Below are 57,671 nucleotides of genomic sequence, written 5' to 3'. Positions count from 1 at the left end.
ATCCAAGCTAAATTTTTATTTTTTCCTAAATAATTTAATCTACGCATAATAGATGCCACAGTGAAAAACATAATTAATGTATTAAAAACCAAATATTCAAAATAACCAACTGATTGTACTATTTGAGTCAGTAGTACTGACACAATAGTTACAAGTAAATAATTCCACCAAAAAATAGACTTTTGATTATCCTGAACAGTTGGACTAAATTTGAACATATTATTAAATATATAACCAATACTTTCCATAAAGTTGAGATGCTTGGGTTGTCCCATTTTGAACTCACTGTCAGATTTCTGTTTTCCTTGATAATTATTATTGGCATTAGATTGAAACTGCTGCTCATTGGTATCATTAACATGATTATCGACAGATTCTGCCCTATTAGATAACTTAATATTTGATTCATTATTATTAACGTCTGGTACAGACTGCTTTGTTCCACACTTAGGACAAAAACTAATCTCATCGTTCATTTCAAATCCACATTTTGTACAAAATTTCATTTTTACTAAATCCCCTTAAAAATAATTTTTAATCAAAATCTTTACTATAATAATTGTTATATTCTGTTATCGAATAACCGCTGGTTTCTTTAGCATTACTATCATCGTAATTTTTAGCATTCAATTCTTTGACATATTGCTTACCGTCTGAATCCTTTTTAATACCAGTCACAAAGTAAATATACTTGTAAGAACCATCATCATAAAAATCAGTTATCTCCTTAACTAAATATACGAAATGGCTCTTATATTTAAAAACATAGCGTCCAGTTTTCTTATTCTCCATAATAAAAATAACGGGACTGTTTTTTGTTTGATCCTGTAATTCCGAATTACCAGCACTAAGTTGTGAAATAGCGGACGTCATAGATATTTGATCATAACTCTTCTTATTTTCACCAAGATATGTCAATACTGAATCTGTATCAGAAAGTCCATCTGGAAGACGATTTTTTTCATAACTTATATATAATTTACCCACAACAAAAACAACCATTATGAGAACAGATAAAATCATTTTGCGCTTTGATTTCGCTTTATTTTCCATTAATTTAACCAACCTTATAGTCTCGATTCAAAATCATTTTCCTTTTGCCATGCAATCTTATATGCATAATCATTGGCTTCATCATCTGACATCCCTTGATTTAAAGCATCTTTTTTTGCTTGTTCTTGCCATGCTGAAACCCGATCAAAAACACCGCCATTACCTATATTTGGTTACTTCATTACCTTTATTATTCTCATTCAATGGTAGATTGGAGTTTGAACTACAACCCGTAAAAAACAATGACTGATACTAATGAAACAATAAATAAAGATGATATCCTTTTAATGCAATTCTCTCCAATTCTTTATTAATCTAGGGTCACTAATCTTCAATTCCCCGGCATTATTGGTTCACTATTTCCCGGAAATTTTACTCTACCGTCATCATATACGGCCCAAGATTCTCCGTAACTATCACTATATCCCCATGCAATTTCGCCTCTTGTAACAGTCATCTCATCATAACTTGGCATATTAGGATTAGCCTTAACAAGCTGCTGATATGCCACTCTAGGATCAGTTATCATACTTGTATTACTTTGTGATTGTTGATTATTATTATCATTTTGTTCTTGTTGATTATCATCAGAACTAGTATCAGTATCCGATGTCTGCTGTGTATCCTCAGACGAATCGTCATTGTTATCTTGAGGTTTTGCCAAAGAAGCAACCGTAAGTGTCTTAGCCAACTTATTATCCATGTTCATATAAATAAAGTAGCTATCATTACCAACCAATGCCTGATCACCCACATTTTCAATCAATTGATTTATGGTAATGCTTTTACCTGGTTTTACACTAGCAATACCAGTCTTTGTGGCGGGTATCTTATGAGTTTCACTTTCAAAAAGGACAAATTTGGATTTATCAAATTTCACTATCTTTTCAGAATCATTCGTGATTTTTACTGATATTACAAAGGTTTCCCCAACTTGGTTATCCTTTGTCTCATCTTTATCTTTAGCAAACTTAAATTTAATTTTTTTCTTATCTGCCTTGCTCAAACTTTGATAATAAGATGTAGCAATTTTGGCAGTCGCAGGTCCTTTCGTACTTGTATTAGTTAATTTCCCTGAACTAAAACTACACCCCGTTAAAATAATTCCCAGCAACAACGTAGGAACAATAATAGAGACCTTCCTCATAAAATTTCACCTAATTCCCTATTAATATTGCAGTTGATAGAGTTGTGACATCCTACGGTAGTTTGTACCAACATCTCCACCCAACTCATTGTCAACTGTTCCAACGTATTGAAGAACCTCATCAGGTATCTCAGAGACTAGTTCCGGATCGGCCCCAAGACTAACTAAAATATCATATTCACTGTCAGGATTTATACCATTATAATCATTGGCAATTGGGAAAAATCCATTGATATGTTCAATGTTTTTAGCATTTCCTTTAATATCCATCATGTCGCCGACGACCCAACCATGACTAGAAACCTGATAATAATATTGACCGTATTCATTCTCAATGATTCGGCCAACCTTATAAGAAGAACCATATTTAATAATTTGTTGATCACTATTGGTTTGATCATTATATACAGGTGCTGATAAACCTAACGGAGAAACCGTTACATCATTTTTAACCGGTTCATCCGCATAATCGACATCCCCTGATTGAACATACTCATTTGTAGCGACTTGATAATAGGTTACGCCACTCAAGTTAAGCGTTTCACCAACTGCCCAAGGTGTTCTTGGAGCCAAAGCTCGATTAGAAACCATCTTGCCGGTGTCTGTATACAAAAACGTAACCGCATCATGTGTTGTAGCAATGCCACTAGCAGAAACATCTGTCAGATTGCTAAACAAAAAAGCCCCCGAAATTAATGCTGCTGAAAATAAAAGAATATTTGTTTTCTTCATAAATTTTCTCCCTTAATCTATTTGGTCACTTAACCATTCATCATAAAGACTTGAATAGCGTTCATAGTATTCGATGATAGTATATTTACGACTTACTTTGGCAGGGTTGTCTCCTTCGATAACTGCTACCTTCTTATTAATTATTCTGGACCAATTAGGGTGATCAATATCTGTCACTATTTTGGTTGTATAACCACTAGGGCTCTCATAAGAGGCTAAATAACAGTAATGAGTTTTTCCAGTATTTATATCTTTGATTGGAAACACAAAACGATCAGTCCCTGAATTTTTATAAAGAAAGACACGATTTTCGTTGACCTCATCAATTACCTGGTCTTTATTGAATCCAATATCAATCCCTAACGAATTATCAATTGGAATTGCCAATTCATTCATAATTTCATTTATATTAGTAACACCATCCGGAATCTTGGTACTGTATTTATAAAATCCAAACAACACTACAATTATTAGAAATAAAACTGTACTACGACAAAAATTTCGGAGCCCACTTGCTTTGGTGTCGTTTCTCAGTTGTTCAAAGGTCATTTCTGGCAGCTTTGATAAAATTTGTTTATTATCATCCTTATAACTATCCATAAAAAGGCCTCCTTAAATACCCGATTTCACTCCACATTTTTTACAATATTCATCATCAATATCCAGCTTATTGCCACAATGAGCACAAAACTTAAATCTTGAATCAAAGTTATCCGACTCTTTGGATTGCTGTTTCTCATTTCGAATTAATTCTTCTGAGTTTCCCTTTTTTTTAACTGTATCGTCCATTAATGGAAGCACATTGGTCTCCCTCATGTAATAACTCAAATTATCAATTGTAATTTGTAAATATTTTTCTAACCATTCTATTCCAGAACGTTTTTCATAAATTGTAAATTCAACAGTCTCACTTTGAGAATCAAATAACTCCATATTGTATTGCTTTGATGAGTAGTGACCACCAATCCAATTCCTCTTTTCAATTTCAATCTGACTAAATTTGCCTCTTGGCATAAATGAGTTGTTATCCGTAAACATACCTTTCCTATTCACTTGCATGAATAATAAGCCACCAGACTCGAAACAAATGAAATATCCAGTTCTTCCTTTAGTCATTGCATCTCCGAAAATTCTTCCCAAAGAAGAAAGTTCATGTTTCCCCCGAACATGAACTAAAACTATCATATTAGAACGTGAGGGATAACCTAGGCCTTCTTTATATGAATATATTGAATTCAAATTCGTTTGGATTTTTGACATATTTTCCTCCCCTACATATCAATTCCATCAACTGCTTATGTTACAGACAGATCAATATAACAACTACCAGAATGGTTATTGTGGAATATTTATCTTCGCTAATACCACTCGGACGTCTTAAAACGCTCACTAAAATTCCCCAAATGATTCCTGAAACTAATCCTGAAACAATACCGGCACCATTATATATACTAATTAAGTAGAGTATTATTCCTGCAATGGGCCAAAATATTTCCGGTCTAATAAATCCTAACGGTCCATTTGTATATCTAATTCGATTCGAATCTGGCTGCTCAGTTGTCACTTGTGTAGATTCTTGTTTAACAAAAGTTTCTTCATCATTAAACTTTGTTCCACAAGTCCCACAAAAATGGTCGTCATCTTTGCATTTTGCACCACACTTTGGACAAAATTTCATATTTTTATCTCCCCCCATTTTAAACAATATTTTCCAGATAACTTTTTCCTCAAATAAATTAAGTAAATGTATTAGATAATATTTTACGTGTTTTAGGATTATATATGTATTATATTACATGCATTGATCAAAAAAAATACCTTTTTATATGCTTAATTATTTATTTTACTTACATAATCTAAAAATATGGTTATATATACACATAAATCACGCTTAAAATGTATTATTTTATATAAATTAACAATATAATACGGTTTGCTTACTCATTAAGTGCGCCTAATAACGCATTATATTACTTTTTATTTACTAAAATCTGTACTATCATCTGTTCAAATCACTCACCATCTCTACTAAGGTTGGATTAAGGACGATTTGAGGTGCATATGAATGATTAACGAAATCGGTAAAATAATACGTGACAAAAGAAAATCATTGGGCTTGACTATTGAACAATTAGCAGAAAAAGCCGACGTTAGTGAGAGTTTAGTTTCACAACTTGAACGTGGTGTTAATAGTAATATCTCCATCAATAAACTAGAGAGAATTTCTACAGCCATGAACTTGAAACTTTCAGATCTTTTTGATGAACCTGCTAGTAATGGAATAAAATATCTTGAACTATTAGATTTTCTGGCGAGCCTTCCTCGTAATAAGCGTGAAGAATTATCCGAAAAAATTTTAGATTTATTATCCACAATTAGTGACTTATAGACAAATAATTCTAAATAACTAAAAGTTGAAAGTTTGATGCATTATGCCGTTTCCAGAGCTGAAAGTATTCATATGCTGCGCGGTGCGATTCGAGCCAAAAAGCGGTCTCGAATCTCGGTTGAAGCCTTACCAAAAACCGGTAAGTCTACAACACGCCCGGTGGTGTAAGGACTAAAGTCCTAACACCACTTTCGCGACAAATGAATACTTTCAGCTCTTCCAACTAGTTTTTTTATAATAAGAATGTCCAACTGTGATCTCTTGCCATTTAACTAAATTGGTAAATAAATTTAATTTAGGGTTGTAACAGCAATGTTTATATCACTTTTTCACCTTTCAACCTTCAGTAAATAACTAAAACATGAAAGCACAAAAACAAATCACACCTCTTGAGACACTTGAGATGTGACGAAAAGAATAGTCTTTTTTCAATGTGAAGGATTATCTAGCAGCCTGATAAGGCCACTAGATAATCCTTTTATAAATTCGTCAAAAATTTGATTCAATACTGAGGAATCCATTTCAAATTTACCAACTAGACCATTTATCGACTTTATCAACCAATCTAGTGTATCAACGAATGCAATATCAGGTAAACTTCATCCATAATCATCAAATATATCGCCTATCGTTCTATCATCAATATGTTTGATGAGGTGTTCCTAAATCGTAGTTTAATATAGTCAGTCAGTTATTGGGGCTTACAAAAACAAGCTAACAACCTATTATAAGAATAGATTGTTAGCTTGTTTAATTTTGCCTGATTTACAATTAAATAGTATTTTTCCTCTAATAAGGATCACTTGGGTCATAAGCGTAATGCCCATAATCTTTTTCATTGTATTTGCTACTTGGATTAATTAAATGATGCCAATCCACAAACAATGGAAAGAAAGAATTATCTTCTTTGCTATACACACCATATATTCTAACTGGACCATTAAATGCAATTTGCCACCAAGAATAATCATTCTCATCTTCAAAGTTAGGAAGCTTTACCGAATTAATTTCTTGAGCAATCTTTTTTACTAGTTCCTTATGCTTATCTTCCACTTGGTGACAATGTTTATACCTTCTGTACCCAGAAAAAATAAAAATATCATCACAATCGTTATACATTATAGGAACCATAACATTAACAACATGAAAAACCTTTCTGGCAAACTCGTCAGAACTATCTAACATGTTAGTAAAATTATTTCTTGAATAAAATCTATCAGTAGAACTGAGCCAATTGTAAACTGAATAGAAATTAAAACCATTTGTCCCTTTTAAATCAACGTTAGGAATATTTTTAGTTTCATTGATCTTTCGGTTTATATCTGGCCTCAATTGTTTTATATTTCTTTTATTTTTTGACATTTTAATCTTTTAGTTTACTGCCATAATAATTAAACATATCAACATCACTAAGATATACGCTAATAGAATCTAATGGTTTAGCATCGCCTCTTGCGTTTCTCCATGGATCTTCTTGATGGGTCAAACGTTCCAATTCGTTACCATTAAAGCCACCATATACCTCTTTAATTTGTTCCAATAAATCAAGAACGTCTTCATTAGTAATGGAATCATTTTTTTCTTCTAAATTTGTAATCTCGTTATAACCATAATTTGCATACTTTGCATAAATACTTCTATTAACTGGACCATGTACCCATGCTTCAAAATTTGCATCAAATAATTTAGCCTTTAAATCGTTGCTATCTTCATTGAAGAAAACCAATCCCCATGCATATGCATAATATAATAATTTTTGAAGCTTTTTGGGAGTCACATCGTTACAATTATTGATAAACCACTCTGCAACTTGGTTTATATTTGTTAAATTGTTCATTTAAAGTACCTCCTACAAAATTATCATTGATGAATCTTCAAAAATCAATTACAACTAATATTCTTATCAACTAACTGGCACTTAATAATAACATGTATTATTTTAATATGCTTAGTAAATAGACTGATTTTTTACTAATTTTATAAAAATAGAGCTTGGATTAAATGAAAAATCGTCAGTATCAAAACTATTTTTAACATGAATGACAGTTGCAAAAATACCCTCTTAGTTTAGTACTACCGTATATTTTTATCACTGACCATAACCATCTCGAGGTGCCATCTGCTTAATGGTCTCCCCTTGATAGATCATTCTTCCAAGATGGTTTTCTGCCGAATCATCATAAAGATAAACCATAGTAATTCCATTATCAGTATTATCAACTCTAATATAAGTAGCATCAGAAGTCTTCCAAGTATAGGTCATACCTAATCCATCGACAAAGACTGACTGATACATACTACCGACATATTTCTGAATTGATTGAGAGTCCTTTTGACCAAATGCCTGTCCCACACCCTCAACATATCGTTCTTCCTCTGCAGGAGTTCGTTTGTTAACAACCTTCTTGATTGGTTTCTTTTTAACAGCGACCTTCTTATGTACTTTGGTAGTTTTAACAGCACTGTTGTCCTCTGAGGAAGATTTACTATTATCAACCAAAGAAAATCCAATTACAAAAATTATCACAATAATAATCAGAAAAATAATCCATTTAAAATGTTGCTTATTGTTCTCCATGTTTTTCCCCTTAGCATGAATATAAATCCTATTGATTCCATTCTAAGGGTAATGGCAAATATTTCAACAAACATCTTAGATCCAGCTTGGTTTATCACCATCAGTATTAGGCTTATTCAAACCAATACTCTCATTTTGATATTGTTCTGGATCATTGATAACTTTCAAAGCAAAGTTGGCCACACTAGCACGTGAAACTTCAGTCCCCGTCATCGGTTGATTAACACTGGTTTCCTCATAGTTAATTTCATCCTTATTGGTTAACCATGAAGGACGAATTTCGGTATCCACAACGGAAGAATTCTCCAATAACTTGGCTGACTCACGAAATCCCGGTAAGAAAGCAGCAATAGCTTGTTCGTTCCATTCGCCAAATTTTCCAGCAACTTCATGATGTGCTCCCAATGCGCTGATAAAAATTAATCGTTTCTTGCCTGTTTGATTCATTGCAGCCAAAATGCTTTCAGTTTGCTTAGCCAAATCAGTTCCACCAACGTTTGAGTAAATAATGTCAGCAGGTTCCATTGCTTTAGCCAATTGCTCAGTTTTCAAAACATCACCATCAACTAAAGTCACACGGCCATTATCGTCATATTCTGCCAAACGTTGCGCATCTCTGAGAAACAAAATCAACTTGTCGTCAGTTTCAATCAATAATCTCGTAGTCAAAATTCTTGCTGTGGCACCATGAGCACCAATAATCATTACAGTTTTCATATAAAAATCCTCTTTTTCTATTTGTGAAGTTTAATAATTACTTTTTGGTTATCTTTCATGTTCTTAATAATTCTCAAATCATCCTTAGAGTCGAAATGACCAATAATGTGAATCCCGTCATAGTAATCAACTTTGCCCCAGTAAAAGACCAATCTCTTATCGGGTGACCAATAGCCAATATTACCTTTTTGAGCACTGGATCCTGTAGGCATCTTCTTAGTACTCAAGTTAAAATTTAAATCAGCTGTATTCTCGTTCAAACCTGTAGCGCCTTTAACAAAAACAGTCTTCAGCGGTAATTTTCTCTTCAGAGATACAGCTGCTGAACTGTTATTCAATGTCCCTTTGAGATACTTTTTACCAACCTGAACATCTATTTTCGTACCCTTAGCTAATACCACTTGCTCACTATTATGAAAGGTAAAACCTAATACTATCAAAAGTGAGGTTAATAATAGGATAAGAACTGTTCTACGTTTTTTCATATAACCGGTCATTCCTCCACAATTAATGATTAAGTTTACAATAGACGCATATCAAGACTATGTCTAATACATATAATGGATACATATTCATAACTTATTATTATATTACAGGTTACACTATATAATTATGGGCAAATTGCATAATAAAAAGCGAGTTGTATCACACTAAAATAATTGTGATACAACTCTTTTTTTTATTTTAACTAAAGGTTGAAAGGTGAAAAATTAATCTAACAATTGCTATTACAGGCCTGAAGCTAATTTATTTAAATACTCAGAAATCTTCATTTTATTGTTCCCGCCCATTAAAAAAACTAGTTGGAAGAGCTGAGAGTATTCATCTGCAGCGAAAGTGGCGTTATTGCTTCAGCAATTACACCACCGGGCGTGTTGAAGACTCGCGGTTTTTGCGAGGCTTCAACCGAGGTTCCGAGACCGCCCTTTGGCTCGGGCCGTTCCGCGCAGCAATTGAATACTCTCAGCTCTGGAGACGGCATCCTTAACTAAACTTTCAACCTTTAGTTAATTTTAATTATTCAGATGTAACACTGTTTGCTAATTCCTTACGACCCCGTTTGAAAATAAATATCGACACTACTAATACGCCAATTGCAGCCAAGTACATCACATCGTAGGAACTACGCATTATCAGCATACCGCCAAGCAATGGACCCAGTGCCCTTGCAAAGGTGGCCGCCATATTAATGATACTTTGATAACGACCAGCCTCGGACTTCGGAGTCGATTCACTGATCAACGCTGGAATTCCTGGATAAACAAGCATTTCTCCCAGTGTCAACAGCACCATCCCAACCGCGAATGATATATATTTTGTTGCCCCAATCAATGATCCAAAGGCAACGATAAAGAAAATAACTCCAACTGGAATCTGAATTTTCTTAAACCAATCCTTATTCTCAGCCAATTGATTAATTAATGGAAGAAACACGACAATTACGATAGCATTTATCGTCCACAGAAGACTGTATTTGCTGACTGGGATACCTAATTTAGTCAAGTGAGCCGAAATATTACTGCTCCATTGAGAGTATGAAACCCACGTTGTACCTAAGAAAATGGCTATCAACGCTGTCCCCGGTTGCAACTTCGACTTAATTTTACCAGTACTCTTATTTACGTGTTTGATTACAGTGGTTCGATTACCATACCAGAATACTCCCAACAAAAAGAACAGAGTGAGAAAAATAAAATTGGCAACAAAAACCAATGTCATTTGAATCCCTGCTATATAGCCACCTAGAGCCGTACCAATAGCATTTCCCAAATTTGTTCCAACATAAATGGCATTAAATAATTTATATTTATCAACTTCATCAATTTGAGCACCGAAAGAATTAATAACTGTAAATGCACTGCCGACGCCAAATCCTAATATCGGTAGAAGAATCGGATATGCCGGCCACCCGTGATTAAAGATTAGTCCAACTAGAGCCAACATCCCTATCATGGTGCTGATCATAACTGTTTTGTGACCACCAATTTTATCAAATAACTTTCCACCAGCATAATTTCCTAAAAATGTCAGTATCGAATTAAAGAATAAAACTGTTCCCGCCACAGCTAATGACTTATGCAAATAATCATGTATAAAAATCGTATTTATCGGCCAAATAAAGCTGGCCCCAACTGATTCTAAAAAAGCTCCAATTATCAATGCTTGTGCGTTTACCTTTTTCATCTGCGAGCCCCCTTAAAAAAAAACCGCCAGCACTATGCTGACGATCATCATACAAAAATCCTATCATTCTAAAGGAGCTTGTCAATACAGAGTTACTTAACCACTGTCAATTCGTTCAAAGTTTTTCCTTCTGGCGATTTCAATTGTAACCAACTGTTAGTTCCAGCAAAATACAAAAATGTCCCAACTTCATTGACACTTCGTAATTTAACATCTGCAATTAAAATATTATTTTCTATTTGAGCAGCCTGTTCATCACGCAAACGTAACCCAAATTTACCGGCAAATCCAATCACGCCTGATTTCGTCAAAGGAGCTTCAGCTACCAAGTTAGCACCAGCTTTAATGACTAGTTCATTACGTTTAGTCCAATAAACAGTCGCTTTACTTCCCATATAATCAATTGAAAATGGTATCTCCGCTAGAGATGCCGAATATTTGTGACGAGGCTTGGCAGCAAGCTTCTTTGGCTTAGAAATTTGCAATCCAAAAGCCTTCAACAAAGGCATAATTCTTTCCCAATAATTGGCGTACACCTTTGCTGACTCAGGTGAAATAGTCATCTTATAGCCAACGTTAATTTCATAACCTGCTTGTTCCATTTCCACAGTTAAGAAGTAGAAAAAATCTGCCGGAATAATGTTTTCTGGAACAACTAATTCAATAAAGTTTTCCGTGTCATCCAAATTATCCAAATTACCATAACTCATTCCAATTACTAATTGTTCCTTCATAATTATAAAAATTGATTCTTCATCAATCTCATCAGGTTTAGTTAAATAATAATTAATTATTCCTAAATCATTTAATTTTAGTGTTATTTTATTATCCGAAAAATTACCGGTGATCTTTGTTGTCATATTTATTCCTTCCAATATCTGATTATTGAAACATTGTTTAAAGTTTAACATAGTCCTTATTTTTTTATCCAAAAACGCCTATTTCTAAGTGAATTCGGTTGAATCCAGTTAAAGAAATTTTCTGAAAGTTAGCCATTTATCCTTACTAAATGACAAAAAAATCAATAACTAATAATAAATTACTGCCATTTTTTGAACTAAGCCAACATTTTATAACACTTCTTATGAAAATTGAAATCCCTCGGCTGGGTATAACATATATAATATGTCATGATAAGAGTTTTAGTAAACCTAACTTCTAAATTAACTTTAAAAATAAATAATCACTATATATTTTTTCACTTATTAACTTCTGGGAGGGGGAATAATTATGAAGATTAAAAATAATTTAAAATTATTTTTAATTGGCTTATTTTCAATATTATTGGCCTTTATTTGTTTTAGTACTAATGTTTCCGCGGCTATTAGTGCCACTGATTTTGATGACGGGATAACTGGTTGGCAAACTGGTACTTCTAACAAAATCGGTCAAATAGATATTGGTACATCTTCTTCGACTGGTAAGAGCTTAAAATTGGGGTATGCTTTTGGACTGGCTCAAAATCAAAGTGGTTTAGTTTCTGGTATGAGTGATGATACGATTTTAACCCCCTCGCTAGCTACAAGTACAAATAATATTCAATTTTCTAAAATGAATGTTTTTCTAAATTACGGTGGCAGTTACATCAGTTCTGCCTTTCAATCTGGCTATAAATATACTTCTTCAAATACAAGTAATGTTTCTTTAACATCACCAAATTTTATGTTGGCACCCTCAGACAGTACTAAATCTATTACTGCTAAGGATTTTTCAATTCTCGGTGCTGGTACTAATACAAGTAATAATGGTAATCCTGGTTTAACTGATAAAAAATTTTTCTATACAGATCCTAAAGATGGCTCTGCACCTTCATATAAAATAATGGGTAATTATGTCAGAACCGCTGGTAGTGCCAATAATGGTGCCTATAATCTAGAGGTTGAATTACTTTTGAGACCTTCACCTACCAATTCTGCCATTGTTCAGCGTGAACTCTATGTTAAAAATACGGGCGAAGACACTCAAAAATTCACTATTCTCTTTAGCGAAGATACTAAACTAGGTGATAGTAATGGTGGTAATGATGCCGTCCCTATTTACAACCTTGGAAATGGTCAAGGTCTCTACATTCAAAATCCTTATGATAGTGATGACTTTAAATTGATGGTCACTAATCAGACTCAAGATGGTTTCAAATACTACAGTGGACAAACATACGATAGTTCCAGTATGAATTGGGCCAAAGGCTTTAGCAATTCTACAGTCACTGGTACTGGTGCCGAATCTGGACCAGTCAACGACAGTTTACTTGGTACAGATAGCAGCGGAAATCCTAAGTTTGGTGATTCTTCTTATACTTTGAAGTGGAATCCCACAACTCTAGCAGCCGGTGAAACAGCGCATTTCGGTTCAACCATCGGTGTTACTGCCAAGCCATTCTCAATTCCCACTCCAACCAAAACATATACCAATGAAACTCGAACCGATGGTACCAACAAAGTCGGCGACAAACTGAAATTTAATTTAAAAATGACCAATAACGGTTATGGGGCACAATGGCGTTACGACAAATTAGTCGATCAACTACCAGCTGGACTTCAAGTCGACTCTAGTACTTTACGGCTAACTGATAATAGTGGTACAACACAGGTTCTCGCCCCAAGTGATTACGATTCCACTACCAATACTATTACAATTCCACCGGCTTTATCGTTAACAGATGATCAACATGCAACCGTTACTTTTGAGGCTCAAATAACCAACGATGCGTTAACAAGTTCTGGTGGCGAAAATACTATTACGAATAAGGCTGAATTCACAGGTCTTGACGTAGGTAACAATGAGACTGAACAGAAGACTTTCGACGCTTCAGTTGATATTAAAGTTGAACCACCTGACTACAGCTATACTTTTACTAAGCTAATCAAGAAGCATAGTGATACTGATTACACAACAAGTGTCGATGGCAAAAGTGGTGATATTGTTGACTACCAGATTCTCTACACCGTTAATACAACTAGTAAAGATTCACTTCAAGCCGGGGCCATAATTGATGATGATCTACCTGCCGGACTTGAATTAGATACGAGTTCTATCAAGATTTGGGGTCCAAATGATTCTGATGATGCCGGATATAATCAAAGTCACATTAATACCGGTAATATTCAAGCCGTTGGTAAAGGTCAGCGAGTTAAAATTGAATTTAGTGCCAAGGTCACAGCCTCAACCGCGGGAAAAATAACTAACACTGCTTATATTAAGAATGTAAATACCACCGGTAACCAATCTTTTGATGAACAATTTTCAACTGGTGCTAATCTTAACGTTCAAAACGTCAATGCCATTACGAGTTACCCAACCAAAATAGACTTTGGTTCAACGAATATGTATGGAAAAGACAAAACCTTGAACAATGTTAGTACAACTGGTGAATTGATTGTCGCTCACCCTGACAGTAATCCTTATAATGTCACAGTTTCTTATGACAACGACAATCCTGATTCTCAAATGAAAAATACTGCTGGTGACACTTTGCCTGCTGACGCCTCTGGTCTACTCTTTATCAGACAAAGAAATGATTCGGATTCAGATCCCGGTAATTGGAAATCCATCACTCCGACAGGAACGACAATTCAGAGCTCTAATTTCACTGATTACAATAGTGCCGTTAACCTAACTGGTTATGTGGGGGCTGGCGACTGGCAAATTAGATTAGCTGCTAATACTTCTCCGGGAGCATACAACGGTACACTTACTTGGGGATTAACTGAATCAGTTTAGAAAAATGTAATAAAATTTAAGTTTCCTTAACAAAAGATTCAATAACGTTAGAATCTGGTATTCTATTTGATGGTAGAATCAGTTGTTTTTGTAAAAGAAAAAGTGCTCCATAATTGTTAGATAAAAATCTAATGGTTATGGGGCACTTTTCTATTTTTGACATGATTAACTAAAGTTAGTTAATCATGCCATTTCCAGAGCTGACAGTATTCATCTGCTGCGCGGAACCGGTTCGAGCCAAAAGGCGGTCTCGAGCAAGGCTGCTGAAAAACTCCTGAATTTTTAATCTTAAAAAATCAATTCCCATAAAACAGTTATTATTGAGTACAAAAGTGGGTGAAATTACCCAAAATAGTGCTTCAAATAAAACGAAAATGGTGGATTAAATTTCTATAATTTAGTTTTTCAGCAGCCTCGTCTCGAGCCTCGGTTGAAGTCTTACCAAAAAACGGTCAGTCTCCAACACGCCCGATGGTGTAAGAATAAAGTTCTAACGCCACTTTCGCTGCAAATGAATACTGTCAGCTCTTCCAACTAATTTGTTCTAATGATAGTGATAATCAAAGGATGATTTTTATCTATATAAATTATTCAACATTCAAATTTTATTACAATTTATTGATTTTAGCTCCACATGATTCACGTATTACCAATTCCGGCAAATTCAGTGAATCATTAACTTCCATCTTTTTACCGCTAATTCTTTCAAACAAATGAATCAAGGCTATTTTACCTAGTTTTTCATTGTGTTGATTTACGGTTGTCACTCTAGGAATCATAAACTCACTACCCGGAAATTCATCGCAACTTCCAATTACTATATCCTCAGGAACTTTGATACCATTATCAGACAGACACCTTATTGCACCACAAGCAACTTGATCATTAATTGCCACAATCGCATCCGGCAAATCTTTTTCCTCTTTTAAAAGTTGAGTTACAGCATCGTATCCAGATTGTGAATAGAAGTCTGTCAAGATAATCTCTTTATCATCAACCTTTGAATAAACACTCATAATCTTTTTAAAGGCTTTAACTCGTGATGTTGTAACTCGTACCCCACGTTGACCACCAATAAAGGCAATTTTTCTATTACCTAATGCAAGCAAATGTTGTGTTATCACAGATACACTATGCTGCTGATCACGTTCCACGAATGTAGCCTCACAGCCACCAACCTTTTCTGCAACAATAACCACCGGAATTTTTTGATTTAATCTATTTAAGGCCGACATATAATCTGCATCTATATCTTCCTTATCAATTTCTCCGCCGAGAATTAGAACTCCATCAACTTTTCGTTCCTCAACATTCTGGAAAGCTTCAATTTCTAATTGGGACCCATTTTCAGAGCGTCTCTTACCTGCTGTCATCGTATCAATAAGTAATAAGGTATACCCTGATCGATGAGCTATTTCACCAATTTGAGATAATAAATCAGTAAAATACGGATTATTTATATCTGAAACTAATACCGCCAAAGTTTTTGTTTCACTGGAAACCATACCACGAGCTAACATGCTGGGCTGAAAATGTGTTTGTTCAATAATTTCCTTAATCTTTGCTCTTTTTATGGGTGATACAGATGGACTATCATTAAGTACCCTGGAAACGGTGGAAACAGAGGTACCTGATAATCTTGCAATTTCTTTTATCGTAATCTTAGCCATAAATTTTCACCTCATACTTGTTTAATTATCTTAGACCAGATTCATCACAATGACAATAAAATCGTTTGGTAACGTAACCAAATAGATATTGACATAGTCCATTCCCGGTTATACAATGATTTTGTTAAATGAAAGCGCTTATTTTAACTATTTTATACTTGAAAACGTTATTTTATAAAGAAGGCTAACGACATATGACTAAAACAATCCTATCTGTTGATCTAGGAGGAACGAAAATCCTTGTCGGTGAAGTAGATCGACATGGTGTTATTCACAGCTCACGTCGTTATCATTCCGATGTTTCAACACAACGAATCGCTGTAAATCAGATTAAATCGGATATTTCCGATTACTTATTGAATATTAACTCAAGTTCAAGTATTCAAGCCATTACAGTTGATGTAGTTGGACGAGTCAATAGTAAAGCAGGGGTTTGGGAGGAAATAGATCCAACTAATATTAATCCCATCAACCTTGCTAGTGAGATTAGTAAAACCTTTAATCTACCCTGTTTTATCACTAATGATTTAACTGCAGCGACGGTAGCTGAAAATTTGTTCGGAATTGGTAACGTTACCAAAAATTTTATTTACTTAAGTATTGGCACTGGCTTAGCAGGACGCGTTGTTATTAATAATGAAATTATCGTTGGTCCAGATTATGATGCTGGTGAATTTGGCCATGTGGTAATTGACCAGAACAGTCCGGACAGATGCGAATGTGGGCGATATGGATGTATTGAACCATTGGCCTCCGGTTTAGGAATGTCCAATCGGACTCATCTATTATATAAGGATTTTCAAGGTCAAACCAAAATAACTGTCACCCCTCAAAAAAGAATTGATGCTCGAATTCTCTTTGATGCTTATGACCATAACGATCCTTTAGCCGTGGCAGTAGTGGAATCAAGTTTAAGAGCAACGGCAAATCTGATTATGAATTTAACTAGGATGTTAAACACTAAAGCATTTCGTCTAGGTGGAGGTGTTGTCACTAATGGTTGGTATACTGATCATTTGCAAAAATATCTGGACCAACAAACGATGAGATTCGTCACTTATGGTGTTAAAAATACTGATTTAGATCCAAATACGATTGCTTTAATAGGATGTGCTCTAACTGGATTTGCAAAATTAGATTTAAATATTCACCAGCAACAAGGTTTTGAAATAAAGGCTAATTAAAAGGAATTTATTGGAGGGAGTTTTTATCATGAGTAAAAAAAATGGCGCAGGTTTTGATGCTTTTATTTCAAAACATTTGCTTCCAATTGCAGAAAAACTAAGTCAGTTTAAACCATTAAAGGCCATCCGTGATGGTATTGCGATGAGTATGCCATTAATTATTGTTGGATCCATCTTCTTAATCGCTGGTAGTTTTCCGATTACCGCTTGGACTAATTGGATAGCGGCTACATCGCTTCACGGCATTGCAATTGCAGATTTATTTAATAAAATTGTTAATGCTTCATTTGGACTGTTAGGAGTTATCAGTTGTTACGGAATCGCTTCAAGTTATGCCGCCTACCATGAAACTGATGGTCAATCTGCCGGTATCATTGCTATCGGTTCATACTTTGCCATTACTCCAAGTATCTTTACTAGCGGCAAGGTTATTTCTGAAGGTATGCCTTACGACTACTTAGGTTCAAAAGGATTATTTATTGCCATCATTATTGGTTTGATTACAGGTGGAATTTTCCAATGGTTCATTAATCATGATATTAGAATTAAAATGCCAGAAACAGTCCCACCCGCAGTGTCAAAGAGTTTCAGTGCCTTGATTCCTGGAGCTTTAATTATTTCTCTATTTGGTTTAATTTACGCTATTTTTGGTTGGTTAGGCTTAGGAAATGTTCATGATTTACTCCTCCATGTTTTATCTAAACCGCTTGGATTTTTAGGTGGAACTTTAGGCGGAACTCTAATCGCTGTCTTCTTGAATAGTGCCTTCTGGTTTATTGGTATTCATGGATCAAGTATCGTCAACAGCATCATGTCACCTATTTGGTTAATGAATACCGACGTTAACCGTTCCTTATTTCAAGCCGGCAAATTAACATTAGCTCACGGTGGAAAGATTATCGCTGCTCCATTTATCGACAACTTTGTCTACATGGGTGGTGGTGGCGCCACTTTAGGACTTGTACTTGGGATTGCACTTTTAGTCAGCATGAAGAAAGCCAGCAAACAATTACAAGTCCTCGCTCCAATTACCGTTACGCCTGGTATTTTCAATATTAATGAGCCAACCATGTTTGGGATGCCAATTGTTTTAAATACTAGTTTGATCATTCCATTTTTAATTGCACCGATGTTCAATGCCTGCACTACCTACTTTGCAATGGCTACCGGAATCGTTCCTTTGTGTATCGGAGCGGTTGTTCCTTGGACCATGCCACCAATTATTTCTGGATTTTTAGCAACAAATAGTTTTATGGGCTCTGCATTGCAAATCGTTAACCTTATCTGTGATATTTTAATTTACTTGCCATTCTTATTAGCCCAAAACAAACAACAGATTATCCAAGAAGCAGCTGTAGATACCAATGAAGACATCGCATAAAAGAATAAATCCGATTTTTAACAAATTAATAAATTTGAAAGGTAGATAGCACATGGGAAAATTAGGAGTATCTGTTTATCCTGAACGATCAACATATGAAGAAGACGCTGCTTATCTGGATTTAGCAGCTAAATATGGCTTTAAACGTGTATTTACATCACTATTAGAAATAAAAGGTCAAAAAGATGACGTTTTAAATGAATTCAAAAGAGTTATCGATCACGCCAATTCATTACACATGCAAGTAATCGTTGACATTAATCCTGGATTGTTTAGTCAATTAGGCATTACCTATGATAACCTCGCATTTTTCCACGACTTAGGAGCCTGGGGAATTAGGTTAGATGTTGGTTTCAATGGGTTAAATGAGGCAGAAATGACACACAATCCTTATGGCCTAAAAATTGAAATTAACATGTCTCAAGGTACCAAACAAATTGATAATATTATGTCATTTTCACCTAACCGTGATAATTTATTGGGTTGCCATAATTTTTATCCTCACCGTTTTTCAGGATTAGGGACATCTTTCTTCCAAGATACAACCGCATCGTTCAATAAGTACGATTTAAATACAGCGGCATTTGTTAACTCACAAAACGCTACCTTTGGACCATGGCCCACTCAAGATGGATTGCCAACCATAGAAGATCACCGCAACCTTTCCATTGAAACACAGGTAAAGCATTACATATTAATGGATTCAATTAATGATTTAATAATTGGAAACGCCTACGCCAGCGAAGAAGAATTACAATCCATGCATGATGCTTTTACTGCTGTATATCCGACCCTCAGTGTCTCAACAAATAAAGATATTACCACTCTGGAAAAAGAACTTTTATTTAACAATCAGCATACTTATCGAGGTGATCGTAGTGAATACATCATTCGAAGTTCTGAAATGCGTATGAAATATGCCGACGAGAACATACCAGTACATAATACCGTGGACATTAAACGTGGTGATATTCTGGTTGATAACAATGAATATGGTCAATATAAAGCTGAAGTTGAGATTGCACTTCAATCAATGACAAATGACGGTCGTGCCAATGTAGTCGGTCACATCGATCCCAATGAATTATTCTTGCTAAATTATTTAAAACCCTGGAGTAATTTTTATTTCAAAGAGCACAGTGATCTATAAAAATTTAATACTTTAAAATTTTGGAGATATATATTATGAAAAAAATTACGATTATGTTAGCCTGCGGTAATGGAATGTCAACCAGCCTTTTGGCTAATAAAATGCAAGCAGCAGCTGATAAAGAAGGACTAGATGCCGAAGTATTCGCCGGAGCTGTTAAAACAATTCCTCAAGAAATGGATAAAAGACATCCCGATGTTGTTTTGATTGGACCACAAGTAAGATATGTAGTTCCCGAATTAAAAGAAAAGTTATCAGTGCCAGTTGAGATGATCAATACTATGGATTATGGATTGATGAATGGTGAACATGTTTTAGCAACAGCTAAAAAACTCATCTCTCAAAATAATTAGAAAGAAAGTTAATTATGAAATATGCAGCTGAGCTCTGGCCAGTTCTAAGCGATTACGAGAAAGATCCAGATTATACCCTGTCAAAATTAAAAAACATTGGTTATGACGGCATTGAGATGTTTGGAATCTCAAAATTCACTCCAAGTGAGTTAAAAGCCTTGATAGCTAAAAGCAAGCTTGTCCTTTCAGGGTATCAATTACCCTGGACTCAATTTCAAGGTAACCAATTAAAGCAAACTATTCTTTATCAAAAAGAATTGGGCAACAAGCATATCATCATTGATGCTTTAGGTGGACCTTGGGAATCAGGTCACAAAATATCAGAAAATACTATCAGTATGTGGCAAGCCCATGCCGCCAGAATAAACCAAATCAATGATGAACTTAAAGAAAATAATATGGACCTAACCTACCATACTCATGACTATGATTACGGCGAATTAATCGAGGGTACTGTGCCATCATTGGAAATATTATTAAAAAACATTTCACCATCAGTCAACATTGAAATCGATACCGGTAATTGTATCGAAGGTGGAAAATCACCTAGCAAATATATCAAAAGTCTTAAGGGACGTGTCCCCTTTGTACATTGCAAACCCTATGCGAAATCTCTCCAATACGAAGTTCGCCTAGGTTCGGATAAAGATGAGAATAATTGGTCTGAAATATTCAATTCTGCTCAGAATTCAGGAACAAAATGGCTCGTCGTTGAACCTGAATCTCTAACCTTAGGCAATATATTCGATGTTTTAGATGATTCTTTGAAACAATTAAAGACATTTACCAAAGATTAATCAAAAAAGGTCGCTCACAATTAATGTGAGCGACCTTTTTTGATTAAATGGCCTTAGACAAGACCCAATCTTTAACATCCCCATGACTCAAATTAACTTTTTTAACTGAGCGAACTGAGAAATTATTCTTCTTATAAAATGTTACATTTTTAGTTGTATTAGTTTCCAAAATAATGTTTCGGTAACCAATCTTTTTCACGTAAGGACTGATATGATTGTTCAACATCTTACTACCGATTCCTTGACCACGCAAGGATTTATCAACTGCTAGATATTCAACAACGCACTTCTTCTTACCCTTAACTTTATCGAAAAGATCTTCAAACTTAAAGATATCGAATGCATTGAAACCATTGAATCCACTCTTAAGGATTTCAGGCAATATCTTCAAACCATCCATTGTTAGATAATCCCAATAACTGATCTGTCTGCCTTGATTAAATTCAATTAGCGCAACTGCTCTAGGCGTACCCTTTCCGTCAGCTCCAACATAAACCAAACCTTTTTTCATAAATACATTAACCTCAAGTGCAAAATATTTGCGCATTAACTTGTCAAATTTAGCACTAGAACGAAATTCTTGTTGGAACATGTTCTTAGTGGTGATGTATTCTTTAAATGATTCTGTGAGTAAATTTATTATCTGGGGTTTATCACTATTCAACCCGCTTCGAAAATCCAAAAATATGACCTCCTTTAAACAGCCATGTATCCATCATAGTCACTTAAATACGAAATGTCCATTAATATAGAAGATTAAAAATTATTTATGTGCCAAAAGTCATTTTTATTGTATATTTTTAACAAAAAAGTTTAGGTAAAATATTAGACATTAATATAAATGCATAGTATGCTTACTTATAATGTGAGAATTTCAGTTTAAACCGATACCTAAGTTCAACTCAGGGTATCGGTTTTCTTATAATCAACTACTATCGGCAGATGGTAGTTTTTTTGAACTGAAAAGTAAATTTACGGAGAGGGGAATATATGGGGAAAAATAAAAAATCGATTTATATTCTAGTATTTAGTAACTTTTTAATCTGTCTAGGAATTGGTCTGGTTATTCCTGTAACACCATTCATCAAGAATGAGTATCACTTTACCACCTCGCAAATGGGTGTCATGACTTCACTCTTTGCCTTTGCACAGTTCGTCGCATCACCAATCGTTGGTAAGATGTCGGATAAAATTGGTCGTAAGCCGGTTATTGTTTTCGGTCTTTTCACGTACATGATCTCTGAATTCATCTTCGCCGTGGCAACAACTCTACCTATCTTTAATCTTTCTCGTATCATCGGTGGTTTATCAGCTGCCATGGTTATTCCCACTTCGATGGCTCTAGGATCCGATCTAACTACTTTGAAGGATCGTGCTAAAGTCATTGGATGGCTATCTGCCGCTTTTAGTGGTGGATTAATCTTAGGACCAGGACTAGGCGGGATTTTAGCTGGTATCAGTTATAAGACACCATTCTGGGTTGCTGGTGTCTTGAGTATTACTAGTGCTATCTTTACGCAAATCTTCCTGAAGGAAAACAAAGATACCATCGAACTCGAGGAACATGAAGCCGAGAAAAAGGCTGCCGAAAAAGGTACTATTCGTTCAATTTTGACATTACCAATGGTCATGCTATTCGGGATGATTTTGGTATCATCATTTGGACTTCAAGGATTCGAAAGTATCTATAGTATTTATGTTAACCAAGTCTTCAACTTTGGCTTGAGCACGATTGCCTTGGTTTTGACCTTAAACGGAATAATTTCTCTAATCCTACAAGTGGCAGCGTTCAACTGGATCATTAGTAAAATTGGAGAAATGCGTTTGATCAGTATTGCATTCTTACTCAGTGCTGTCTGTGTCTTCTGGATCACTCAAGCACATTCACATGTTGAAGTTATCGTGGCAACGTTGGTTATCTTCTCATCATTTGACTTATTGAGACCAGCAATTACAACTTTACTGACTAAGTCGAGCAGATCTAATCAAGGTTTGATCAACGGAATGAACATGTCATTGACTAGTGTCGGTAATGTTATCGGGCCCTTGATGTCAGGGGCATTGATGGACTGGAATACACATTATCCATACTTAGTTGTTACTGTTATTTTAGCGTTATCATATTTGCTAACATTTATTGTTCGAAAACATCCGATTGCACAAGCAGAATAATTTCGTATACCAAAAAGACTAGAAAGCTTAATCGTTTTCTAGTCTTTTTATTTATGTCTCCTTATAAAATATAACGTAATCAATTGGCACAGCCAGATGAAAATATAGAACGCACCTAAAACTAATAACGACAAAATTTTAACTTTAGGAGTCTGAACAGCACCTGCACCATCGACCTTTCGCATCAATATGAAAGCTGACCCTATAACAAATAAAACGAACCACAACAGATTGATCCTCCACCAAGCCTGCATTAACTCACCTCTTCTTCCAAATCATCTGATAATCTTTTTCGTTATTTTCATCCATACTTTCTGAAGAAATATTAAAATTATTTTTTTCATAAAACCTAACAGCATTTTTATTTCTTGCATAAACGTTCAAGGTTAATTGGTCATAACGTTGCTTGAGATAATCTAATAATTGTTTACCAATTCCCTGATTGCGGGCCTCTTTTTTTACAAAGATACCAGCAATATAACTTTCTGTTAAACCAGTGAATCCTTGAATGCCTTGTTCATCCAGTACATAAATATCTGCTTGTTTAAATTGTTCCTTAACTTCATTTAAATGATTTATCCAATAATTCTTATCAATAAAATTATGTGCTTCTAAATTACCATTGAGCCAAATGTCGCCAACAGTATCAATTTCACTTGGTTTCATTCTTCGAATCATATTTGCCATCCACCTTTATTTTTGCTAAAATAATCTGAAATCATTAAACACCGCCGGGTGTCACTTACAAAAGTATTCTCATTAATTCCGTTAGGCCAAAGAAGGAATTGATGGGGATACTTCTTTTTTTGGAGGAAAATATTATGAATTGGATCTATTTAATCACCGCCGGATTGTTCGAAGTCGTTTGGGCCACTACTATGAAACTCAGCCACGGTTTTACTAAATTAAACTACACACTTATGACCATTGTTGGTCTCGCTATAAGTATGGGATTGCTAGCTTTAGCGGTGAAAAAAATGCCCATGAGCCTTGCCTATCCAATCTGGACTGGTATTGGAGCAGTTGGTTCAATTATTGCTGGAGTTGTTCTCTTTGGTGATAAACTATCGCCATTAACTTGGTGCTTTGTTGTCCTACTATTAGTCAGTATTGTTGGTATTAAATTTACTTCTGGAAGTTAATTTAATTCTAACAAATTTTGAAGGTTAATTGATGACATCGGTTACATTTTAGCTTATGCTTTAATCATAGTTGAAAGGATGCGATATTATGTTGACACCTGAGGAATTACACGCTGAAATGAAGGAATATAATGAATTCCAAATGAAACTTGTTCAAGAAAATCCTTGGTTGATTCCTGCTTCAATTGCTCTAACAACCATTCCCATGGCTATTTGTGTACATGGCTTTTGGAAGAATCGCCAACTGAGTAAAATGCTTAAAATTGAACGTGAAAAAACTAAGCAATTGGTTTTAGGACCTACTGTTACTGACAAAAATGATAAGGTTTGTTGCAATAAAAAGCCTAATAAGTTTGTATTAGGCCATCACGAAAGCAAAAATTATCGTCCATTTAAATTCCATTAATAATTTGTGTTACCCATTAACTTGCGGTAACACTTTTTTTATGGGTAAAATATGAATGATAATATCGATTCCGAGGGGAAAAAATGAAGAAAATAAAGATTGCATCAATTCTATTACTTTTGACCGTCTTAACCATGCCACTTGTAGCTACTAGCGCACAGGCTGCTGCTGCTCCCAAGGCCAAGGATCTAACTTCCATAACTCAAAGTGTTAACCACGCTGCACCTGATTCACCAATAATTTTTTCACATCGTGGCAGTCCTTACAATAATCCGGATCACTCATTCAGTGGCTACAATCAAGCTATCAAGGATGGAACACAGTACATCGAACAAGATGTTTGGCTGAGCAAGGATAATAAATTATATGTTTCCCACGATGACAATCTTAAAAAATCAACTGGGCACAACGTTACAATTTCAACATCTAATTCAAATAAAATCGACCAAGTTAAGTTACATAATGGTGAAAAAATCCATCAATTAAAAGAAGTTTTTAATCGCTATGGAAAAAAAGTTCACTATATTATAGAAACTAAAAAAAATGCTGGCGATAATACCGATACCGAAAAAGCCCTCGTTAAAGAATTAAAACGTTATAAGATGACTAACAATGTCATTATGCAGGATGAAAGTTTACCAGGTATTGAAGCTGTTCATAAATCCTTAAAAAACGTTCCCACACTCTGGTTGCTAGATTCCGTCACTGAACGTCAATACCGTGAACAAATTGAAAATGCCCCACGTTATATCAAATTTATTTCAATCAGATTGGATCAATGGACTCCTAAATTAGTTAAACTGGCTCATAAAAATGGTTTTAAAACTAACGGTTGGATTCTCAATACATATAATGACAATTACAATGCTCTGAATACTTTGAAATTGGACAGTGTCTTCACGAATAATACCAAAGAGACATCTCAATTAATTAACCGTTGGAAATAGCGATGATACCGAAACGGAGTACCTTTCTAAAAAATGTTTGTTATACACCACTTGTTTTTGGTCGAGTTAATAAGAAATTAAATTTGTCACTTTCAAATGAAGAAGTTCAATCTTTGGTCAATCGGATTATTTCGGATGAGAAAACCATTATACATAAAACTGGTAAAAATTATTACTTACAAAATAAAACAATTGAATTAGTTATCAATTCATTCAACTATCGTTTAATCACCGCAAACAAAAAATCGTCGAATTAATCGACGATTTTTTTGTTTGCGGTGATTCGCGGTAAAATCGTAAAAATAATTAAACCAATCAAGAACAATACACTAATTGACGCCGCTCCAATTGTTGATTGTCCAGTCATTTGTGTAACAATGGCAACGATAAATGGCCCCATGACCGCTGAAAATTTACCTAAAATGTTATAAAATCCGTAAAATTCACTACCTGATTTTTTAGGAATAATTTTACCAAAGTATGAGCGACTCAAAGCCTGTAAACCACCTTGGCTTGTTCCGACCAATAATGCTAAAATCCAGAAATCTCGACTTGTCTTTAGATTCAGAGCATACAAACAAATGATAAAGTACACGCTGATTCCTAATAAAATTCCTTTACGAGTTGAAGTTTTATCAGCCAACCAGCCAAAGAATATCGAGAAAGGAAAGGCCACTAATTGCACGACTAGCATCACAATCATCAGTTCATTAGTTTTGATACCAATGTCCATCCCAATCGCTGTAGCCATCGTAAAAATAGTATCCACACCATCAATATAGAAGAAATACGCAACCAAAAACCAAGCTACCTTTTTATATTGTTTAATATGATGCAGCGTTTGAATAACACGTTTAAAGCTGTCGGCCAATGGTGCTGAATTGCTAGATACCGAAAATTTTTGCTGAACATTTTTTTGTAACGGAATGTAGAAAATAATCCACCAAACTGCCGCAATCACAAAACTCCACCGAGCGATTCCCGTACCATCTAGTTTCCCAAAGCCACTAGTCAATTGCAGGATTAGGAAGAATATGAACGCTATTACTCCTCCAAGATACCCATAAGCATACCCATGTGTGGATATCCTGTTCATATCTTTATCATCAGCAACATCAATCAGGAAACTATCGTAATACAAGTTACTAGCAGAATAGCCGATGGCCGAAAAAACATACACAACTAACAGCCACTGCCATTGATCAGCTGGCACCATTGCTAAACCAAAGGTCATGACAATTCCAAGCCAACAGAAAATATTTAACATTTTCTTTTTAAAATGTGGATAATCTGCCAGTGCACCAAGAAATGGAGCTAATAATGACACTAATAAGGTACTAAAACTGTTAGCATAACCCCAGATAGCGGTTGACCCTGCTGCTGAAACATGTTGTGTTTGGGCAATCGATTTAAAATAAATCGGTAAGACAGCTGTAGTAACAATAATTCCATAAGCTGAATTTGCCCAATCATAGAAGATCCAACTCCATTGTTCTTTATTTATTCTCAAATAGATAACCCCTTTTCAGAGCTCTCTCCCCAGTTGTTTTTAGTATAGCTTAACCATGCTTTTATTTTGATTGGTATATTCGTATAAAAAAAAATAAAGAAATAAGTAAGTCTGTTTATATCTTGGGCTTAATTTCGTATTTGCCGCATTTCTTTATATCCTAGATATATAAAAAAACTCCCCATAGCAAAGCTAACAAAATCATTAAACCAATCAAGACCAACTTGTTTACGGAAGAATATATCAGTAATTGATAGTAGAAAAAGTACCCCAATCCATAGGTTTAAGGACTTATACCACTTAAATGTCATATAGAGATTTTTTCCAGTTACATCTTTGCGTGCCTTAAGCATGAACAAAATTATAGCTAAGAGATTAAATAAATTATTCAGCACATCTAATTTAGTCACTCCTTTAGGAAATATAAAAGAGATTGAAAGTAAGAAAAATATTGCAATCCAAAAATTTATAGATTTATACAATTTCATAATAATCATCTTTTTTCTGATTTATTAGTTATATACCTTTCACTTTAAGGCAATTTCTATACACGAATTATATCCTCTCAAATTTGATGGAGTTCTGTACAAATCTTAGTTATTACATAATGTACAAAAAAAGGGTTAACCTTAAATTTACTTAACTTAGTAAAATTCAAGATTAACTCTTGTTTAGTTATATATATGCAGTGGCTCTGAAACGAGTTACACAGGCCAATTTCTTCCGCTTTGCCTAACTTCCCGGGCCTGTTCCACTCTCTACTTAAAACGAGTTACATAAGGGCAACTTCTTCCGCTTTTCATGACTAAGCAAATCACACGCAAACCCAGCGTGTAATTCACTTAGTCACGAAAATGCTCGGGAGCTGACCGTCCTTATTTCACTCTCTACTTTTCTTCGATTCCTTTTCCGACATAGGTATCTTCAAGTACTTGTTTCAATTCTGAGATTAATGGCTCCTTAGGATTAGTGAATGAGAATTGATCTCCAAATGTTGCAGCTGCTAAGTCATCTAATTTACTATCGAAATCTTTCTTGTCGATATAGTTATCTTTAAGGCTTAGTTTAATACCCACAGCATGTGCTAAATCAACGATTTTCTTAACTAATGCATCTTTCAAAGCACGTTCATCTTTGCCGCTCAAACCGATGTAACTGGCGATAGCCGCGTAATCTGAATCGGCTCTGAAGCTTTCATATGCTGGCCACATTGTCATCTTAGTAGGTTGCTCGAAGTTATAGTTAATAACTTGTGGCAAAGCTACGATTGATGCTAGGCCATGTCTGATTCCATAAACATTTGTCAAAACATCTGTGATTGAGTGAGCCACACCTGCAAAGGCATTTCCGTATGAAAGTCCGGCTAACGTAGAAGCATTGTGCATTTCTTCTTGAGCATCTTTGTCACCAGCAACTGCCTTCTCTAAGTTTTCAAAGACTAACTTGATAGCTTGAAGTGCTGATGGTCTTGTGTAATCTGATGCCATGTTGGCAACGTATGATTCAACGGCATTAGTCAATACATCCATACCAGATTCAGCCATGATGTCTTTTGGCATTGTTTCAACAAATTGTGAATCAATGATAGCAACATCAGGGGTCAATGCATAGTCAGCGATTGGGTACTTAGTACCTGTCTTAGTATCGATGATTGAACTAAATGGTGTAACTTGGTCGCCAGAACCAAATGTTGTTGGAATGGCAACAAATTGAGCTTTTTCAGGCTTAGGGAACTTGTAGGTACGTTTTCTAATATCAATGAAGCCTTGCTTTGCACCGAATAGATCAACATCTGGATGCTCATAGAATAACCACATATCCTTAGCAGTTTCCATTGTTGTACCGCCACCCAAGGCGATGATCGTATCAGGTTTGAACAAGTTCATTTGTGTAACACCGCGTTGAACGATGTCAGTTGTAACAATATTATCAACATCAGAGAACATTGAATATTCAACGTTAACTTTACTACGCTTCAATTCATCAGTAATTGTATCCACGTAACCTAATTGAACCATCACTGGATCACAGACGATAAAGGCACGTTTCATACCTTGTAGGTCCTCTAAGTAACGAACTGATGTCTTTTCATAGTAAACTCTTGGTTGTTTAATCCATTGCATATTATTTCTCCGTTGAGCGATTGTCTTAATGTTAAGCAAATCAAATGAAGATACGTTATGAGAAATAGAATTCTTCCCCCATGAACCAGTTCCAAGGGTAAGTGATGGAATCATTTCGTTGTAAAGATTACCAATACCACCAATAGCAGCAGGAGTATTAACTAGTACACGACTAGCTTTCATCTTGATACCAAATTCAGTAGCGAGATCTTCATCCATTGTGTGAATACCAACTGTGTGACCAAGTCCACCGAAGTGCAATAATTCGTTAGCCTTTTCAAAGCCTTCTTTATGACCAGCAACTTTGAAAACAGATAGAACTGGTGAAAGTTTTTCAGCTGAAAGTGGTTCATTTGGACCAACCTTGCTCAATTCAACACCAAGAACCTTTGTATCATCTGGAACCTTGATACCAGCAAGTTTAGCAATGGCTAGAGCTGATTGACCGGCGATCGGACCTTTAACACCACCATTTGGATTGAACATGGCATCAGCTAGCTTCTTATAATCAGCTTTTTTGATGAAGAATACTTTGTTCTTTTCAAGTAATGACTTAACTTCGGTATAAATATCAGCATCAACAATAGCACTATTTTCAGCGGCACAAACCATACCATTATCGAAAGTCTTTGAAATCATAATATCGTTAACAGCACGTTTGATATTAGCAGTCTTTTCGATATATGCAGGGCCATTACCAGGTCCAACACCTAAAGCAGGTTTTCCTGTTGAATAAGCTGCCTTGACCATACCAGGGCCACCAGTAGCCAAGACACTAGCAACGCCTTCGTTATTCATTAAATATGAAGTTGCTTCGATACTTGGTTTTTCAACCCATTGGATAACACCTTCAGGAGCACCAGCTTCAACGGCAGCTTTGAGCATTACCTTAGCTGCGGCAACTGAACACTTTTGAGCTTGAGGATGGAAACCAAAAATAATTGGGTTACGTGTCTTCAAGGCAATCAATGACTTAAACATAGCTGTTGAAGTTGGGTTAGTAACCGGTGTAACACCAGCTAAAACACCAAGTGGTTCAGCGACTTTGATTAAACGATGTTCTTTATCATTCTCAATGATACCAACGGTTTTATCACGTTTGATTGAGTGCCAAATTTCTTCGGTAGCGAACATATTCTTGATAACTTTATCTTCAACTAAACCACGGCCAGTTTCTTCGTAAGCTAGTTTTGCTAAATCAAAACTGGCATTCAAACCAGCAATAGCCATTTGGTGAACAATGTGATCAACTTGTTCTTGTGTAAATCCGTCCATAATTTCCAAAGCCTTTTGAGCTTTAGCAACCATCGCATCAATAACAGGTTTTACATCGTCTTTTTCTTCAACCTTTGTGTCTTTAGAACCTTTCAACATCTGATTACCTCCAAGATTTAAAAGCTATATTTGTTAACTAATTCACGTTTTATCTTATCACTGTGTATCTTTTGTTCAAGTATTTTATTCCGATTAATCAATGTAAACGTATTCACGTTGATATATCAACACGTAGAGGTGAAAAATTGGTATCTTTAAAAATTTCACATCAAATAAATATGCAATCCAATTGTGAATATTTCTTCACAAAGTAGGCTGAATCAGCCTTTTTAATTCACAAAAAAAGAAGCTGAATGAAATTTCAGCTTCACTTTGTGAATTATTTGTTATCTAAACATAGTCTTTGTTGCACGAGCCATTACCTTTGGATCCTTTTCGTAATGGTGCATTGGTGTCATTTCTGATAATGGAATGTTGAGCAATGTGTATACAGCACGTTGAGCAGCACGGAATGAATATTGTTCTGTAAAGACCATATCGAATGGTTGTTCACAGAATTGACTGATAAAGGCCAAGTTCTTACTGTGTTCTGGTACAACATCAGGACGATCTCCAACAGCTCTTTGATTGAACAAAGCACTGGCATAAGGCATATGTGTAGGGATTACATTGACGATACTGTCCATAATTTCTTGTTTATGGTTAGCAATATTGTCTTTACTTGGATCAACTGCTGCCAATTGACCAAGGAATTCTTCAAGCATTTCCTTACCTGTCATTTCGATAACTGGTTTTTGAACATAGTCACCATTTCTTCTTGGATACATGAAGTAACCCCAGAAGACTGATTCATTAGGTTTTTGTGCCTTAAAGTGTGGTTGATGGTGAACAACGAGTGACATCAAAGGTGTACTGTGAATCCACGTGTTCAAAGCATTACCAGGTTCTTGTTGTGTGATACGAGCAATTTCGTTAACTAAGTAGTGATTATTAGTTGTAACTGTAAAACTCATCCATTCACTTTGAGTACGATCATTAAAGAATTTATCAGGATTACCTAGTGAATAGAACTTCTCGGCAGCTTTCTTCCAAAGCATGGCACTTGGTGCGTATTCCATATTTTCTTTAACAGGTGTGTCGTAATCACCAATTGATGAACTGTCTGTGATAGAACCATTAGTATCAAATACTAAGTCATTTTCAGCAATGTCGATATGACCTTCTTTGTTGTCATTGTCGACTTCTTCATACTTCATTCCTGTAACAATAATGTCATCTTGAAGCGGTGTATCCTTAAATTCCAAGTCAGTAACTTTACGGTTATTGATGAAGGTTACGCCACGGTCTTCCAAATACTTGCGCATTGGAATAATAATACTTTCATATTGGTTATAAGGGGTTCTAGTAACACCTTCCAAAGTATTGATACGAGTGAATTCAAGAATCATACGGTTCATGTAACGACGTAATTCCATTGCGGAACTAGAACGTTTGAAAGCAAAAGTTGTTTGCCACATATACCAGAAATTTGTTGTGAAGAAATGTGGTGTACTTACAAACCATTCAGCAATACTGATATTGTTTAAAGTTTCTTCATCCTTTTCAGGAGTCAACATCAACTTGCTTAACAAGTAACGTTCCTTATTAGTAAATTGCATGTGTCTGTAATTATCTTTATTAGGCTTGTTACGAGGGCCATCATCATCCATCAAACGACCAACATCATGTGTTGGATGTGCGTGGTCAAAGTTCAAAATATCATCAGTAACAGTTTGACCAGGGTGATCCAAGGATGGAACTGAACGTAATAAGTCCCAGAGATTTTCATATGTTTCTTCATTCAACATACGTCCACCTTTAGCTAGGAATCCCTTGTTGTTAGTCAAAGCTTGGTTACTATATTCATCCTCATAGTCCTTAACTGGGGCACCATCATTGGCACCGTGTGTTTCAAGACCCATCATAGTGATTTGATCACCATTGAAGCCACCATCACGAATTAAATAAATACCAGCAGCTAAATTCCCAATACCGGTACCAATCATGTAGGCTTTTCTTGTCATAATAACTGACCTCCATTCAAATCTTCCTATTTCATCTATACACTTTAAATATAGCAGTTCCATTTTAAAAGTAAAGGCTTTCATTGCCGATATATCAAACAATTCTAATCTATTTTTTGAGGGGCGTCTCCAGGTGTCAGTAAAATAGTCCCGCTATGAGGACCGAGTCGAGCCAAGGTTTCGCCTCTCGATTTGAAGACTTGCCAAAGTTCAGCAAGTCTCCAAAGTCGTCCTGTGGTGTAATGGCTAAAGCCATAACGCCGGGACTACTTTACTGACACCCTCCGTCTTATCCGTTGTTTGATTTATCACCTTGATATGTAAAATTTATTATTTAAAAAGCTCCTTGATTGCAAAAAAATATCGCATGTAATCATTTTTTGATTACTTTGCGATATTTTTTTTAATCATTTATGACAGTAATTTATAGAAATTTTTTATCGAGACAATTGCTCGGTTTCGTTTCACTCTCTAATCACTGTATTTTGTTAATCTTACGACATCTCTAACAATCATCAACTCTTCATCTGTTGGTACTACTAATACCTTTACAGTTGAATCTTCACTACTAATGATTGCTGTTCCTTCAGCATTTTCATTGGCTTCTTTATCGATTTTTACACCCATATAGTTAAAACTATTAGCTATGTCAGCACGGATCTCAGCATTTTTAGCTCCGGTTCCAGCTGTGAAAATCAATACATCTACACCACTTAGTAATGCAATGTATGAACCAATATATTTAACTATTCGGTTAATATAAATTCTAATTGCCAAGTCAGAACGATCATTTTCATCTCTAGTTGCTAATAAATCACGCATGTCTGGCGAGACTCCAGAAATTCCTAATAAACCTGACTTAGTATTTAAAACTTTAACCATTTCAGTTGGGTCAGTAATTTTTAACTTTTGCATCAAATAGGCTACTAACGATGGATCAATATCACCTGAACGAGTGCTCATTGTGATACCGGCTAAGGGTGTGAATCCCATTGATGTATCAACGGATTTCCCATCTTCAATGGCATCAATTGAAGCCCCGCTACCCAAGTGACATGAAATAATCTTCAAATCATTTAGTGGTTTATGCAAGTAATCGGCGGCAGCTTGGGAGACATATCTGTGGCTTGTTCCGTGAGCTCCAAATTTACGAACACCATATTTTTCATAATATTCGTAAGGAATACTATACAAGTAATTAACTGGATCCATTGTCTGATGGAATGATGTGTCAAAAACAGCTACTTGTGGCACATCTGGAAGAATTTTTTCGAACGCTTCGATTCCATCTGCTTGACCAGGATTGTGCAAAGGTGCGAACTCAGAAAGATTCTTAATTTGTTGAACCACACGTGGCGTAACAACAGCGGAGTCTTTAAAAATACTACCACCGGCAACTACTCGGTGACCAACACCTGTAATTTCATCATAACTATTGATAATTTTAAGGTCGATCAACTTATCGAGCATTTTGTTAACGGCGGTCGTGTGATCAGGAATATCACCCATCTCACTGATCTTTTTGCCATCAAACTCAACTTCAAATACAGAGTCAGATAGGCCTAATCGATCAACCATCCCTTTAGCAACAACTTTTTCATCGGGTACTGTGTATAGTTTCCACTTCAATGTAGAGCTACCAGAATTAACGGCCATGATTTTAGACATTTAATCTCACCTAACCTTTAAAATTTTTCGCCCAGTCTTGCAACTGGTCCTTAAACCCTTCAAACAACTTTGGATTATTGGTATCTGGTATTGTGCCCATCAAAACATTTCCTACTTGCTTAGCATTGCCACCGTGTTTTTGTAAAACAACGATTGCTTTTTGAGCTTCTTTTGAAGCAAATAATGTAGCAGGTAAATCAAGAACAGCTTGTAAATATACGCTGGAAACCATCCACTCGGATAATTTCTTAGCTTGATCTGTTTGGAAAATTTGTGAAGGTACAATGAATATACCGATTCCACCATCATTTAAATTTTTCATCGTTTGTTCAATCAATAAATGATGCGCATAAGAATGGCCCTCATCGGATTTCGTCTTGAACTTTGCTGCATTCTCGTCAACTGGATAATAACCAACTGGTAAATCAGCAACGGCCATATCAATATCAGTAATATCCCATTCGGCAATGCTATCTTGATGATAAGCATCCAAATTAAGATTCATCACTTCACTGAAAGACTTTGCCAAAGATACCAAAGTATCATCGTTATCAAGTGCCGCAGCATTAATTTTGTACTTATCTGTCATGTTCAATTGTTCAATAAACTCAATCAATAAGTTACCAGTTCCAACAGTCGGATCAACTACGTTGACACTTGTCTTATTTTGAACACTTAAAACCTCATAAGCAATGAGACTAGCAATCAAACCAATTGCATCGGGAGTCATCAACTTGTTAACTTCAGTTTTATCATCCTTTTGAGCTTTGATAATTGCAACAGTAATTGCTTGCTTTAGTTGTGAAGGCGTTAAATTTAAATCTTTTAAATCTTTGTAAAGCGCCTCTAATTTAGCGACAGTATCCTTATCTGGAACATCATTCTCCACATAAACTTTACCATCAGAAATATTAGTCAATGTTTCAGCAAGTGCATCAACGTTACCGACCTTCAAGGACTCTCCCAATAATGTATTGGCTTCATTTAGTTTTTCAAAATACGACTGCATATCTTTTTCGGACATAGTTAACCTCTTTGCTTAATAATAAAATTTTAACGTTGGAACTGATTTAATTCAAGGATTCACAAAATTACTTAAGGATTTTTCTTTAGTTTGATTATGAATTTTTGCTTTAATTTGTTGTCGATATATCTTGTCTAACTGCCGGTAATCATTGATTTGATTGCTTAAATAAGACGTACTATAACCGACAACCATAATTGAAACCGCAAGTACTAATATACTATTTAACAGTACGGTTCCGCCATGTTTTTGATTGTCGAAAAACATTTTACGGATCATTGATCAGACACATCTGTGAAGTTTGACCGGCTTTATTCTCTGTTGTAATGATAACCAAATTCTCAATTTTTTCAATCCTTAACTTTTGTACATTTGTCATCATCGGTTCATAACCTCCTTGTGTAGCGGTTGTTTTCCTTAAAATTCTTCCCCTGTCATACGAATCAAGTACCATTCTGTCTTCACCCTTATTTTGATAAACAATACTTCCCTCATCAACTTTCCACAAAGTACTGTGTAACAATAATTCTTGCAATTTTTCTTGAGTAACATGCCAGCGTAATTGATCTCGAAAGGTCGTTTGTTGAACCCTATGTAGTATTTGCAAGGATTGTTGAAGAATTCCTAAAGTCATAATTGTTATCATCAACGCTACTACGGCCTCATACAAAACAAATCCTGAATGTTTATTTGAAAATTTTATAAACATTTTTGTTTACTTCCACCTGATAAAAATTTTGATTCTGTGTGAAATAATAACTCTGGCCCTTAATAATTAATTTATTAGGAAAATTTCTAGCAAACTTGTTATCCTTATTTTTTATATGCAATAAAATTATTTTATCTGCATTGACTCGCTCCTCCCAGTAATTAATCAACTTAAATTGCTCATTTACACAATAGCTTAACGTCAAAATAATCATTAGTGAAATAGCAAAAGCAGTCAGTGATTCAATCAGAACAAAACCATCATGTTTTTTCTTCAATAATTTCACCCCATCCTAACTGAACTGTATATTTATACGTTTTGTTAGTTAAAGTTGATTTAATGGTTATCGTTACTGGAGAAGCTTGACCAGAACTACTGATTGTATACTCCTTTTGGGAATTCTCGTTAAAACTCATTGTAGAAGGGAGTTTTCTTTTTATTTCTTTGGTCTTCTTATTCTCCGCTGATATATCAAAAATAATTGTATTTTTATTATCAATCATGAATTTACTACTGTGGTGCGTTAAATACGCATGGTTAAAAGCCCCCTTAAACGTATCCTTAAACCATTCTAATGACTGTTTTTCCTCAAGTCTTGCTTGATAATCCTTGAGATTATACAGTGAAACAGTTGTTAATAAACAGAATATTCCTAGCCCAATCACTGTTTCTAGAAGAGTAAATCCTAATCTAGGACTTTGGCGTAACAATCTCATGTTTCCCAAGTTTTGCACTTTCTTCAAGAATATTATCCGTTTCTCCGATTATCCTTTTAGCTTTATTAACTTGAGCATCAGTTATATAATTTCCATCTTTCAAATCTTTAATTGTCACAACCTCTTTATCCTTATCAGTATTTGATTTTTCAGGATGATTCTCCATGTAGAGTCCCGCCTGTGTAACTAGCGTTGTTTTAAAAGCCTCTTCTGATCGCTTACTGGCATTATCCTTTTGTTGAACCAAATTAGGAATCATGATCAACAACAACAACGAGATAATAAACAGTACAATTACCATTTCAATTAGTGTAAAAGCTTTACGAGTTTTTTTCATTAGGACATCCCTTTCATCATTCCATATATTGGCATTAGAACCATTAAATAAGTAACAACTACTACTAAAGCGATAATTCCAAATAGTATTGGCTGTACCAGATTCAACAGTTTTTTCAAATTTTTTTGTGTCTCTTCAAACTTTAATTCTGACATCAGTAATAAATCATCTGCTAATTGTGAACCACTTTCGCCAGCTTCTAATAGCACTCGCAATTGTTTTGGCAATAGCGGTTCATTATCGATCAATTCCAACATACTTTTACCCACTGTTAAATTTTTAACGAATTTATCCGCTAAATAAACTTGAATTGAACCCTTTTGAAAGCGATTATTGGATTCACAAATATCAAATAGATTCATCCCGCTTCCAAGCTGCATTCCCAGACCTTGTAAAATTAAGAATTGAAAAAAGCTCAAATATATTTGGCCAATTGATGGCAGTTTCACAAGGATCAACGCCTTTTGATATTCTGCCTTTCTACGAATATTCCAAGCAAAAATTAGACTTCCAAATATAATGGTCACAATGGATACCAGCAATACTTGTAAAAACAGATCAATATTCTTGCCACCATCCGCAATTTCTAACTGTGGAATAATATAAATTTTCATCCCTATAAGCATCGTAAAAAGAAAGGCCAAGATGAAACATGGATATGCCAGCAATTCTTTCAATTTGCTTTTCTGTCGAGCCTGATTTTTCAATAATTGACCCGTTTGTTCGAGAGACAAGGCAATATTTCCGTGTTCTTGAGCAATAACCAATTGATTAAAAATTACTGTTGGCAGTTGCAAATGTCGTAATGCTTGTGAAATCATCTGACCGCTTTGTAAATCCTGATTGATTTTTTCAAATATTTTTTGACGATCATCAAGTAAGCGTAAACAATTAATTGATTGACTTAGTGAAAAACCATTTTTCAGTAACTTACTAATAATCAATAAATACTCAGCCTGTTGACTCGTTTTGATTTTCTTATCCGAAAATAAATTCTTGGTAAGTATCTTCATTAATTTGACCCATTTGATATGAATTTTGTAACAGTTGTTTCCAATTGTCATCAGTAATATCTTGCTTGATAAACGCTCTAATTTCATCATTTTCCATAATATCGAGGAATAGTTTCAAGTCATATTCAGTTGGTACTAATCGTTGGTAGGAAATGTAATTTACCGCATTGAGAATCTCGGTATCATTAATACCAAATTGGCGCAATCGTTGGATAACCGAATACTTTGATTTACCATGAATCGTTGTCATGACTGTATAGCCACATATTGCGGCCTGAATGGCTTGTTTGGCAGTTTGACTATCACGTATTTCGCCAATGATCAAAACCTCAGGGCGGTGTCTCAAACTCGTTTTAATCAACTCTTCATAAGTCATACCTGCTTCAGTATTGACCTGCAATTGTAGAAAATTATCCTCAGCAATTTCAATCGGATCTTCAATACACATAACTTTCTTATTACAGCTCAATTGGCGACCTAAGGCATACATCAATGACGTTTTGCCTGATCCCATCGGACCAGCAAAAATCATCATGCCCTTTCGTTTGGAAATCGGCATCAGCTCTTCGATAATTTCCTCATCAATTTGCGAATTCAATTCTGGTGGATAAATCAAACGAACAACCATTGATTCACGATTCTTAAAATCACCGACAGAAGATATACGAATAAAAATATTTCGATTTTGGTAAATAAAATTAAAAGCGCCTTTTTGTGCTCGACGTCTTTCTGAAACATCCAATCCAGAATTAAATTTCAAATAATTCATGATCGACATTGTCTCCTCAATCGTTAAATCGGCGACGGTATAACTTTGCAGCGAATTTCGAGCCTCTAAATGGTAGAATCCATCCCGCGGGAAAAAATAAATATCAGAAATCTTATTTGTACATGCTTCAGTTAATAAATTACTTACCATTGTTTCAGCAGTCATATCTCAACCTCCCTTCTGTAAAAAATTACGAAAAAAAAAGACTACCGACAAAAGTCAGTAATCTTTATTTTTTTAAATTATTCTTCATCGTCATCATCTGCAGCAGCAGTAAAGACTTCTGAAATATCTTCATCATCTTCCAATTGGTCGATCATGTGTTCAAATTGTTCTTGTTTATCTGCTGGAACTGGAGTTGTATTTTGAGGGATCATTGTCAACTCTGAGTCGGCAAGTACATAGCCCTTTTCAATTAATCCGTCACGAACAGCAGCGAATTCTTTGGCTTCAGTATAGATTTCATAAGCGTCATCAGATGTTTGAAGATCGTCAGCACCGAGATCCATGATATCCATTAAAACAGTATCTTCATCTTGAGCATTCTTTGAACGGTCAAGAACGATATAACCTTTACGGTCAAACATGTAAGCAACTGAACCACTTGAGCCCAGGCTTCCTCCGTTACGGGTAAATGCAACACGTACGACAGAAGCGGTTCTGTTTTTGTTATCTGTCAAAGCTTGTACTAAAACTGCAACTCCACCTGGAGCGTAGCCTTCGTATGTAACTTCATCATAATGGTCATCACTACCGCCATCAGCCTTATCCAAGGCACGTTTGATGTTGTCCTTTGGCATATTGGCTGCACGAGCTTTATCTACTATTAAACGAAGGGCAGCATTATCGTTAGGATCGGAACCACCCGCCTTAGCCGCCATAAATAGTTCACGAGACAACTTTTGGAAGATTTTACCACGCTTAGCATCTTGGGCATTCTTTCTACCTTGAATGTTATGCCATTTTGAGTGTCCTGACATTTCTGTTTCCTTCTTTCATGATTATTATAAACCGCATTTTATTTTATCAAAGTAAGCGCGTTATTACAATATTTGGAGCATAAATAACCATGAATTTTAACGTATTTTTGCCTAATGATGAACTTTTTTGATATCGATTACACCAAAAGTTAAAATACCAATCAATACTCCCAAAATTTGCATTCCGATTCCGCTTTCATTTCCTGTCTGAGGGAACGTTGCGACACCCGATTTTTGATAAGTTGGATGGTAGTCATTAGCAATTAAATTACCCTTATTGGTTCCACTAATACCTGGAACATAGTAAACAGTACCTGAAATAACATATTCGTTATCATTTTTAGATTCATTACTAGGAACTGATGGAATAATTGGATCTATTGGATTCTTTGGGTCCGTTGGATCCGTTGGATCTGTTGGGTCCGTTGGGTCCGTTGGGTCCGTTGGATCTGTTGGGTCCGTTGGATCTGTTGGGTCCGTTGGATCTGTTGGGTCCGTTGGATCTGTTGGGTCCGTTGGATCTGTTGGATCTGTTGGGTCTGTTGGATCCGTTGGATCTGTTGGGTCTGTTGGGTCCGTTGGATCTGTTGGATCTGTTGGGTCCGTTGGATCCGTTGGATCTGTTGGGTCTGTTGGGTCTGTTGGATCTGTTGGATCTGTTGGATCCGTTGGATCTGTTGGGTCTGTTGGGTCCGTTGGATCTGTTGGGTCTGTTGGGTCTGTTGGATCTGTTGGGTCCGTTGGATCAACTGGTCCCGTCGTATCTTTTTTAACTACAGTCAACTTAACAATCGTCGATTGTCCATCAGGCGCACTTAAAGTGACATTGTAAGTGCCTGCTGTATTCAAGTCAGCTTGGCTTAAATCAACACTAACATTTTGAGATGCACCATTTTCATCTGTTGATGTGGCTTTAAAATCATCGGCAGTTGGTGTTGGATCCCCTATGGTCATTTTATAATCACTACCACTAATGGATTTAGCAGATGCCGTAATAGTGAAAATATTATTACCCTCTACTTGAATATCATAGTTAGGATAATCAGCCGCATTAAAACTGACAGTAATTGGATAATTTCCAACCACTTCACCGTCATCCCTACTAATAGTGTAAGCAGGAGCGTCATTTTCTGACATACCAGCGGGCATAGTTACGATTGCTGAAAGCTCAGGATCCGTCGAACCTTCAACCTTGGAACCACCATTAACTGTAATAATAACTGGAGCTTTGTTGATAATAAAATTAGCTGACTGACTCTCTGTCCAATCGTACAGGGAATTGCTATCTTTTTGGCTAATATTGTTTAAACCCTGCTGCGTCAAAACTACTGAATAATCGCCAGCATTTATTTCTGAATTTTCAGGTACCTGTGTAGCGTCTCTAAGATCGTAAGTCGTACCAGTTGATTCATCGTACAAAGCTAAATCACCATCTTGCAAGGTATATGTCGTACCGTTAGATAAAGTTACTTGATAGTTATCTTTATCAAAAGTCTGACTTTGACCATTGTAAGTTGTAGAACTAGTCCCTCCTAAATCAATTTCACCACTACGTTTGTATACATTAACAGTAACCGTACTACTCTCACTCCCGTAGCTATATATAACTGTATAATCTCCTACTACAGTTGTATCTACAGTTGCTACCTCGTTATCATTCGGATCAAGCACTTTGACATGCATATTTGCATCATCTAATCCGACGTCATTTTTATCAGGAGTAACGGCACTGACAAAGTTATCACTTGGACTCCAATTAGTACCCGCTGGAATACTTGAATTAATCGCTTTGATATCTGGATTATCCAAAACGACATTGTAAACTCCACTGTAACCATTGTCATCACTAGAATCTGGCGAAAGAATCCAATCGAATGTAAAACCATTTACACCTGTTGGAATATCGAAAGTTCCATTGCTATAAGTTACACCATTAGTCAAATTGGAAATTCCCAAATTATTCTCAGAATATTTACCAATATCAAGATTGAAGTAATCAGAGATATTATTATGTGCTGAATCTGTGAAAATAGCTGCAAATTGATTAGTTGCACTATTTATGTTGTAAGCTGTCGTTCCTGCCTTAACATTTGGTGCATCAACTTTTGTAATTCTGTTATATGAAAAGGAATTCTCACCTAACGAAAAATCGGAAGCAGTGGTTGATAAACTTGTTAACTGATTACCAATAAAGGCTTCATCACCAATACTTTTAATCGTACTTGGAATAACTAAATCATCATTCAAATCGTTGTATGAAAAAGCCGATTTTCCAATTGACTGTAATCCCTCATTCAAAACTAAATTTTCAAAGTGATCACCAGTAAATGCTTGATCACCAATGGTTTCCATACTACTAGGTAAAGTTAAATTTCCACTCAAATTTGCAAATTCAAACGCACCATTACCGATACTACTCAATTTGTTTGCATTAGAAAAATCAACGCTCGTTAAAGCTCCATCATAAGTAAAAGCCTGATTACCAATTGATATTAAATTTGGTCCAAAGCTGATATTTTGTAAGGCCAAATTTGAAAGGAATGCTTGATCACCAATGGTTTGCAAACTATCTGGCAATTTCACCTCTGTACTCTTACTGTTATATACAAATGCTTGATTACCAATGGTTATTAAATTATTGTTATTGCTCAAGTCAATCCCAGTAATATTTGAATCACCAGAAAAGGCTGAATCGCCAATAGTTGTTAAAGCTGCATCCTTGGAAAAATCGACACTCTGTAGATTATTATTAGCGGCAAAGGCTTGGTTACCAATTGTCTGAAGACTAGATGGCAACTTCACAGACGTATTACCATTATAATCATTTCCATTATAGGCAAAGGCTAAATCACCAATCGTTGTTAAATTATTGTTACTGCTTAGGTCAATGCTAGAAACGTGAGTATCACCGGAAAAGGCCTCATTGCCAATCGTTGTGAGTGCAGTATCTTTAGAAAAATCAATATTTTGTAAACTCGTATTATTAGCAAACGCCTGATTACCTATTGTTTGTAAACTTGCTGGTAATTTTACCTCAGTAACATTTGAATCATTAACAAAAGCCGAATTTCCAATCGAAACTAGAGCCGTATTATTCGATAAATCGACACTACTAATTTTTGAGTCACCAGAAAAAGCTTCACTACCAATCGTAGTTAAAGCTGTATCCTTAGAGAAATCAACGTTTTGTAAGCTAGTATTTCCAATAAAAGCTTGATTACCTATAGTTTGTAAATTGGCAGGTAGTGTTAATGACGTTAAAGCCTGATCATAACTAAAAGCACTATCACCAATCGTTTGAACTGAATCTGGTAAATCAATTGTTGCTAGTTGTTTATTCCAAAAAGCTTGGTCACCAATGCTTGTTAAATCAGTATCATTTTTTAAATCAATATTTTGTAATGTTGAATAAATAAATGCATTGTCACCAATACTAGTGACGCCACTATTGACCTGAACGCTCTTTATTGTTTGATTGCTAGCAAATGCAGCATTTCCAATACTAGTGACGTTATATTGTTTACTGTCATTCGTACTGTTATTGGTAACTGTGATTTGCGTTGGAATATTGACTGATGAATCAGTTAAACTGCTAGTTGTCCCAGTCAAAGAAGCTTCACCTGTACTGTCATCAGTACTCCAAGTAAAGTTGTCAGCAGCTGTATGATCAGTGTCTGATGTAATCGTATTAGCAGATGTGTCAACCGGCGTCATTACTGTTGATACTGCATTCGCAGCCAAGGTCGTTGACGTAATCATAGTTGAATCAGCCAATACAGCAGGGGTTAAAGTCGCCACTCCGGTCGTTGTTTCAGAAGCCACTTGTGCTCCTGACTGGACTGTTACTGCTGGTGCCTGAACAGTACCTGTTGATGCTTGGGTTCCTGTAGACGAAGCTTCGCCAACCGATGCTGAAGATGTTCCTGACTGAGTTGTTTCCGATGGTGCTGGGGTACTTTCTGATGATTCTTGAGTTCCTGTAGCCTGTGATTCATCATTTGTTACTGCCGATGACTGAACGGTTCCTGTTGATGCTTGAGTTCCTGTAGCTTGAGTTTCGTCTTTTGATACTTCTGGTGTCTCTGATGCTAGAGCTGTTCCCGACTGACTTGTTGCTGATGGTGTTTGTGTCTTTGCAGACGTTTCTGTAGTTACTGAATCATTAGTGGATACATTTGTACCTGATTCAGTCTTAGTTCCGGTAGAGGCCGTCGTACTTAATTCGCTAGATGAAGCACTAGCACCATTCTGTTCATTTGTATTTGTATTTGTAGAACTATTGTTACTGGTAGTTGTAGTATCCTCATTACCAGTTGTCGTACTATTTTCTGAAGATGATGCAACGGAACTAGTATCATTGGCGTCTGCATGTACAATCGCTTGTTGGCCCAATGTTGTTCCAACTCCCAAAGTCATTGCTGTTCCTGCAGCAATCAATAATTGTTTTTTACTTAATGTGATCTTCTTATTTGCCATAATAAACCGTCCTAACGAGATGGAATTTCTCCGAACATGTCTAAACACCTCACTGGATATAATATAACTTTAATTATCGTTTTTTAAATATTTCGTACTGAGGTGTATATACGATAAGTTCATAAAAAAGTGTTACTAAATTTTACAGCAAAAAAGCCGACATAATATGTCGGCTTTCATAAATACTTTTATAAAAAAGTGAGTCACTTTTTAATTATGCTTAAGTCCTGAACTTAGGCTTCAATACAAAATACAGCACAACAGCAACAATTATAATCCCTGTTATCCCGCCTGCACTATCAAGCATAACGTCTGTCACTGAAGGCGTCCGTCCACCGGTCAACCCTTGATGAAATTCATCAAAGGCCGCCAATCCAGTCGTCATCATCCAAGGTACAAAAATACTCAACAAATTATGATGTTGAAAATATGTATATAATGCCAAACACAAACATACTCCTAAAATCATATAGGTTCCAAAATGAGCACCCTTACGAATAAAAAATTCCACAAAGTGATAATAACCGTCGTTGGCAATTGACTGCTCTTTACCACCGTAATTAAAACGAATATTACTCAAACTGCTACTAAGTGGCTTACTATGCATATATTTTTCCAGAAATGGCACTGAGGTCTGTTGTTTATAAGTCATTGACGAACTGTAAAATAAAATAAGTTCAATCAAAACCACGCCACTCCAAAACCATTTTTCATTTTTCTTTAACTTATCCATTATTCACCATCCCAATTCACGGTTGAATTAAGTTGCTTTGCGTCGTCAAAATAGCCTGAATAATAAGACGAATTAATTGCCCAGTAATAAATTACGGTTGAAAATATCATAATAACCAGAAAATCCCAAGGATATTGAATCATATTAATACCGCCAAAATGACTACTACCGATCCATGAAATTATTGATAATCCAACCAAGTGAACAATCAGCCAGAGACTAGCATAAAACTTCTGCTTAAACTCCTTAAATCCACGACGAAAATCATAAATAAAGTATATCGGCAATCCCACAATAATAATAACAATAACTTCAACCGTTGTTGGAAACATTGACCAATAAATCGCCAAACTAATTAAGTCAAAAACCAAAGGTGACAAGAATTTCATCCCTCGAATTTTTGTTGGACGCTTGAAATTAGGTCCCATTTTACGCAAACTACCAGCAACGACCGGTCCAGACAGCAACGAAATTAAGGTCGAGGCTGCAACAACTCGTGATAACAAAGCCCAATTTTTAAATAACAGAATCAGAATTACACTCACCAAAAAGTCAACCATCAAGGCAATTCTCGGCGTATTGTAATTATTATTTGTATTGCTCAAAACTTTAGGTAAATGCTTATTCTTAGGCATCGAGGACAATGATTTACTTGCAGAAGCTGAGAAGGCTATCCCACTACCGATTGGTGAAATAAACGCTGTAAAATAAATCAAAGTTGATAGCCAATACACATTTAATAAAATGGCTAAATCCGCAAATGGTGAATTGAAACTAATCTGTGACCAGCCGCCACTGACAATTGATTTTGGCAAAGCTCCGATAAAGACAATCTGCAATGCAATGTAAATCAGAGCGCTGATCAACAACGAATAAATAATTCCCCGACGAATATTAACCGCTGGTTTGACAATATCATTGCCCAAATTAATTACCGTTTGAAAAGCCACGTACGAATAAATAATTCCCGCGCTACCAATTGCAACAAAAATTGACGAAGTTCCATATGGCATGAATTGATGCACCGTCGTACCCATATTATGAAAATCAAAATGAGCCGAAACTAGCAAAATCATTGTGATTATCGGTACTACTATTTTGAAAACTGAAATGAAATTATTAAATTTGGCCATTATCGTAACTGACCAATAATTAATTAACGTAAACACTAGTATTAAACCCGTTGCCATAAGAATTCCGTTGAAAGACAACTGACCATTCTTCATGAAACTATGTGTCCATTGCGCCCATTTCCAAGGCCAAGTACTCATGTACTGTGTGGATGCCACAGCCTCAATTGGTAAAATCGCCAAAAGCGAAAGCCAATTAGCCCATGAAAAAATATGACCCAATAATGAGCCATGAGTGTACATTGTAAATCGACTCATTGCCCCATCTTCTGGAAACATCGTTCCAATTTCTACATAAACCATAGCAATCATTGCTACTAAAATTGCCCCCAATATCCAAGCCACAATTGCGGCTGGACCGGCAATCTTAGCTGCCTGACTAGAACCAAACATCCATCCTGAACCAATAATGGCACTGAGTCCAAACATCACAGTTGAGAACAGATTTAATTTTTTATCCCTCATAAACCCACCAATCTATTGTTTTGCTGTCTCCGGTTATAGTATTTTCAACTAACAATTTATCTTTAACTTAGCCCCACTGGAAATTCAATCAATCATAATACAATTAAATATTTTTTATAATCAACTTCTATTAACCGATGATAAAATTTTTAACTTCATTTTTTAATTATGAACTGAAGGTTGAAAGACAAAAAATTAATATAAAGATTGTCACTACGGACTAGAAGCAAACCTATTTAAATAACTGAAGGTTGAAAAGTGAAAAAGTGCTATAAATATTGCTGTGACAGTCCTAAATTCAATTTATTTACCAATTTAGTTAAGCAAAAGATCACAATTGGACATTCTTATTATTAAAAAACTAGTTGGAAGAGCTGAGAGTATTCATTTGCAGCGAAAGTGGCGTTATTGCTTCAGCAATTACACCACCGGGCGCGTTGAAGACTCGCGGGTTTTGCGAGTCTTCAACCGAGGCCCGAGACCGCCCTTTGACTCGGGCCGTTCCGCGCAGCAATTGAATACTCTCAGCTCTGGAAACGGCATACTTAACTAACCCTTCAACCTTTAGTTATGAATAAATAACCCACAAACAGCAGTAAACAAAAAATAGCCTCCATTGTGGAAGCTATCATTTATAAAATTCTACTAAATTAGATTACTCTACAGTAACACTTTTGGCAAGATTACGAGGTTTGTCAACATCATTGCCACGAGCCAAACTTGCATAATAGGCAATCAGTTGAGCTGGTACAACGCTGATAATTGGTGAGATCAATTCGTCAATTTCAGGAATAATGATTTGATCCCCTGCTTCAGCATATTTTTGACTGGCAATCACAAGCACATGAGCGCCACGGGCTTTAACCTCTTGGATATTACCACGAGTATGACTGGCACCAACCCCGTCATTTACATAAGCAATAACTGGAGTATTTTGTTCAATCAAAGCAATAGTTCCATGCTTCAATTCACCTGCTGCAAATCCTTCAGCGTGAATATATGAAATTTCTTTCAATTTCAAAGCGGCTTCAAGCGATAAAGCATAATCAATACCACGTCCAATATAGAAAGCATCTTTTTGATCTGTCAAGAATTCAGCTGTTAATTTCTTAATTGCGGCTTTTTCATCAACGATTGTTTGAATTCCATTAGCAGCTAACGCCAATTGCTTCTTAACGTCAAATTTCTTGGCATCTTCAAGATTCTTAGCCATACCAAGTGCCTTTGCTAAGACAGCTTCAACAGCAATTTGGGCTGTATAAGCTTTTGTTGAGGCAACAGCAATTTCTGGGCCAGCAAGCAATTCCATTGTGAAAGTTGCTTCACGTGAAAGGGTTGAATTTGGCACGTTAGTAATAGTCAAGCTTGGTAGCTTCAATTCATTAACTTTAACTAGTACTTGACGACTATCGGCAGTCTCACCACTTTGTGATAGGAAAATGAAGAATGGATGCTTGGATAACTTAGGCATGTGATAACCGAATTCACTACCAAGTTCAACATCAACTGGAATATCAGCAACTTGCTCAAAAATGTTTTGGCCAACCAAACCAGCATGATAACTAGTTCCAGCGGCAACAATATACAAACGATCAGCCTTCTTCATTTCTTCTAACAAAGCTGGTTCAACATCGATACTGCCATCAGTTTTAAGATAATTTTGAGAAATCTTTCTCATTACATTGGGTTGTTCATCAATTTCTTTGAGCATGTAATGTTCGTAAGTACCTTTAGAAATATCACTAGCATCAAGGTCGACTGTGTAGGAATCTCTCTTAACTGGAGTGCCATCAAGCTTACTGATTTCAACGGAACCCTTCTTGAGAATAACGACTTCACCATCTTCAATTTCGACAAATTGGTGAGTTTGATCAAGCATTGCCATTGCATCGGAACAGATGACATTGAATCCATCTCCCAATCCAATCAACAAAGGGCTCTTGTTCTTAGCTACAAAAATTCGATCAGGTTGTTCCTTGTCAACCATGGCAAAGGCATATGATCCTTCAATCAAACTTAAAGCTTTTCTAAAAGCAGCTTCGCCGTCAAGTCCATTTTTTGCAAAGTGATCAACTAATTGAACCGCAACTTCAGTATCTGTTTGACTACTGAAATTAACATCTCCTAAATACTTAGTTTTTAATTCTTCAAAATTTGTTAGGACACCGTTATGTACGAGATAGAAGCGGTTATCTTCAGAAAAATGAGGATGAGCATTTTCGATGGTTGGCGTTCCGTGAGTAGCCCATCTTGTATGACCAATACCGACAAGTCCTTGAACATCTTCAGTTACAGCATTTTCCAGTTTACTGATCTTGCCGACTTCTTTTACTAAGAAATCTTTTCCGTTTTGGTTATTCACATAAATACCAGCTGAATCATAACCACGATACTCAAGCTTCTCTAATCCGTTCAATAAAATATCAGTAGTTTTATTATTTCCGATAACTCCAACAATTCCACACATATTAATCAATGCCTTTCTCGTATTGGTATAGTTCTTTATTTTTTTTAATGGTATAGCTTCTTTATTTGCTTTTATCATCTTGTGACAATGCTTAGAATACTAATTAAATAGTTTCTTGTCAAGAAAAGTTTAATATTTTTAAAAATTGGTATGGTTGGTATGTACCGATATTGTCTATATGGTATATATGTATAGTCCATTTTGGGTTTGCCGCCAGAACAGAATAGTGATTCCGCCTGCAGTAGACCGGTGCGAGTGGAGGTCTCTCGCCTCGACTACAAGCTCATCATTGTTCTGTTCTAGCTATTTTTTTAATATTAATTGGGATTTAATTATTAATTATTAGCTAATCATTGATTGATATTAGCAATAAAAAAAAGCAGCTGTTGAGAAAATGGAAAATTCTCAACAGCTGCTTTTTTACTCAATCACTGAAGGTTGAAAGATGAAAAACTAATCTAACGATTGCTATTACAGGCCTAGAGCTAATTTATTTAAATACTCAGAAATCTTCATTTTATTGTTCCGGCTATTAAAAAAATAAACTAGTTGGAAGAGCTGAAAGCATTCATTTGCCGCGAAAGTGGCGTTATTGCTTCAGCAATTACACCACCGGACGTGTTGAAGACTCGCGGTTTTTGCGAGGCTTCAACCGAGGAACGAGTTCGCTCTTTGGCTCGGGCCGTTCCGCGCAGCATATGAATACTTTCAGCTCTGGAAACGGCATAATGCATCAAACTTTCAACCTTTAGACTCAATTTAGAAATGCTTAACTAGCATCACAGGTTTTTAACATCTAATATTTTATTCAAATTAATCTCAAAACTATCAGTATTCTTGATCAGCGGATTGTGAAACCAGCCGATTCCTTCATTGACAACCTCACCGATAACCAACGAGCGAATCCCACGGGTGATAGTCATTTTTACCTTATCATCTGTAACAAACTTCTCGATAAAAGTATTCATCATCATTCTCAAATGCAAAGTCTCGTCACCAATTGTTTCATCTTTCGAAATTTCAGCCGTTTTTAACACCAGCAACGATAACGACAAATTATTTAATCCAAACTTACGCATTACTTTGGCAACTTGAATTATACCGGCTTTGCCACTATAACCTAAACATTCGGTCTTAATTTTATCATCCAGTTTATCGAAATAATATTTGGTTAATGCTAAGTTCAAGTCATCTCTATTTTTAAAATAAAAATACAAAGCTTGTGTTTTACAATCTAATTTTTCAGCAATGCTTTTAAAAGTTGCTGAATCATAATTGCCATCAGTGATTATTTCAATTGACGCTTGAATGATTTTGTCTTCAGACAGATCACGTTTCTGTGTCATACGTGTTCCTCCTTGCTTCCTCTTTACATTTTACACTCTGTAAATTACAATTACCAATAGTAAATAGGAGATGTTAAAAATGACAATTTTGTCTTTGATTTTAATTGGTTTTGTGATTGGTCTTTTCGTGATATCAACTGGTGGTGGCGGTGCCGCTATGTACCTAGGTATACTAACAAGCCTATTTCATTTGAGTGCTCCAGTAGCTGCCGCAACTTCACTATTAACGGCTTTCCCATCCCTAATAGTCGGTGCCTACGGTCATTATCGTACAGGAAACATTCGATTCAAAGTTGGCAATAGAATGATGATTTCAGCCATTCCTGCGGTCGTAATTGGTGCCTGGATTGCGCCCTATATTCCAATAAAAATTTATACGTGGATTGTTGCAATCATCCTCGTTGTTTTGGGAATTCAAATTCTAGTACAACATTTCTTCCCATCCAAGTCCAAAGATTCAAATAAAAAGTCTAATAATGACGCTGTGAAAGCATCTATATTTGGTGCCATCAGTGGATTAATGGTCGGAATTGCCGGATTAAGTGGTGGTGGTCCAATTCTAGCAGGATTACTATTACTCAATCTAGATATGGTTCGTGCAGCCGCTACTTCATCATACGTACTTGTTGGTACTACTGGGGTCGGATTATTATTCCATCTATCGGGTGGTAATGTTGACTGGTCGATTGGACTGAACCTAATGATTGGAGCAATTCTCGGCGCATTACTGGCACCAATTCTCCTTGCCAAGGTAAATCCAGCTAAATTCAATCATTATGTTAGACCATTTATGGGGGTATTATTAGTGTTTATGGGACTACAAATGATTTTGTGAAATTTCATATACTTCACTAAATTTCCGTAAATATTAAAATAAAAACAAAAAAATAAAAAGAGACTGTCTTACACTTGAAATAATTCCAAGTAAGAAACAGCCTCTTTTTTTCATAACCAAAGTTGAGAAAGAACCGATTTTTCCTCAATCTCTTTTGTATTATTATTTATCGCTTATTTGATATTGAAAAGTTCTGTTTATACCGGCAGTGGCTCTAAAACGAGCTACACAAGGGCAACTCCCTCCGCTTTTCATAGATATGTCAATCACACGCAAAACCGGCGTGTGATTCACATATCTACGAAAATGCTCAGGAGCTGACCCGCCCTTGTTCCGCTCTCTCTAATTTAGTTCGTTCTTCACAACTTCTACGATTTGATCACAATATTCATTAACTTTTTCTTCTGTAGGAGCTTCACACATAACTCTCAACAATGCTTGGGTACCACTAGGGCGTACTAACACACGGCCATCGCCTGCCATTTCGTCTTCAACTGCTTTGATTGAGTCGAGGATTGGTTGATGTTTGTCCCATGAGTCTTTATCCGCTACAGGAACATTAACTAGTTTTTGTGGATAAATCTTAACAGGAGCGCCTAATTCTGCTAGGGTCTTACCTGTTTCCTTCATAACATGCAACAAGTGGATTCCTGTTAGCATTCCGTCCCCAGTATTCATATACTCATACAAGACAACATGTCCTGATTGTTCACCACCAATATTGTAATTATTGGCGCGGATTTCTTCAACAACGTGACGGTCACCAACGGCTGTTTGAACTGACTTCATGCCGTTGGCCTCAATTGCCTTGTACAAACCTAGATTACTCATAACTGTTGTTACGATCGTGTCTTTCTTTAAACGACCACCATCATGCAAATATTTGCCAAGAATGAACATAATCTTGTCGCCATCAACGATATTTCCATCAGCATCAACAGCGATACAACGATCTCCATCACCATCGAATGCTAATCCAGCAACGGCATCTGAATCTTTAACACGTTTTGCCAATTCTTCCGGATGCGTTGACCCAACGTTTTTGTTGATATTGATTCCATCTGGATGTGAGGCCATGATTTCAAAGTCAACGCCCAAATCAGCAAATAATGTACTTGCCAAGCGGCTTGTTGAACCATTAGCTGTATCAAGCACAATCTTCATGCCGCTCAAATCATCGGACAATGTTTGTTTCAAGAATTGGAGATACTTTTGAGCACCTTCTGGATAGTCTGAAACGCTACCTAAACCTTCAGCAGATGGTCTTGGCAAAGTGTCCTCTTTAGCATCCAATAATTCTTCAATCTCATCTTCAACGTCATCAGCCAATTTATAACCATCTGACCCGAAAAACTTGATTCCGTTATCTTCAGCAGGATTATGTGATGCTGAAATCATAATTCCGGCATCAGCAGAAACAGCGCGTATTAAATATGCAACGGCTGGAGTTGTAATTACGTCAAGATTTAGAACTTCAATTCCTACAGACAATAGTCCTGAAATTAAACTTGATTGCAACATTTGACCAGAAATACGTGTATCTCTAGCAACTAGAACTCGAGGACGTGAATCACTGTTTTCTGAATGTTGTGTTAAAACATAGCCCCCAAAACGACCTAACTTGAATGCTAGTTCAGGACTCAATTCCTTATTTGCAATACCTCTTACTCCGTCAGTTCCAAAATATTTTGTCATGAAAACTTACCCCCAGCGTATTATTGTTCGCTATTATTATTATCTTCAGTCGAGTCGCTACTTGACGAACTCGAATTATTATTAGTACTGCTACTATCACTATTCGACGTACTTGTGCTATTGGTACTATTGGTTGATGAACTAGATGAAGATCCAGTATTGATTGTCACACTGATACTTTCAGGATCAGTAAAAGCCACTTTACTACCCAAAGCATCACTTAAGTTAATTGATTTTTTAGTGTTCCCTGTCACATCACTAACATCAACTGGAACATCAATCGAATCGTCAATCGCATCAATTTGATCTTGAGTTCCGAAAACTCTGACATTTTTCACATCAGACTCAAATGTATAATTGGAATTCGTGGAACTTCCTTGTTGTTTCAAATTGACCGATACTTGTTTACTTTGAATGGTAATCGGAATTTTAACGTGAACTGTTTGCGGATCTAATGTCACATTTACAGTTTTACCATTTTTATCGAGAGCTTGCACTAAAACTTCTTGATCGAATGATGATTTTATTCCCTTTGGCAAAATTGGTTTAACGATAACCTTGTCGATTTTTTCAATTTCAGATGCCGCACCTGTAACAGTAACGGTATCAGGAGACACTTCAGTCTTTCCAGCTTCATAGCCAGTTGCCAAAGACTCCTTGTTGTAATCAACATCAACTGCAAATTTCTTAGTTTCACGCTGCTGAATGTTGACGGTGACATACTTAGGCTTAATAGTATATGTTAATTCACTATTCAAGCCAGACTCTTTGATTTGAACACGGTGCTGCCCAATCGACAAGTCTTTTAAATTCAAATATAAATTAAAATTTTGAGTATTTTTAGTTGCTGTGACTAGAGCTGATGGTCCTTCAATCGTTACTTTTACATTTTCTGGGTAACCAGTAATGTAGTACTTATCGACATCTGCCTGTAACTGTAAAGGCACTGTAAAGGTTGCTTTTTTAGTTACGGTTGAAGTATTAGATTGATTAGAATCTCTGGTTGATCCGACACCTGGTGTGCTGACAAAAAAGAACAACCATAAGGCACAGCAGAGAGCGATAAAGGCATAAAAATAATTGCTATTTATTATCTTCTTTATCATCTTGGCCCTCCTTATTCTTCCGACCTATTTTAAAGAAATCTAGTAATGAATGATTGTCACTTTCATTAGGATCCTTTAATTGAGCATGAAGATATTTCAGGTAATCGTCTCGGGAAAGGTCAAGCATCATATGTCCATTTCTGGTAATCATGACGCCCCCAGTCTCTTCAGAAACAACAATTGTAATCGCATCAGTTACTTCACTGATACCAACCGCCGCTCTGTGACGTGTTCCTAATTCTTTAGGAATCGTATTACTTTCTGATAATGGCAAGTAGGCCGCCGCAACCGATATCCGATTATTACGAACAATTACTGCTCCATCATGTAACGGTGTATTCGGTATAAAAATATTGATCAATAGGGCTCCAGTAACTTCAGCATCCAAATCAATTCCGGTTTCGACATATTCTTCCAAGCCAGTATTCATTTCCAAAGTTATCAAAGCACCAATTCGACGCTTACTCATATACTGAATCGCCTGATCCAAACTTTCAATCAGGTGATTTTTCGTCCTACCTTCTTCATTACTCGTAGAACTAAATAACGGCATTCGCCCCAAATGTTCCAATCCACGACGAATTTCAGGCTGAAAGATTATCACGATTACAATAATCCCCCAGTTGATCAACTGATCCATCAAAAAAGAAACCGTGTGTAAATTTAAAGCCCAACTAATAATCTTGATACCGAAAATTATCACGATTCCCTTTAGAAGCTGTACCGCTTTCGTGCCTCGTAACATCGACAGAACTTTGTATAGAAAATACCAGACTACCAGGATATCAACCAAGTTAGCCAAGTTCTGCCATGTAAATATATTGCTTGGTATAAAATTCATTTTTCTAGCTCCTTAGCAGTTCGAACTAATTATAACAAACAATAAAAATTATAAAAGTTCACTATTTTTTAGATACTGACAAGTAGTGCTAGTTAACTAACAATCTACTATTCTAGTCATTCCCTATATTAATAACTTCTTCGCTATAATTGATATTTTGCCGTAATTCATTGGCAGTGGCCTTACTGATTTTTCCTTGCTCCAACATGTCTTGTACGAATGCACGTTGATAACTCAGAGCCTTAACTTCCAAGGCTGCTCGGTCACCACTAAATTGCGGTGTTCGGCCTCGATACTTACCCTGAAGCAACTCTAGGCGATCTTCATAATGACGCTGAAAAATATAAATCAAATTATCAGTAAATTCTTCATTATCTGATTGACTTAGTTCTTGTAGTTTAGCCAATGCACGCTTTGCCCCAGCCGTGGAAATCTTGATAGAATCTTGATTCAATTGCTTGATTTCATCATATTTGACTGAACGATAAAACCAACGTTTAATTTGCAGATAAGTTCTTCTAAAATAACTCAAGAAAAATTCAATCGTTGAATTGTAACGACGATGTACAATATCTTTCTTATACTTGGCAATTTTTCGATTTGCAATATCGTAAGAGTCATCTGAAATTTCATGATTAACATAGAGTTCCTCAATTGCCTCTAGCTCACAATTAAAACAAATATCCCACAGCTCAGCATCTTTTTTCCCTTTAACACGACGCTTACTAATTTGATGACTAGCCATTTTAGGACTGTTGTGCCGAATACTTAAATTACGGATATCATAGAGATATTCACCAATAACGGATGAATAAACAGCTGTATCGCCATCATCCATTTCACCTCGTAGCTTCTTGACAGTCTTGTCCAAAATCAATCGGCTTGCTTCAGCCTGCGTTAATTTAACAATTGTTGGCACATCGTCCTCATCATCTTCGCTGTCTTCATCGTCTGAAACAAAGGTATTACCACGATAAGCAACCGGTGCACTATTTTTAGTTAATAAAGGAATTAAGATTGTCGCCCCTAACAAACTAAAGATAATCACTGCACTAGCCAAAAACAATAGTAATGTTCGAGATGGGAATGGCGCTCCACCTTTAATAGTCATAGGTAAAGATAAAACACCGACCATTGTAACGGCGCCACGAACACCTGAAATACCGGACATCAGGCAATCATCCAACCTTGATTTAGACCAGAGGATAATTTTATTATCGCCATTATTAGAGAAAGTCGAATAGACGTAGCTCCAGGCTGCCCGAATCACAACTAACATTATCCAAATAATAAAGGCCAAAAAAGTTGCTCCAATGGTATTTATATTGTCATTATGAACTAGTTCTTCCATGGCAAACGGAATTTCAATTCCCAAAAGTACAAAGACGATTCCATTAAGGACGTATACGACCAAGTCCCATGTCCTTGAGGTGACCAGTTTAATTTCAGGTGTAAAACTGCTGAGGTTACGATTGGATGAAATATTCAAGATTCCAGCTATAACGACTGCAACAACTCCCGAAACATCAAAAATATCTTCTGCCACATAATAGATAATAAATGGAATAATAATTTGGATTATGGCGTGTAAAATTGAATCATCAACACCTTGGTTCATTAGATACAATCTGATACCGTTAAAAATCCAAATCATTACAGCACCAACTAAGGCTCCAACGATAGAAATATGGAAAAAGTCAATTGTTGCATCCTTCAATGAAAACATCCCAGTCACCGTAGCAGCGACACCGTATTTAAAACAAATCAATCCAGATGCATCATTAATCAAACTTTCACCACTGATTAAATGCATCAGTTTATCCGGAATATGTGCCTTCTTAGCAATTGATTGCACCGCAATTGGATCGGTTGGCGACAAAACAGCAACTAGTGTAAAGGCCGTAGCCCACGGTAACGTTGGAATGAGCCATTTAACAAAGACGCCCCCAACCAAGGTCGAAATAACAACTAAAACGATTGCATTTCCTAAAATGGGACCTTTTAGTTTCCACAACTCTCGTTTCGGAAAATTATTCCCATCATTGAACAGAATTGGCGCAATAAATGCTAACAAAAACCACTCGGTATCAACATAGATTTTAACGTGCATGAACAAAGCAGCTAAAATTCCCGCGGCAATTTGTAGCAAACTGGGCGGAATCGACACAAAGTAGTGACTTACAATATTGGCAATAATTAAGAGTGAAAGAATCAAAATAATTGATTCAAGTATTTCCACAGACAACACCTACCTATTAATTTTATTTATTTTTACTGAAAATTAGAAGTTTAATTAAACATGCCGTCTCCAGAGCTGAGAAATATTCACTGGCTGTGCGGACCGGCTCGAGCCTGAGAATCGGTCTCGAACCTCGGTTTGAAGCCTTGCCACAGTTCGGCAAGTCTCCAAACTCGCCCGGTGGCGTAATGGCTAAAGCCATAACGCCACTTCCACTGCCCACAAATATTTCTCAGCTCCTCCGACTAGTGGAGCGTAGCTCTCATATTTATATTTAATCAACCTTCAAATTTTGGATAAAGTGAATGTAATTTTATACGTGCATCTGCAGTTGTGAATTGCCAATCTATTGATAAATTTTTAGCATTACGTTCACTACACCATGCTGCTACTTCTTGTTTTAATTGTTCCATTTCTGGAATTCGCCTG

Annotated in this window: 53 protein-coding genes and 1 pseudogene (1 of these 54 running past the window's edge); 13 read left to right on the top strand and 41 right to left on the bottom strand. The window is 36.0% G+C overall.

Translation table 11 applies throughout. The features are described 5' to 3' along the window. The 7 genes from FFM71_RS02625 to FFM71_RS02595 form a co-directional block, all read right to left on the bottom strand. A protein-coding gene (locus tag FFM71_RS02625; protein ID WP_137610642.1) for a zinc-ribbon domain-containing protein crosses the window boundary here: on the bottom strand, nt 1-506 show its 5' portion. The gene continues 76 nt to the left of window position 1, outside the view; the window shows 506 of its 582 coding nt (coding positions 1-506); its start codon is at nt 504-506; its stop codon lies off the left edge, out of view. Nucleotides 507-534: 28 nt separating this feature from the next. Continuing rightward, complete coding sequence (locus FFM71_RS02620; protein WP_137610641.1) at nt 535-1,053, bottom strand: hypothetical protein; 519 nt, start codon at nt 1,051-1,053, stop codon at nt 535-537. A 331-nt stretch (nt 1,054-1,384) separates the two neighbouring features. Next, nucleotides 1,385-2,200, bottom strand: a complete 816-nt coding sequence (locus FFM71_RS02615) for a hypothetical protein (RefSeq protein ID WP_137610640.1) — start codon at nt 2,198-2,200, stop codon at nt 1,385-1,387. Between the two features lie 21 nt (nt 2,201-2,221). Further along, on the bottom strand, nt 2,222-2,932 hold the full coding sequence (locus FFM71_RS02610; RefSeq protein ID WP_137610639.1) for an SLAP domain-containing protein: 711 nt from the start codon (nt 2,930-2,932) through the stop codon (nt 2,222-2,224). A gap of 12 nt (nt 2,933-2,944) precedes the next feature. After that, the gene (locus FFM71_RS02605) at nt 2,945-3,532 is read right to left on the bottom strand and encodes a hypothetical protein (protein WP_137610638.1); all 588 of its coding nucleotides are present in this window, start codon (nt 3,530-3,532) and stop codon (nt 2,945-2,947) included. A 12-nt stretch (nt 3,533-3,544) separates the two neighbouring features. After that, nucleotides 3,545-4,192 carry a zinc ribbon domain-containing protein gene (locus FFM71_RS02600; RefSeq protein WP_137610637.1) on the bottom strand — a complete coding sequence of 216 codons (648 nt, stop codon included), beginning with the start codon at nt 4,190-4,192 and terminating at the stop codon, nt 3,545-3,547. A 40-nt stretch (nt 4,193-4,232) separates the two neighbouring features. After that, on the bottom strand, nt 4,233-4,610 hold the full coding sequence (locus FFM71_RS02595; protein ID WP_137610636.1) for a zinc-ribbon domain-containing protein: 378 nt from the start codon (nt 4,608-4,610) through the stop codon (nt 4,233-4,235). Nucleotides 4,611-4,997: 387 nt separating this feature from the next. Here FFM71_RS02595 and FFM71_RS02590 point away from each other — a divergent pair, with 387 nt between their 5' ends. After that, a complete protein-coding gene (locus tag FFM71_RS02590; protein ID WP_137610635.1) occupies nt 4,998-5,321 on the top strand; it encodes a helix-turn-helix domain-containing protein in 324 nt (107 codons plus the stop codon). 789 nt (nt 5,322-6,110) lie between these two features. Here the strand turns inward: FFM71_RS02590 and FFM71_RS02585 are convergent. From FFM71_RS02585 to FFM71_RS02555, 7 genes are all read right to left on the bottom strand, one after another. Next, nucleotides 6,111-6,683 carry a UU032 domain-containing protein gene (locus FFM71_RS02585; RefSeq protein WP_137610634.1) on the bottom strand — a complete coding sequence of 191 codons (573 nt, stop codon included), beginning with the start codon at nt 6,681-6,683 and terminating at the stop codon, nt 6,111-6,113. A 1-nt stretch (nt 6,684) separates the two neighbouring features. Further along, a complete protein-coding gene (locus FFM71_RS02580; RefSeq protein WP_137610633.1) occupies nt 6,685-7,158 on the bottom strand; it encodes a Panacea domain-containing protein in 474 nt (157 codons plus the stop codon). Between the two features lie 252 nt (nt 7,159-7,410). Continuing rightward, nucleotides 7,411-7,899 (bottom strand): hypothetical protein, encoded by a 489-nt coding sequence (locus FFM71_RS02575; protein ID WP_137610632.1) that lies wholly within the window; start codon nt 7,897-7,899, stop codon nt 7,411-7,413. 75 nt (nt 7,900-7,974) lie between these two features. Continuing rightward, nucleotides 7,975-8,616, bottom strand: coding sequence for an NAD(P)H-binding protein (locus FFM71_RS02570; protein WP_137610631.1), 642 nt, complete (start codon nt 8,614-8,616; stop codon nt 7,975-7,977). A gap of 17 nt (nt 8,617-8,633) precedes the next feature. Further along, nucleotides 8,634-9,101, bottom strand: coding sequence for a cyclophilin-like fold protein (locus tag FFM71_RS02565; RefSeq protein ID WP_171000443.1), 468 nt, complete (start codon nt 9,099-9,101; stop codon nt 8,634-8,636). Nucleotides 9,102-9,633: 532 nt separating this feature from the next. Next, on the bottom strand, nt 9,634-10,800 hold the full coding sequence (locus FFM71_RS02560; RefSeq protein WP_137610629.1) for an MFS transporter: 1,167 nt from the start codon (nt 10,798-10,800) through the stop codon (nt 9,634-9,636). Between the two features lie 92 nt (nt 10,801-10,892). Next, nucleotides 10,893-11,660, bottom strand: coding sequence for a hypothetical protein (locus tag FFM71_RS02555; protein WP_137610628.1), 768 nt, complete (start codon nt 11,658-11,660; stop codon nt 10,893-10,895). Between the two features lie 370 nt (nt 11,661-12,030). On the opposite strand from FFM71_RS02555, the gene FFM71_RS02550 reads away from it, so the two are divergent. Continuing rightward, the gene (locus FFM71_RS02550) at nt 12,031-14,520 is read left to right on the top strand and encodes an isopeptide-forming domain-containing fimbrial protein (protein WP_137610627.1); all 2,490 of its coding nucleotides are present in this window, start codon (nt 12,031-12,033) and stop codon (nt 14,518-14,520) included. Between the two features lie 608 nt (nt 14,521-15,128). On the opposite strand, the gene FFM71_RS02545 is transcribed toward FFM71_RS02550, so the two are convergent. Beyond that, nucleotides 15,129-16,190, bottom strand: a complete 1,062-nt coding sequence (locus tag FFM71_RS02545) for a LacI family DNA-binding transcriptional regulator (RefSeq protein WP_137610626.1) — start codon at nt 16,188-16,190, stop codon at nt 15,129-15,131. A 194-nt stretch (nt 16,191-16,384) separates the two neighbouring features. On the opposite strand from FFM71_RS02545, the gene FFM71_RS02540 reads away from it, so the two are divergent. Genes FFM71_RS02540 through FFM71_RS02520 form a run of 5 tightly spaced genes read left to right on the top strand, consistent with a single transcriptional unit; the run spans nt 16,385 to nt 21,055 of the window. Continuing rightward, on the top strand, nt 16,385-17,374 hold the full coding sequence (locus FFM71_RS02540; RefSeq protein WP_137610625.1) for an ROK family protein: 990 nt from the start codon (nt 16,385-16,387) through the stop codon (nt 17,372-17,374). A 28-nt stretch (nt 17,375-17,402) separates the two neighbouring features. Continuing rightward, nucleotides 17,403-18,755: a PTS sugar transporter subunit IIC gene (locus tag FFM71_RS02535; RefSeq protein ID WP_137610624.1), complete on the top strand. Its 1,353-nt coding sequence runs from the start codon at nt 17,403-17,405 to the stop codon at nt 18,753-18,755. Between the two features lie 52 nt (nt 18,756-18,807). Next, nucleotides 18,808-19,905 (top strand): DUF871 domain-containing protein, encoded by a 1,098-nt coding sequence (locus tag FFM71_RS02530; protein WP_137610623.1) that lies wholly within the window; start codon nt 18,808-18,810, stop codon nt 19,903-19,905. Between the two features lie 35 nt (nt 19,906-19,940). Further along, on the top strand, nt 19,941-20,258 hold the full coding sequence (locus FFM71_RS02525) for a PTS sugar transporter subunit IIB (protein WP_137610622.1): 318 nt from the start codon (nt 19,941-19,943) through the stop codon (nt 20,256-20,258). 14 nt (nt 20,259-20,272) lie between these two features. Next, nucleotides 20,273-21,055 carry a sugar phosphate isomerase/epimerase family protein gene (locus FFM71_RS02520; RefSeq protein WP_137610621.1) on the top strand — a complete coding sequence of 261 codons (783 nt, stop codon included), beginning with the start codon at nt 20,273-20,275 and terminating at the stop codon, nt 21,053-21,055. Nucleotides 21,056-21,098: 43 nt separating this feature from the next. Here FFM71_RS02520 and FFM71_RS02515 read toward each other — a convergent pair whose 3' ends face one another. After that, a complete protein-coding gene (locus FFM71_RS02515) occupies nt 21,099-21,737 on the bottom strand; it encodes a GNAT family N-acetyltransferase (protein ID WP_137610620.1) in 639 nt (212 codons plus the stop codon). 308 nt (nt 21,738-22,045) lie between these two features. On the opposite strand from FFM71_RS02515, the gene FFM71_RS02510 reads away from it, so the two are divergent. Then, nucleotides 22,046-23,227, top strand: coding sequence for an MFS transporter (locus FFM71_RS02510; RefSeq protein WP_137610619.1), 1,182 nt, complete (start codon nt 22,046-22,048; stop codon nt 23,225-23,227). A 47-nt stretch (nt 23,228-23,274) separates the two neighbouring features. Here FFM71_RS02510 and FFM71_RS13870 read toward each other — a convergent pair whose 3' ends face one another. Together FFM71_RS13870 and FFM71_RS02500 are read right to left on the bottom strand one after the other, a co-directional pair. Further along, nucleotides 23,275-23,481, bottom strand: coding sequence for a DUF3923 family protein (locus tag FFM71_RS13870; protein ID WP_137610618.1), 207 nt, complete (start codon nt 23,479-23,481; stop codon nt 23,275-23,277). Between the two features lie 4 nt (nt 23,482-23,485). After that, nucleotides 23,486-23,905, bottom strand: a complete 420-nt coding sequence (locus FFM71_RS02500) for a GNAT family N-acetyltransferase (RefSeq protein WP_137610617.1) — start codon at nt 23,903-23,905, stop codon at nt 23,486-23,488. Nucleotides 23,906-24,048: 143 nt separating this feature from the next. Here FFM71_RS02500 and FFM71_RS02495 point away from each other — a divergent pair, with 143 nt between their 5' ends. The 4 genes from FFM71_RS02495 to FFM71_RS02480 all read left to right on the top strand — a co-directional run bounded on the left by FFM71_RS02495 (nt 24,049) and on the right by FFM71_RS02480 (nt 25,979). Further along, nucleotides 24,049-24,369, top strand: coding sequence for a DMT family transporter (locus FFM71_RS02495; protein ID WP_137610616.1), 321 nt, complete (start codon nt 24,049-24,051; stop codon nt 24,367-24,369). Between the two features lie 88 nt (nt 24,370-24,457). Further along, nucleotides 24,458-24,775 carry a transposase gene (locus tag FFM71_RS02490; protein ID WP_137610615.1) on the top strand — a complete coding sequence of 106 codons (318 nt, stop codon included), beginning with the start codon at nt 24,458-24,460 and terminating at the stop codon, nt 24,773-24,775. A gap of 83 nt (nt 24,776-24,858) precedes the next feature. Further along, entirely contained in the window at nt 24,859-25,722 is an 864-nt protein-coding gene (locus FFM71_RS02485; RefSeq protein ID WP_137610614.1) for a glycerophosphodiester phosphodiesterase, read from the top strand. A 2-nt stretch (nt 25,723-25,724) separates the two neighbouring features. Further along, nucleotides 25,725-25,979, top strand: coding sequence for a DUF3781 domain-containing protein (locus FFM71_RS02480; protein WP_137610613.1), 255 nt, complete (start codon nt 25,725-25,727; stop codon nt 25,977-25,979). Here the strand turns inward: FFM71_RS02480 and FFM71_RS02475 are convergent. The 18 genes from FFM71_RS02475 to FFM71_RS02390 form a co-directional block, all read right to left on the bottom strand. After that, the gene (locus tag FFM71_RS02475) at nt 25,976-27,232 is read right to left on the bottom strand and encodes an MFS transporter (RefSeq protein ID WP_137610612.1); all 1,257 of its coding nucleotides are present in this window, start codon (nt 27,230-27,232) and stop codon (nt 25,976-25,978) included. The two genes, FFM71_RS02480 and FFM71_RS02475, sit on opposite strands and share 4 nt — an antisense overlap. Before the next feature lie 128 nt (nt 27,233-27,360). Next, complete coding sequence (locus FFM71_RS02470; RefSeq protein WP_137610611.1) at nt 27,361-27,720, bottom strand: hypothetical protein; 360 nt, start codon at nt 27,718-27,720, stop codon at nt 27,361-27,363. A gap of 399 nt (nt 27,721-28,119) precedes the next feature. Then, nucleotides 28,120-30,729, bottom strand: coding sequence for a bifunctional acetaldehyde-CoA/alcohol dehydrogenase (gene adhE, locus FFM71_RS02465; RefSeq protein ID WP_137610610.1), 2,610 nt, complete (start codon nt 30,727-30,729; stop codon nt 28,120-28,122). A 287-nt stretch (nt 30,730-31,016) separates the two neighbouring features. Beyond that, nucleotides 31,017-32,693: an oleate hydratase gene (locus FFM71_RS02460; RefSeq protein WP_137610609.1), complete on the bottom strand. Its 1,677-nt coding sequence runs from the start codon at nt 32,691-32,693 to the stop codon at nt 31,017-31,019. Nucleotides 32,694-33,164: 471 nt separating this feature from the next. Beyond that, nucleotides 33,165-34,361, bottom strand: coding sequence for an acetate/propionate family kinase (locus tag FFM71_RS02455; protein WP_137610608.1), 1,197 nt, complete (start codon nt 34,359-34,361; stop codon nt 33,165-33,167). A 10-nt stretch (nt 34,362-34,371) separates the two neighbouring features. After that, nucleotides 34,372-35,385, bottom strand: coding sequence for a class I SAM-dependent methyltransferase (locus tag FFM71_RS02450; RefSeq protein WP_137610607.1), 1,014 nt, complete (start codon nt 35,383-35,385; stop codon nt 34,372-34,374). Between the two features lie 268 nt (nt 35,386-35,653). Continuing rightward, nucleotides 35,654-36,094, bottom strand: a complete 441-nt coding sequence (locus tag FFM71_RS02445; RefSeq protein ID WP_137610606.1) for a ComGF family competence protein — start codon at nt 36,092-36,094, stop codon at nt 35,654-35,656. Next, entirely contained in the window at nt 36,072-36,371 is a 300-nt protein-coding gene (locus FFM71_RS02440) for a hypothetical protein (RefSeq protein ID WP_137610605.1), read from the bottom strand. Before FFM71_RS02440 ends, FFM71_RS02445 begins: the two co-directional genes overlap by 23 nt. Continuing rightward, nucleotides 36,355-36,804, bottom strand: coding sequence for a type II secretion system protein (locus FFM71_RS02435; protein ID WP_223876460.1), 450 nt, complete (start codon nt 36,802-36,804; stop codon nt 36,355-36,357). Before FFM71_RS02435 ends, FFM71_RS02440 begins: the two co-directional genes overlap by 17 nt. Next, on the bottom strand, nt 36,785-37,147 hold the full coding sequence (locus tag FFM71_RS02430; RefSeq protein WP_137610603.1) for a prepilin-type N-terminal cleavage/methylation domain-containing protein: 363 nt from the start codon (nt 37,145-37,147) through the stop codon (nt 36,785-36,787). Before FFM71_RS02430 ends, FFM71_RS02435 begins: the two co-directional genes overlap by 20 nt. Next, nucleotides 37,147-38,160: a type II secretion system F family protein gene (locus tag FFM71_RS02425; RefSeq protein ID WP_137610602.1), complete on the bottom strand. Its 1,014-nt coding sequence runs from the start codon at nt 38,158-38,160 to the stop codon at nt 37,147-37,149. The genes FFM71_RS02430 and FFM71_RS02425 overlap by 1 nt, the downstream gene beginning before the upstream one ends. Beyond that, nucleotides 38,126-39,094, bottom strand: coding sequence for a competence type IV pilus ATPase ComGA (gene comGA / locus FFM71_RS02420; protein ID WP_137610601.1), 969 nt, complete (start codon nt 39,092-39,094; stop codon nt 38,126-38,128). Before comGA ends, FFM71_RS02425 begins: the two co-directional genes overlap by 35 nt. A gap of 77 nt (nt 39,095-39,171) precedes the next feature. Continuing rightward, on the bottom strand, nt 39,172-39,909 hold the full coding sequence (locus FFM71_RS02415; protein WP_137610600.1) for a YebC/PmpR family DNA-binding transcriptional regulator: 738 nt from the start codon (nt 39,907-39,909) through the stop codon (nt 39,172-39,174). Nucleotides 39,910-40,020: 111 nt separating this feature from the next. Beyond that, nucleotides 40,021-44,385 (bottom strand): leucine-rich repeat protein, encoded by a 4,365-nt coding sequence (locus tag FFM71_RS02410; protein ID WP_137610599.1) that lies wholly within the window; start codon nt 44,383-44,385, stop codon nt 40,021-40,023. Nucleotides 44,386-44,605: 220 nt separating this feature from the next. After that, nucleotides 44,606-45,118 (bottom strand): VanZ family protein, encoded by a 513-nt coding sequence (locus tag FFM71_RS02405; protein WP_137610598.1) that lies wholly within the window; start codon nt 45,116-45,118, stop codon nt 44,606-44,608. Next, entirely contained in the window at nt 45,118-46,713 is a 1,596-nt protein-coding gene (locus FFM71_RS02400) for an APC family permease (RefSeq protein ID WP_137610597.1), read from the bottom strand. The genes FFM71_RS02405 and FFM71_RS02400 overlap by 1 nt, the downstream gene beginning before the upstream one ends. Nucleotides 46,714-47,368: 655 nt before the next feature. Continuing rightward, nucleotides 47,369-49,180, bottom strand: coding sequence for a glutamine--fructose-6-phosphate transaminase (isomerizing) (glmS, locus tag FFM71_RS02395; RefSeq protein ID WP_137610738.1), 1,812 nt, complete (start codon nt 49,178-49,180; stop codon nt 47,369-47,371). Nucleotides 49,181-49,959: 779 nt separating this feature from the next. Further along, nucleotides 49,960-50,526 (bottom strand): TetR/AcrR family transcriptional regulator, encoded by a 567-nt coding sequence (locus FFM71_RS02390; RefSeq protein ID WP_137610596.1) that lies wholly within the window; start codon nt 50,524-50,526, stop codon nt 49,960-49,962. Between the two features lie 79 nt (nt 50,527-50,605). Between FFM71_RS02390 and FFM71_RS02385 the strand changes: the two genes are divergently transcribed. Next, entirely contained in the window at nt 50,606-51,361 is a 756-nt protein-coding gene (locus FFM71_RS02385; RefSeq protein ID WP_137610595.1) for a sulfite exporter TauE/SafE family protein, read from the top strand. Between the two features lie 342 nt (nt 51,362-51,703). On the opposite strand, the gene glmM is transcribed toward FFM71_RS02385, so the two are convergent. The 5 genes and pseudogenes from glmM to FFM71_RS13560 form a co-directional block, all read right to left on the bottom strand. Continuing rightward, the gene (glmM, locus tag FFM71_RS02380; RefSeq protein WP_137610594.1) at nt 51,704-53,056 is read right to left on the bottom strand and encodes a phosphoglucosamine mutase; all 1,353 of its coding nucleotides are present in this window, start codon (nt 53,054-53,056) and stop codon (nt 51,704-51,706) included. A 20-nt stretch (nt 53,057-53,076) separates the two neighbouring features. After that, complete coding sequence (locus tag FFM71_RS02375) at nt 53,077-54,162, bottom strand: CdaR family protein (RefSeq protein WP_223876459.1); 1,086 nt, start codon at nt 54,160-54,162, stop codon at nt 53,077-53,079. Then, nucleotides 54,140-55,003, bottom strand: coding sequence for a diadenylate cyclase CdaA (cdaA, locus tag FFM71_RS02370; RefSeq protein WP_137610593.1), 864 nt, complete (start codon nt 55,001-55,003; stop codon nt 54,140-54,142). The genes FFM71_RS02375 and cdaA overlap by 23 nt, the downstream gene beginning before the upstream one ends. A gap of 112 nt (nt 55,004-55,115) precedes the next feature. Next, the gene (locus FFM71_RS02365) at nt 55,116-57,242 is read right to left on the bottom strand and encodes a cation:proton antiporter (RefSeq protein WP_137610592.1); all 2,127 of its coding nucleotides are present in this window, start codon (nt 57,240-57,242) and stop codon (nt 55,116-55,118) included. Between the two features lie 278 nt (nt 57,243-57,520). Continuing rightward, nucleotides 57,521-57,671 (bottom strand): annotated as a pseudogene (locus tag FFM71_RS13560) (IS630 family transposase); the annotation flags it as partial.

Origin of the sequence: Companilactobacillus huachuanensis, assembly GCF_005404815.1 — a bacterium.
Lineage (GTDB): Bacteria > Bacillota > Bacilli > Lactobacillales > Lactobacillaceae > Companilactobacillus > Companilactobacillus huachuanensis.
This window is presented reverse-complemented; position numbering and strand designations above follow the sequence as displayed.

Bases quoted from the DNA above. Each gene is read 5' to 3' on its own strand.
- FFM71_RS02510 (WP_137610619.1), top strand. From the start codon at position 22,046: ATGGGGAAAAATAAAAAATCGATTTATATTCTAGTATTTAGTAACTTT.
- comGA (WP_137610601.1), bottom strand. From the start codon at position 39,094: ATGACTGCTGAAACAATGGTAAGTAATTTATTAACTGAAGCATGTACA.
- FFM71_RS02470 (WP_137610611.1), bottom strand. From the start codon at position 27,720: ATGAAATTGTATAAATCTATAAATTTTTGGATTGCAATATTTTTCTTA.
- FFM71_RS02545 (WP_137610626.1), bottom strand. From the start codon at position 16,190: ATGGCTAAGATTACGATAAAAGAAATTGCAAGATTATCAGGTACCTCT.
- FFM71_RS02620 (WP_137610641.1), bottom strand. From the start codon at position 1,053: ATGGAAAATAAAGCGAAATCAAAGCGCAAAATGATTTTATCTGTTCTC.
- FFM71_RS02565 (WP_171000443.1), bottom strand. From the start codon at position 9,101: ATGAAAAAACGTAGAACAGTTCTTATCCTATTATTAACCTCACTTTTG.
- FFM71_RS02590 (WP_137610635.1), top strand. From the start codon at position 4,998: ATGATTAACGAAATCGGTAAAATAATACGTGACAAAAGAAAATCATTG.
- FFM71_RS02430 (WP_137610603.1), bottom strand. From the start codon at position 37,147: ATGAAAAAAACTCGTAAAGCTTTTACACTAATTGAAATGGTAATTGTA.
- FFM71_RS13870 (WP_137610618.1), bottom strand. From the start codon at position 23,481: ATGCAGGCTTGGTGGAGGATCAATCTGTTGTGGTTCGTTTTATTTGTT.
- FFM71_RS02540 (WP_137610625.1), top strand. From the start codon at position 16,385: ATGACTAAAACAATCCTATCTGTTGATCTAGGAGGAACGAAAATCCTT.
- FFM71_RS02375 (WP_223876459.1), bottom strand. From the start codon at position 54,162: ATGATAAAGAAGATAATAAATAGCAATTATTTTTATGCCTTTATCGCT.
- FFM71_RS02405 (WP_137610598.1), bottom strand. From the start codon at position 45,118: ATGGATAAGTTAAAGAAAAATGAAAAATGGTTTTGGAGTGGCGTGGTT.
- cdaA (WP_137610593.1), bottom strand. From the start codon at position 55,003: ATGAATTTTATACCAAGCAATATATTTACATGGCAGAACTTGGCTAAC.
- glmS (WP_137610738.1), bottom strand. From the start codon at position 49,180: ATGTGTGGAATTGTTGGAGTTATCGGAAATAATAAAACTACTGATATT.
- FFM71_RS02500 (WP_137610617.1), bottom strand. From the start codon at position 23,905: ATGATTCGAAGAATGAAACCAAGTGAAATTGATACTGTTGGCGACATT.
- FFM71_RS02485 (WP_137610614.1), top strand. From the start codon at position 24,859: ATGAAGAAAATAAAGATTGCATCAATTCTATTACTTTTGACCGTCTTA.
- FFM71_RS02595 (WP_137610636.1), bottom strand. From the start codon at position 4,610: ATGAAATTTTGTCCAAAGTGTGGTGCAAAATGCAAAGATGACGACCAT.
- glmM (WP_137610594.1), bottom strand. From the start codon at position 53,056: ATGACAAAATATTTTGGAACTGACGGAGTAAGAGGTATTGCAAATAAG.
- FFM71_RS02535 (WP_137610624.1), top strand. From the start codon at position 17,403: ATGAGTAAAAAAAATGGCGCAGGTTTTGATGCTTTTATTTCAAAACAT.
- FFM71_RS02575 (WP_137610632.1), bottom strand. From the start codon at position 7,899: ATGGAGAACAATAAGCAACATTTTAAATGGATTATTTTTCTGATTATT.
- FFM71_RS02615 (WP_137610640.1), bottom strand. From the start codon at position 2,200: ATGAGGAAGGTCTCTATTATTGTTCCTACGTTGTTGCTGGGAATTATT.
- FFM71_RS02490 (WP_137610615.1), top strand. From the start codon at position 24,458: ATGTTGACACCTGAGGAATTACACGCTGAAATGAAGGAATATAATGAA.
- FFM71_RS02495 (WP_137610616.1), top strand. From the start codon at position 24,049: ATGAATTGGATCTATTTAATCACCGCCGGATTGTTCGAAGTCGTTTGG.
- FFM71_RS02455 (WP_137610608.1), bottom strand. From the start codon at position 34,361: ATGTCTAAAATCATGGCCGTTAATTCTGGTAGCTCTACATTGAAGTGG.
- FFM71_RS02550 (WP_137610627.1), top strand. From the start codon at position 12,031: ATGAAGATTAAAAATAATTTAAAATTATTTTTAATTGGCTTATTTTCA.
- FFM71_RS02585 (WP_137610634.1), bottom strand. From the start codon at position 6,683: ATGTCAAAAAATAAAAGAAATATAAAACAATTGAGGCCAGATATAAAC.
- FFM71_RS02610 (WP_137610639.1), bottom strand. From the start codon at position 2,932: ATGAAGAAAACAAATATTCTTTTATTTTCAGCAGCATTAATTTCGGGG.
- FFM71_RS02425 (WP_137610602.1), bottom strand. From the start codon at position 38,160: ATGAAGATACTTACCAAGAATTTATTTTCGGATAAGAAAATCAAAACG.
- FFM71_RS02480 (WP_137610613.1), top strand. From the start codon at position 25,725: ATGATACCGAAACGGAGTACCTTTCTAAAAAATGTTTGTTATACACCA.
- FFM71_RS02445 (WP_137610606.1), bottom strand. From the start codon at position 36,094: ATGTTTATAAAATTTTCAAATAAACATTCAGGATTTGTTTTGTATGAG.
- FFM71_RS02450 (WP_137610607.1), bottom strand. From the start codon at position 35,385: ATGTCCGAAAAAGATATGCAGTCGTATTTTGAAAAACTAAATGAAGCC.
- FFM71_RS02410 (WP_137610599.1), bottom strand. From the start codon at position 44,385: ATGGCAAATAAGAAGATCACATTAAGTAAAAAACAATTATTGATTGCT.
- FFM71_RS02520 (WP_137610621.1), top strand. From the start codon at position 20,273: ATGAAATATGCAGCTGAGCTCTGGCCAGTTCTAAGCGATTACGAGAAA.
- FFM71_RS02390 (WP_137610596.1), bottom strand. From the start codon at position 50,526: ATGACACAGAAACGTGATCTGTCTGAAGACAAAATCATTCAAGCGTCA.
- adhE (WP_137610610.1), bottom strand. From the start codon at position 30,729: ATGTTGAAAGGTTCTAAAGACACAAAGGTTGAAGAAAAAGACGATGTA.
- FFM71_RS02580 (WP_137610633.1), bottom strand. From the start codon at position 7,158: ATGAACAATTTAACAAATATAAACCAAGTTGCAGAGTGGTTTATCAAT.
- FFM71_RS02525 (WP_137610622.1), top strand. From the start codon at position 19,941: ATGAAAAAAATTACGATTATGTTAGCCTGCGGTAATGGAATGTCAACC.
- FFM71_RS02415 (WP_137610600.1), bottom strand. From the start codon at position 39,909: ATGTCAGGACACTCAAAATGGCATAACATTCAAGGTAGAAAGAATGCC.
- FFM71_RS02385 (WP_137610595.1), top strand. From the start codon at position 50,606: ATGACAATTTTGTCTTTGATTTTAATTGGTTTTGTGATTGGTCTTTTC.
- FFM71_RS02400 (WP_137610597.1), bottom strand. From the start codon at position 46,713: ATGAGGGATAAAAAATTAAATCTGTTCTCAACTGTGATGTTTGGACTC.
- FFM71_RS02555 (WP_137610628.1), bottom strand. From the start codon at position 11,660: ATGACAACAAAGATCACCGGTAATTTTTCGGATAATAAAATAACACTA.
- FFM71_RS02460 (WP_137610609.1), bottom strand. From the start codon at position 32,693: ATGACAAGAAAAGCCTACATGATTGGTACCGGTATTGGGAATTTAGCT.
- FFM71_RS02560 (WP_137610629.1), bottom strand. From the start codon at position 10,800: ATGAAAAAGGTAAACGCACAAGCATTGATAATTGGAGCTTTTTTAGAA.
- FFM71_RS02570 (WP_137610631.1), bottom strand. From the start codon at position 8,616: ATGAAAACTGTAATGATTATTGGTGCTCATGGTGCCACAGCAAGAATT.
- FFM71_RS02530 (WP_137610623.1), top strand. From the start codon at position 18,808: ATGGGAAAATTAGGAGTATCTGTTTATCCTGAACGATCAACATATGAA.
- FFM71_RS02600 (WP_137610637.1), bottom strand. From the start codon at position 4,192: ATGTCAAAAATCCAAACGAATTTGAATTCAATATATTCATATAAAGAA.
- FFM71_RS02605 (WP_137610638.1), bottom strand. From the start codon at position 3,532: ATGGATAGTTATAAGGATGATAATAAACAAATTTTATCAAAGCTGCCA.